Here is a 55,315-nt window from a genome sequence, read left to right as displayed (position 1 = left end):
GAAGGCGGAAACCTCGATGGCGGCGCGTGTCACCGAGGCATGCAATGATCTGAAGTCCGCGGGAAGGTCGATCAGCGCCTGACCCATCAACCCACCGGGGGCTCGACAGCTCATGTGTCTGGATGTGCGCGTGCTCGGGCCCGTCCGGTTGCTAGTCGGCGGTGAGCCGGTGGCGGTCGGCGGGCCCAAGCCGCGGGCTTTGCTGGCCGCACTCACCGTGAATCGGCGCCGCGCTGTGTCGTCGGCCGCGCTGGCCGACATGGTGTGGAACGAGGATCCGCCCGACTCCTACGCCGCCAGTTTGCAGGTGTTCGTCTCGAATATCCGCAAAGCGCTGCGTAATTCGGGTGTGGATCCGGCGCTGGTGTTGCGCACCGAATCCTCCGGCTACCGCCTCGAAGTGGCCGAGACCGCCTGCGATCTCGGACGTTTCGAGGCGAGCCGGGAGGCCGGTAGCCGCGCAGTCGCGCTCGGCGATCACGCGGGCGCCGCCCAGCTCTACGGTGCCGCACTGCGCGAATGGAGCGGCCGGGCGCTGGCCGACCTGTCCGGCCTGCAGTTCGCCGACGGGTTCGCCACCGCGATGGACGAGGAGCGGCTCGCCGTCGCCTCCGCCCGGATCGACGCCGAAATCGCCTGCGGGCGTGCCTCCTCGGTGATCGGCGAGCTGGTCGCGATGACCGGCGAGCATCCGCTGCGCGAGCCGCTGTGGGGCCAGTTGATCACCGCGCTCTATCTGTCCGGGCGGCAGGCCGACGCGCTCGACGCGTGTCGCCGGGTGCGGACCGTGCTCGCCGACGAACTCGGCATCGATCCCGGCCCGGCCCTGATCGAGCTGGAGCAGCGAGTGCTGCGCCAGGAGCCGCTCGGCACCGTGGAGCTCCGGCAGGTCGAGCGGATGGCCGCGGCGATGACCGAGACCGTCACCGAGGCGCCGAGCACGGTGCGCAGCGGGCAGCTGCGGCTACCCGACGGCCGGGTGGTCTCGATCGCCCAGGGCGGCCTGCGGATCGGCCGGATGACGGACAACGACCTGGTCCTCGACGACCCGAAGGCCAGCAGGTATCACGCGCACATCATGCCGAGCCGGGCCGGACTGCTGATCAAGGACTTGCACTCGGCCAATGGCGTTTTCGTCAACGACGACCCGATCGAGAACGGCGCCCTGCTCGCCGACGGCGACCAGATCCGCATCGGCGCAACGATGTTGACGTTTCAGGCCGTGCAGTAGTCACTCGTTGCAGGCGAAGCCGTCGCCGTCCCGATCGAGCATGGGGTTGTACTGCGGCAGCCCGCGGTAGATCGGTCCCGCGTAGTCGGCGCGCGCCTGTTCGCAGGTGGTGTACACCCGTCGCTTCTTCTCGGATTCGCCGTCGCGCTGCGGGATCTCGTGCGAATCGGGGCGGGCGACAAAGGCGGCGGTAGGGGTCTCGGCGATGGCGGTCGGTGGCGCCAGGGTGAGGGCGCCGACCACGAGACACGCGGCACCGATCGCAGGGGTCACGCGGCGTAGTGCTGTAGTTCTCACGACATCCATCCTGCGCCGAAAACACCCAGCCGTGGGGTGTGGATTTCGGGCGTCGGAAAATGTCCGGACCGACCAGTCCGACCTGTGGCTGAGCCGCCGCCCAAACCGCGCTAGGTCAGCCGGACCTCAGCGATGGCCCGCCCGAACAGCTTTCGACCCGCCGAGGTGCCGCCGAGCACGATGGTCGCGGTGCGGGTGTGCGGATCGAGCGACTTGATCCGGCCGACGAAGTCCACCGTGCTCGCCGAGTCCGGCGCCACCGGAACGAAACCGGAGAACCGCACGCTGAACTTCGCGATGGCGGTCGGGTCGCCGAGCCAGGAGGTCAGGTAGCCACCGGCCAGGCCCATGGTCAACATGCCGTGCGCGACGACCGTGGGCAGGCCGACCAGCTTGGCGGCGTGATCGCTGAAATGGATCGGGTTGGCGTCGCCGGAGACACCGGCGTAATTGGCCAGGTCGCCGCGGGCCAGCCGGAACGAACCGGCGGGCAGCTGAGCCCCGACGGACAGCTGGTCGAACTCGGGCAGCGTGTGCACCGGCGCGAGCTCGCGGTCGGCGGGCGGCGCGGGTAGCTCGCCGAGGCCCAGCGGGATCAGCGCCGAACTGTCGTCCGAACCGCTGCCCGCCGTGGGGAATTCGACCACCTGGCCGTGCATCATGATGTTGTCGACCACGTCGGTGAGGCCAGGATCCACCTCGGCGCCGCGGCGCGCCACGATCGTGGTCGAGCCGATGAGGGCGAGCTCGCCGTGCTGATTGACCAGCGCGGAGCGGACGACGACGAAATCGTTGTCGCCGAACTGCCGGATCGACTCGATCAGGATCTCGCTGGTCAGTCGGTCGCCGGCCAGGATGGGCCGATACGCCTGGAAGACCTGATCGGTCTGCAGGATCTGCGAGAGGTCGTACTCGGTGAGCACCGATTCGAGCAGCGAGCGGGTGCCGGACGACCCGATGACCGAGGCGAAGGTCGGCGGTGCGATCACACCGTCGTGGCCGAGTTTGCGCGCGTCGGCCTCCTGCTGATGCGCGCCGTGGTGATTCTGCACCGCTCGCGCGAATTCGCGGATCTTTTCCCGGCCGACCTCATAGTGGTCCCGCACGCGGAACCGCTGGCCGGCCAGCGTCGCCGTCTGCTGTACGTCATCGGTTTCGAGCGCCGTCGTCTGTTCCCTGCCCATGATGCGGCCACGCTACTAATGAACAGGACCGTTGACCAGCTGAGTGTGAGCAGCGCTACCGTCGATCGATACGGAATTGCTATCGAATTTGCTTGTTCTTCATCTACCGGCTCGCGACGGGCTTTCGGAGCTGATCGAGATTGATGCTTATCGGCTATTAAATGTGTTCGGCTGCCCGTCGAGAGGGCAGCCACAACAGGTAGATCAATTCCGTCGCGAGTTATTGCGGAGCGCTGGAGGGTGGATCGCAGACTTTCCAGCCGGCGTCGGTGCGCTGCAGGTCGAACGTGCGCGCCGAGCGCTTGGCCGGATCGGCCTCGGTATAAACGGTTGCCTGCGCGATCGCCGTGTCGTCGGTGATCCGGATGGCATCCACGCTGTCCACCACCGGAATAGTGCGGCGTTCCATCGAGAGCTGATGCACGCCGGCGAATTGATCCGCCGGAATGCCCTGATAGAAATCGTGCAGCGGACCACAGGTGGTCTCCCGCAACGTGGTCAGGTCGCCGGTCTTCAGCGCATCGGTGTAATCGGAGATCGCGGCGCGCACCTGGGTATCCGGCGAATTGTCCGTCGAGTTCACGACCACCGCCACGATCACCCCGACCAACACGACCACCACTGCGGCGGCGCCCGCCACCGCGAGCAGCCACCGCTTGGGACGACCCGAAGTGGTCTGATCGGCTGGTGCCGGAGCCTGTGCCGGGGGTGCGATCCGCTGCGGCTGGGCGATCTGCCGGGGCTGCGGTGGCCGCAGCGAGCCGATCTGCTGCGCGGGCAGCGTCGGCTGGACATCCGCGGGCGAGGGGGCCGTCGCGTGCTGGCGCGGCAGGTTGGGGTGGGCGGGCGCGGGCCGCGTCTGCTCGACTGGACCGGGCCCGCTCGGCGGCGGGGCCGAAGGTGCTTGCGGGACAGGTTGTTTCGGTCCGGGAGCGGCGCGCGGCGTGGTCGGCGGCTTGGTGATCGGCACTCGCCCCGCACCCGGCGTCACGCGGTCGGTTCCGGCCGGCTTCGGCGCGTCGGTGGGCCGCTGGATCGGCAGCGCGACGGTCTGCGCGTCGTCCGGCTTGATCACCGGCATCGCCATCGTCACGTCTTCGGATCCCGGCGGCGGCTGTTGCCCGGCGTCCGGTGCCGCCGTATTCATCTTGACGGTGTCCGCTTCGGGAGCGGCGTCCTCGACCGGAGGTGCCGGCCGCTGCACCCGCATCACCGTGGTCGGCGCATCCCCGTCCGGGATGTCGGCCTCCGGTGCTTGCGCGGACTCGGCAGGCTGCGCGGTCGCGGCGGACATGTCGGGTGCGTTGTCTCGGTCCGCACCAGCCTTCTCCCCGCCGAACCAGGGGCGGGACTTCGACGGAGCAGAGCTCTCCGGCGTGACCGACGCTGCGTCCTCGGGAGTGGTTGTACCCCTGGCAGTCTCGTTTTGCGCCGCATCAGTTGCCGCAGCGGCGCCAGATGATGCCGCGGCCGCGCCGGATTTTGCCGCTGTCGCGCCGGGTGGTGCGACGGGCGCACCGGACTGTGCGGCGGAGGTGCCGGACTGAGTGGTGGAGGCACCGGGTTGCGTAGCGGGCGCGCCGGACTGAGTGGCGGAGGCACCGGACTGAGTGGCGGAGGCACCAGACTGTGCGGCGGGCGCGCCGGACTGTGCGGCGGAGGCACCAGACTGTGCGGCGGGCGCGCCGGACTGTGCGGCGGAGGCGCCGGACTGTGTGGCGGGCGCACCAGACTGTGCGGCGGATGCGCCGGGTTGTGCGGCTGGCGCACCGGACTGAGCGGCGGAAGCGCCGGACTGAGCGGCGGGCGCGTCCGGTCGTGCCGCCGTCGCGCTGGGTGGCGTCGCGGGGCCGCCGGGTTGTGCAGCGGGGTGTGTGGCGGTGGGACCGGGTTGTGTACCGGATGCGCTGGGTTGCGTACCGGGCACGCCGGCTGTTGCTGCGGGCGCGCCGGATTGGGCTGCTGCGCCGGATTGCGTTGCGGTGGTGCGGGATTGAGCTGCGGGCGCACTGGATCGTTCAGCGTCTGAGGTGGTCGGTGCGGCACCGCCCGCAGGGGAGTTGGCCTGTTGCGTGGCTGCAGGTTTCGCGCTCGATGTCGCGGTCGACGTGGATTGCGCGGGTGTGCCCGGAGCGGGCGGTTGGTTCGTGCCCGCTGCGGAGTCGGCTTGGGTCCGGCCGTCCCGTTTGATTACTTCGGTTTCGGCCGCGGGCGCTGCCTTCGGAGCGGCACCGCTCTGGGCGATATCGGCGACCACGTCGCCGGAAGTGGGCTTATCTTGTTCCGCCGTGGGGGTTTTCGAGCCCTGCTCGGCAGGTGCTTCGGCCGGAGGTGTCGCGGAGGAGGGCTTGTCGCCGCGCGCGATCGCCTCGGTCTTCGCCTCGGGGTTGGCGGTGCTACCCGCAGCGGATGCTGCTTTACCTGGAGCGGGGCTGTCCGACGGGGCCGCGCCAGCCGACTTCGCGGGCTGAGCCGGGGTGTTGACCTTCGGGATGGCCTCGGGCGCGGTCTTGTCGACGGTCGAGTCGGAAGAGACGGGCTTCGCGCCGTTCCCCGGCTCGGAACCGGTTGCCGCTGCGGCATTGCCGGGTTTTGCGCCAGAGTTCGAGCCGTCTGACGTGCCGGAACCCGTATTCCGCGCGGCAGCCGCGGGCGTCGACGTGCCGCGGGGGTTCACGGCGGGCTTACCGGAGTTCTCGGCGTCGGGCGAGCCCGGCGCGGCCGAAACCGCGGCAGGGGAGTCGGTCGGAGCTGAAGTATCCGCGGTGTCCTTACTCTCCGCACCCGCGGCGGGAATGGGACGCGTGGGCGTTGCGGGCGAGGGCTCCGGGCGGGCGGCGACCGGGTGGCGGACCGTGGTGTCTGCCGGGCGTGCGTCGGCTGCGGCCGGGGTTGCCGGGTCGGCGCTCGCCGGGTTCTTGTCGTCGTTCGGGTCGGACACGCACTACCCCTCGGTCAGGCGGAACAGTTGAACTCGACGGCCAGCTTAACGGGCAGGGCCCGAGGTAGTCCGTCTTAAGACCGCGCATGGCCGCGGTGAATGCCGAGGTACGCCGAAGGGGTGCGGTTCGACCGAGTTCGGGTTGCCGACGGAGCGCATGCGCAGGGAATCGGCGCATCGGTGCACAATGAAGCCCATGACCTCGTTCGGTGATCTCCTCGGCCCCCAGCCGGTACTCCTGCCTGAAATCTCCGACGCGGAAGAAGCGTTGCTCGACAAGGCCGACCCGTTCCGCGTCGCCGCCGATCATCCTGCGGCCTCGATCGCCTGGGCCTACCTGGCCGAGGCCGCGCTGACCAGCGGGGAAGCCCAGGATGAGCCGATCAACCACGACATCCTCGCGGCGTACGCGTTCGCCCGCACCGGCTACCACCGCGGCCTCGATCTGCTGCGCCGCAACGGCTGGAAGGGCTTCGGCCCGGTGCCGTGGAGCCATGAGCCGAACCGCGGTTTCCTGCGCAGTGTCGGCGCGCTGGCTCGCGCGGCGAAGGTGATCGGGGAGACGGAGGAGTACGCGCGCTGCTTGGATCTGTTGGAAGACTGCGATCCGCGGGCCGCGGCTGAGCTCGGCCTCGACTGAGTCGAATGATTGCAGGATCGCGAAGCGATTCGATGAGGGGTGGCGGTCGGGTGGCGGGTGGGCTCGACCTCAATATCAATCCCAGCTCTCGCGTCGGCGTCGCCAAGGCGAGCAGCATGGATCGGCTGCGCGCGTCGTGGGCGCGGCTGCGACTGTCCGCGTTGCCGATTCTCCAGTGCGCTCTCGGCGCGGCACTGGCCTGGTTCATCGCGCGGGACCTCGTCGGGCACGCGCAGCCGTTCTTCGCGCCCACCGCGGCCGTGGTGTCGATCGGCATCTCCTTCGGCGCCCGGCTGCGGCGTTCGGTGGAACTGGTGGTCGGCGTCGCGGTCGGCATCGGCATCGGTGACCTGTTCATCACCAACGCGGGTACCGGCGTGTGGCAGATCGCCCTGGTGGTCGCGGTCGCCATGGCCGCGGCGGTGTTCCTCGACGGCGGGTCCATCATCACCATGCAGGCGGCCGGTTCGGCCGTGCTGGTCGCGACGCTGCTGCCGCCCTCGGCGGGTGGTGGCTTCTCCCGGATGATCGACGCGCTGGTCGGCGGTCTGGTGGGAGTCGTTGTGGTGGCGTCGATTCCGCTGCACCCGGTGCGGCGGGCCCGCGAGCAGGCGGCGGAAATCCTTGCGGTGATGAGCAAGTCGCTCACCGAGGGCGCCGACGGTCTGCTCGAACAGAATCCGGACAAGGTGCGTTCCGCGCTCGCTGCGGTCCGTGCGACGCAGCCGCAGCTCGACACCTTGCGGTCCACGCTCGAGGGTGGCAAGGAGATCAGCCGAATCTCCCCGCTGTACTGGAACTCTCGGGCCCGTCTCGAACGTATCAAGGCCACCGCCGACCCGCTCGACAACGCGGTGCGCAACACCAGGGTGCTGCTGCGCCGTTCGCTCACGCTGGTCCAGGATGACGAGATACTCGACCCACGCCTGATCGACGAGGTCGAACGGCTCGGCCAGGCCATCGATGTGGTGCGCAGGATGATGCTCGCCGACCCCGGCGAGCAGCCCGACCAGGCCGAGGCGGCCAGGGTGCTGCGCACCGTCGCCAAGGAGGCGCGGCCGGAACTCGTTGAGGGTGCAGGGCTCTCGGCCCATGTGGTGTTCGCCCAGGTGCGCTCGATCGTGGTGGACCTGATGCAGGTGTGCGGGATGAAGCGCATCTCCGCGATCGCGCTGCTCCCGCCGACGGTGCCCAAACCGTTCGTGACCCCCGAGGAATGATCCGACTACTCAGTGGATTCGCCGACTCTCGTGCCGGATACGGGTGCTCGCCGCCGCTGTGCGTGGCGTCCTTGCTGATCTTTGGGTAGTCCGCTACTCGTGTTCCGGCGGCCCCGGCCCCATAACTTGAACAGGTGACCGCGATCGAACGAGGGGTGTCGCGGTCGACCACTTCGCACACGAGCGAACTGCCCCACCGGCCATATGGTGTGGTGGCCGTGCGGGTTGGGGCAGCACGCCCGTTGCGAGGAGCAGAGTCGCCTGGTCCGACGTCCGGCCGGGCGGCTCTGTGTTCGTCAGTTGCCGCCTTCTTCCTTGCTGAGCGGGAACATCCGGGCCTGTCCCGGCCGCAGCGAGAACCGCCGCCGGTCGAAATCCCAGAGCCGATAGATCGGCCACTGCACGGTGTGCGCCAGCCAGGCGCCGACGATGACGGCGCGATGGAACGGCAGCACCTGGTAGCCCTGGTTGGTGATGGTGCGCAGGCCGCTCAGCTGGAACTGCCACCAGCGGCGCGGGCTGGTGCGCCTGCGCCGGGCCGACGTCTCGACCCGCATGTGCTTCAGTTGATCGATCGGCAAGCCGCGCTTGCTCAGGCACAGCGCCAGGTCGAGGTCGTCGATCACGTCCGGCCGCACGACGGTGTCCGCGCGCACATCCAGCCAGGCGGTGCGGCGGATGGCCATGTTCGGGCCGTGCATGTTGCCGACCCGGCCGCCCAGCTTGCCGCGCCGATCCTGCAGGTAATAGCCGAATTTCAGCAAGAAGCCGACCGGCGAGTCGTAGTAGGTGGTGATGCCGGTGAGCGCGGCGACGTCGGGGTGGTCGGTGAGGTGCTGCCGGATGACCGCGCCCCAATCGGGCGCGACCAGGCAGTCGGCGTCGGTCCGGCCGATGAAATCCCCACGGGCCTTGTCGAATCCGGTGTTGCGGGCCCGCGCCACCCCGCGCTGAGGTTCCTCGACGAGTTCGACTTTGGGGTGTTCGAGCGCGTAGGCGCTGACGAGTTCACGGGTGCCGTCGTCGCTGCCGTTGTCGACCACGACGACCTCGTCGATCGCGTCCTGCGTGACGAGGCGGTCGAGGGTCTGCGTGATGCACGCCGCCTCGTTGAGGACCGGGATGACGATCGATAAGGTCGTCGCCGAATCGGGGCTGCTCATTGGTGGTACTGCTCCAGTTCTGGGTCGGGTGAACTTTTCTACAGAACGGTCTGTTATCTGCCCGGAACAGCCGTTCTCGTCAGCGTGGCGCGTGCTGAGAACACAGAGAACTCGGTCGGCGACGGTGCCGCGAGGTCGATCGGGGTCGGTGTGCGACCAGGGCCGGGAAGCCTGCTGATTACCGGCTGGGCCGACCGGCGATGATCACGGGTTCACCCTAGTTGCGTTGATGCACAGACAGAATCCCCAAGCCTTGGGGGCACCAAATCCTCAGGTGGCGCTTGCGGTTTCGCCGATCGCGCAGACCCTGGGCCGCCCAGGACGCAGCGTGAAGCGGCGCCGCTCGAAGTCCCAGAATCGGTAGATCGGCCACTGCACGGTGTGTGCCAGCCAGGCGCCGACGATGACCGCCCGATGAAACGGCCGCACCTGGTAGCCCTGCTCGGTGATGGTGCGCAACCCCGTCAATTGGAAGCGCCACCAATCGCGCGGTCCGGTCCTGCGGCGGCGGGCCGAGGTTTCGGCGCGCATGTCCGTCAGCTGGTCGATGCGCAGGCCGCGTTTGGTCAGGCACAACGCCAGATCCAGATCCTCGGCGACGTCCGGCCGCGTCGTGGTCTCCGCTCGCACCGTGCGCCACGCGGACCGGCGGATGGCCATGTTCGGGCCGTGCATGTTGCCCACCGGCCCGCCCAGCTTGCCGCGCCGATCCTGCAGGTACAGGCCGAATTTCAAGAAAAAGCCGATGGGTGAGTCGTGATAGGTGGTGATGCCGGTGACCGCGGCGGTGTCCGGGTGCTCGGTGAGGTTGTGCCGGATGACCTCGCCCCAGTCCGGCGCGACCAGGGTGTCCGCGTCGGTGCGGGCGAGGAAATTGCCTCTGGCCCGGTCGAATCCGGCGTTGCGGGCGGCGGGGATGCCGCGGGTCGGCTCCTCGATGAGGGCGACCTCCGGGTGGTCGACCGCGTAGTCACGCACGATCTGGCGGGTGTCGTCCTGGCTGCCGTTGTCGACGACGATGATTTCGTCGATCGCGTCCTGGGCGACCAGTCGGTCCAGCGTGCGCTCGATGCACTTCGCTTCGTTCAGTGCGGGTATCACGACGGACAAAACCGTCGTTGTCGATGTGTTCGTCATAGTGGTCCTGCTCCCACTTTTCGCTGATGGGCAGCCGAAAACCCCGACGCTGTCGGCCGGTTTCTCTGCTGCGGGCGCGCGTCAGCGCGCGGTGGCGGCTCGGCCGGACCCGGTCATCGACGGTGACGCCGGTCCGAAGACGGCAGTCCGGCCACTATCGCGTGGTGTGCCAAGTGATCGCACGACGATCGTGGTTACTACCGATCTCGTACGTGTGAATACCCCATTCCCCCCATAGTGATCATCGAGTTCGGACCCTACTCGCTCGAATCGATCCCCGCAGCCCATTCCGCCCCCGGCGGCTAGGTCCAGAAGCGCGTCAGATAACTGCCGTAGCGCGACCAATTCGACGGCACCCCAGACACTTCGAACAACGCGTACACCGCGTCGAAGAAGACCTGATTGATGGCTGGCGTGAACAGCAGCGCGAACAAGATCAGCATGCCGAATGGTTTGAATTGGTCGAGCGCGCGCCGGGTCTGGTAGCTGAGCGAGGGCTCGAGTATCCCGTAGCCGTCCAGCCCCGGCAGCGGGATCAGGTTCAGCAGGGCCGCGGTGATCTGCAAGAACGCCAAAAAGCTCAGGCCGAACCAGAACGCGGGATGTGCAGTGGCACTGCCGAACAGCTGCACGATCACCAACAGCAGCACCGCGCAGAGCGCGTTCACCGCCGGGCCCGCGCCGCTGATGATCCGCTGCGTGCGTGGCGAGAAATTGTGCGTATGTACGTACACCGCGCCGCCGGGTAATCCGATGCCGCCCAACGCGATGAAGACGATCGGCAGCACGATCGACAACAGCGGATGGCTGTACTTCAACGGATTCAGCGTGAGATACCCACGCAATTCGACCTCGTGGTCACCGGCCCGCCAGGCCATGAACGCGTGCGCGAATTCGTGCAGGCACAGCGTGATGATCCAGCCGAACACCACGAGCACGAACACGCCGACCTTGGCGCGGGTGGAGTCCACCTCGGCGTCCCAGGCCAGCGCGCCGCCGACGAGGGTGATGACGACGACGAGCAGAAAGATCGGGCTCGGCCGCACCGCGCGCGAACGCCGGTCGGCGGCGAAGGGTGAACTCATCGGACCAGCAACCAGGGCTCGTGATGCCGATAGAAACTCGACCGGGGCACCGTGCGGTCGCTGCGGACGCCGTCGCGGGTCACCACCGCGCCCGGCGTGCCCAGCTGGGCGGCGCGCCCCTCGATCCAGCGGCGCTTGCGCATGCCCCGCTGCGTCGTGGCCCGCACGCCGGGCTGGTGCAGCATCGGCGACACCAGCATCGCGGTGACCTTGCCGGAGAACAGTTGCACATCGTCCACGTAGGCCTCGCCCTCGAGTTTCGCCGCGTCGACACCGGTGAGCTTGGCCCGGCCGACCAGTACCTGCCCGGTGTCGTCCCGGATCAGCGGCACCTCGGTGGCCCGGCCGTCGATGGCCCGCTTGGCGGCGGCATTACCGGTCCCGGTCTGATAGGCGCGGGAGCCGTAGGTCTTCTCGACCGGCACATAGCCGATCTCCACGTGCAGCCGTTCGGTGCGCATCAGGTGCGTGAGCACCGTGGCGAGCGCGGCGTCGTCACCGAGCACGATGAGGCGCGGCAGACTGTCGGCCGCCAGCACGGGCAGCAGCTCGTCGATCTCGGTGGTATCGGGGATGGCGGCCGTCGAACTGCTCGGCAGCGCCGCGAGGGCGATAGGTACCGGTGCGCCGTCGCAACGGAGAACGTGGGTACTCAAACTGCCGTACACCCTCCTCGGTTCGAGCCGACACGCCGTCGGACCCTTCGCCACTTCCGCCGACCCCAGCCCGGTTCCGACGGCTGCAACCATAGCCCTGCCCGGCTCCGGCCACATGGTTGTCGCGCCCGCGGCGTGAGCTTCACGCCGCCAATCACACTACGACGAGATCCGGTCCGACGCCGCCGCCGACGCGTCTACTAGACTGTGCTCCCGGCCACCGCCTCGATACGGCAGGTAGCTGCAACACTGGTGTTTACCCGCCCCGCCGGCTCGACCGGCTGCCAGCTCCCGGGTGTTGCACGTCGAACCGTAGGAGACAAGACAATGCCGGCAATCGTCCTGATCGGCGCCCAGTGGGGCGACGAGGGTAAGGGCAAAGCGACCGATCTACTCGGTGGCCGGGTGCAGTGGGTGGTCCGATACCAGGGCGGCAACAACGCGGGCCACACCGTGGTGCTGCCCAGCGGTGACAATTTCGCGCTGCACCTCATCCCGTCCGGCATCCTCACCCCCGGCGTGACGAACGTCATCGGCAACGGCGTCGTGGTCGATCCCGGCGTGCTGCTCGACGAGCTGGCTGGACTGGAAGAGCGCGGCGTCGACACCTCGGGCCTGCTGCTCTCCGCGGACGCGCACCTGATCATGCCGTACCACGTGGCCATCGATAAGGTCACCGAACGCTTCCTCGGCAACAACAAGATCGGCACCACCGGTCGCGGCATCGGCCCCTGCTACCAGGACAAGGTCGCCAGGGTCGGCGTGCGGGTGGCCGACGTGCTCGACGAGAAGATCCTCACCCAGAAGGTCGAGGCCGCGCTGGAGTTCAAGAACCAGGTGCTGGTCAAGATCTACAACCGCCGCGCGCTCGACCCGCAGCAGGTGGTGGACGAGGTGCTGGCGCAGGCCGAGGGCTTCAAGCACCGCATCGCCGACACCAGGCTGAAGCTGAACGTGGCCTTGGAGAACGGCGAGACCGTGCTGCTGGAGGGTTCGCAGGGCACCCTGCTCGACGTGGACCACGGCACCTACCCGTACGTGACGTCGTCCAACCCGACCTCCGGCGGCGCGGCGGTCGGCGCGGGCGTCGGGCCCAACAAGATCACCGCGGTGCTCGGCATCCTCAAGTGCTACACCACCCGCGTCGGCTCCGGCCCCTTCCCGACCGAACTGTTCGACGAGTTCGGCGCGTACCTGGCCAAGACCGGCGGCGAGGTCGGCGTCACCACCGGCCGGGCGCGGCGTTGCGGCTGGTTCGACGCGGTGATCGCCCGCTACGCGACCAGGGTCAACGGCATCACCGACTACTTCCTCACCAAGCTGGACGTGTTGTCCAGCCTGGAGACCGTGCCGATCTGCGTTGCCTACGACGTAGACGGCGAGCGGGTCGAGCAGATGCCGACCACGCAGACCGGGTTCCATCACGCGAAGCCGATCTACGAGGAGATGCCCGGCTGGTGGGAGGACATCTCGCAGGCCCGCACCTTCGAGGAGCTGCCGGCCAACGCCCAGGCGTACGTGCTGCGGCTGGAGGAACTGTCCGGCGCCCGCATCTCCTGCATCGGCGTCGGACCGGGCCGCGATCAGACCATCGTCCGCCACGATGTGCTCGGCTGAGACCGGAAAGTTATAGTCCGGCTGAATGATTGCCGCTGTTCATCGTTGATCTCTACGATCATGGTCGGTCGCGAACTACAGTAAGAGTCATGGCTCGGAACTGGCCGATGATCGAGCGTGTGACCGAGTTCGAGGCGATCCGCGCGGCCCTCACCGGCACGGAACATGTCGGCGCGGTCCTCACCGGCGATGCCGGTGTCGGCAAGACAACACTGGCCAGACAGGCAACGGCCGCCGTCGGCGGCAATATTCGGTGGGTCGCGGGCACCGAATCGGCGCGCAGCATCCCGCTCGGGGTGTTCGCGCATATGGTCGGCGTCTATACGGCGCACGACCCGGTGACGTTCATGTCCGCGGCCCGTGAGGCGCTGCTCGCGGACGGTCACACCATCATCGGGGTGGACGACGCGCATCTGCTCGATCAGTTGTCGGCGACGCTGCTGTTGCAGCTGGCCATCGACAAGGCGGCGCACATCGTGGCCACCGTGCGCAGCGGGGTGCAGGTACCGGACGCGGTGACCTCGCTGTGGAAAGACGGTCACCTGCTGCGCATCGACCTGAATCCGTTCACTCAGCGGCAGAGCGTCGACCTGGTCGAGTCGATGCTCGGCGGGCAACTCGAGGGCTTCACCGCCAATCTGATGTGGGAGTCCTCCGGCGGAAACGCGCTGTTCCTAAGACATTTGGTCGAGGGCGCGCTGGAGGCGGGCTCGCTGCGCCAGGTGAACGGCGTGTGGCAGCTGCGCGGGCGCGCCGCGGTCACCTCGGAACTGGCCGCGCTGCTGGAGGATCGGGTCGAGCAGCTGCCCGAGGACGTGCTGCACGTGCTGGAACTGCTCACCTTCTGCGAACCGATCGACCTGGACGTGCTGTCCGAACTGGCCGGCGAGGAGGCGGTGGAGTCCGCCGAAACCCGCGGCGTGATCCGGGTTGTCGAGAATTCGCACCAGTTGACCGTGCGCTACAACCATCCGCTGTTCGGCGAGGTGATCCGGCGCAGGCTCGGCATCGCCTCGGCCCGCAGGCTGCGCGGCAGGCTGTACTCCTCGCTCAAGGAACGGCCGATCAATTCCGCCGCCGACCGCATCCGGCTCGCCGAATTGGCTTTGGACAGTGACAAATCCGCCGATCTGGAGCTGTTCGAGGCGGCCGCCGCCGACGCCATCGGGCTGGCGAATCTGCCGCTGGGCGAGCGCTTCGCCAGGGCGGCGGTGGAGCGTCGCGGTGGGGTCGAGGCCGCCGATCTGCTCGCGCGCGCCCTGCTGTGGCAGGGCCATCGCATCGAGGCCGAGCGCACGCTGGCCACCTTCGACCCCGACCAGCTCACCGAGGTGCAGGTGGCGCGCTGGGGTAGCACGCGGGTGGCGAATCTGTTGTGGGCCATGGGCGACGCCGATCGCGCCGACGAGGTGCTGACGCTGGTCCGCGGCAAGGTCAGCCATCCGAAGATCGCGGCCATCATCGACGGGCTGGCGTCCGCGTGCGCGGTGAACGAGAACCGGATCGACGCCTCGATCACCGAGGCGGAGAAGGTGATGTCGGTGAAAGGCGCACCGCCGTGGGCGATCTGGTGGGCGTCCTTCGGCGGCGGGCTGGCGCTGACCCTGATGGGCCGCGGCGAGGCCGCCCTGCAATACGCGGCCCGTGGCCACGAGGTGGAGAGCGACATCGACGGGCTGAACCGTTTCATGTCGACGCACGCCGAGGTGCTCGCGCTGATCCTGACCGGTGATCTCGAAGCCGCCAGGCTTTGCGCCGCAGCGTATTTCGGCTACTCCGCGCCCGGGCAGTATCTGGCCTGGGGCATGTCGAAGATTTTGCAGGGCACCGTCGATGTGGCGCAGGGGCACTTCCCGGACGGCATCGAGAATCTGGAGCAGGCGCTGGCCGCGCTCGCCGCGGAGGGCGCGGCGGCGTGGATGTTCCCCGCGAGAATCCGGCTCGCCGAGGCATATTCGGCGCTTGGTCGGTCGGCCGAGGCGGCCGAGGCGATCGGTGAGGCGACCGCGCGCGGCGGTAGGCACAGCGCCGTCTACGAACCGCAGCTCGAGATCGCCCGTGCCTGGCACGCCGCCGCGGAAGGCACCGTCACCCCGGCCATCCGCCTCGCGATGAGCGCGGCCGACGCGGCCGCTCGCTCGAACCAGCACGCGATCGAGGCCATGGCGCTGCACGCCGCGGCCCGCTTCGGCGACCACTCCGCGGCCGGGCGGCTCGCCGACCTCGCGGCGAAGGTGGACGGCAGGCTGGTGCAGGTACAGGCCAAGCACGCCGTTGCCCTCGCCGCCCACGACGGACCCGGATTGGACGCCGCCGCAGCCGAATTCGAGCGGATCGGCGTGCTGCTCTCCGCCGCCGACGCGGCCGCCCAGGCGGCTTCGGCGCACGAGCGCGCGGGCGACCGCCGCCGCCTGCTGGAATCGGCCGCCGCCGCCAACCGGCTGGCCGCGGCCTGCGGCGGCGCAAGCACGCCCGCGCTGCGGCAGGCCGCGCAGCCGCTGCCGCTCACCGCCCGCGAACGCGAGATCGCCAATCTTGTTGCGGCAGGGCTGTCCAACCGGCAGATCGCCGATCGCCTCACCGTGTCGGTCCGCACCGTGGAGGGCCATCTCTACCGCGCCTGCATCAAGATGGACGTAACCGACCGCGAGTCGCTCGGCGCGCTGATGCGGGGCGAATCCTCCGCGGGCTGAGCGGGCACGCGCTGCAAACCAGACATTCGTGGCGTGTTGCCTGTTCACCTGCGGTAACGCGCGCCATCCCGACTTGACAGCATCCGATCAGCTACGGATAGGGTGCGAGCGCGCAGTACGCGGGGACGTGCTGGCTGACCCAACCTGATGGTGGTGCTTCGACGTGGCTCGTCGCTATCGAGAACTGAACACTCCGGCGACCCGGCGTAGCTTGCGTCCGATCGTCGGTGCCCTGCCGCTGGCGGTCGCGGTCGCCTGCGCGGGTGCGGCGGTCGCCGACCCCGGCCCGTCCACGCAGCCGGGCGTGACCACCCCGAGCACACCGAGCACGCCGGCCAAACCCGAGCGTTCGCCCAGCCAGCCCGGCGTCACCACCCCGAATCAACAGGGTGCCGTCGGCCCGAAGCCCGCCCCGGCCGACCCCGCCGAGGGCCAGAGCCTCAACTACGCGCGTCCGGTCCCCACGCCGGCCCCGGCACCGCCGATCCAGCCGCAGCAGTTGCACGCCCCGGAGCCGGTCGAGCCCGTCGCACCCATCGCGCCGCCGCCGCGCACGCTGCGCATCGGTGATCTCACCAGCCCGGTCCCGGACGAGGTCCCCGACGATTTGCTCGACGGCGTCAACGGCACCGCCGCAGGTGTCGAGGCCGCGATCGCCACCGGCGGCCGCTCCATCGGCATCAACCCGTCCCGCTCCGACAAGATCGCCGCCGCCACCGCGGCCGGTGCGGTCGGCGGCGCACTCGGCGGTGCCGCGCTCGCAGGCATCCCGGCCGCGGTGGTCGGCGGTGTCGGTGGCGCGGCCATCGGCGCGGGGGTCGGTGCGGGCATCGGCTTCGCGGTCGGCGTCGCGGGCACGGCCGCCGGTGGTGCGATCGCGGCCGCCGCCGCTGGCATCCCGACCGGCGGTGCCGGGGCACTGCCCGCCATCGGCGCGGCGTTCGTGGCGGCCTGGCCGATCGCCGCGGCGAGCACCGGGGCGGGTGCCGCGATCGGCGCGGGTGTCGGCGCGGCGGCCGGTGCCGCGGTCTTGGGTATCCCGGCTGCGGTGGCCGGTGGGGTGGCAGGCGGGATCTTGGGCGGCAGCACGGGCGCTGGTTTCGGCGCTACCGCCTGACGACCGCGCCGCACCCCGTCAGTTGGCGTTCTCCGCTGCGCCGGTGAGGAACTCGCCTGCCGGTGGGGCGAGCAGGCTGATCTTCGGGAGGTGCCTGAGCTTCGCTACTTCCTGGAACTCGGCGTCGGGGAGGACGGCGGCGATCGCCCTGGCGGCCTTGCGGAGCAGCAGGTCGCTCTTGCCGCCCGCGATCACCAGGGTTTGCGCCTTGACGGCGGCCCAGTCCGCGGCGCGTAGTGGTTCGCCGCGCATGAACTCACCCATCACGGCCCAGTCGTGCGGGGTCGAGTTCGCGGTGGCGAGCAGGTGCTTCCAGAACGGCGCGAAACGCAGGACGGTGACGAAGGTGCGCGAGACGCCCATTGCCTTGGTCAGGTAGAAGCGGACGGTGTCGGCGCGTCGGCCTGCGGCAACCAGCTGGTGCAGCGTCGTCTCCAGGTCGGCGGCGGGCACGAAGCCCGTGGTGTCCACGATGAACGGCGGCTCGAAGGCAACCACCTTGGTGATCCCCAGGATGCGTCCGGAACCGGCCGCCCGCAGCGCGAGCCCGGCGCCGGAGGACCAGCCGAACAGCATGGCGGACCCGCCCGCCACCTCGACCAGGGCCGCGAGATCGTCGATCTCGCGCTCGACGGCGTAGCCGCCGGACGCGGCGGTGCTGTCGCCGCGGCCGCGCCGGTCGTAATTGAGGACGGTGAGACCGTATTGCTCGTTGAGTGCCGCGGCCAGCTCAACCATGGTGGGCAGCTTCCGGTAGCCGAAGGCCCCGCCGATGAGGATCACCGTTCCGGCGTGACCGTCGTGGCGGTCGTACGCGATCACGGTCCCGTCGGCGGAGGTCACGGTCTCCACAACAGTCTCACTTTCCAGAGGAGGTCGGCCAACGGTGCGTTGGGGGCGTACCTGTTCAGACGGTGCCGAGGGTGTGGATTCATCGACGGCAGCGGCGACCGACCCAACCCGCGAAGTCTGTGATGCTGCTCACTATGCCGTCAAGGCGTCTGGCAGGCCCGTGAACGTTATTTACGGAAAGTGCCGGGGATTAGCTGCTGCCCGGCCTGATCCCGCGGGTGGTGGCCAACGCGCGGGCAATGATGCGCCCGAGAACTATCCGCTCAGAACAGGGTTGGTTCCCCGAAGCCCGGCGTGCGTTCGATCTCCAGCAGGTGCTGCTTGGTGCTGACGCCACCGGGTGCGGAGAAACCGGTGAGCGCGTTGTCCGCGGCGAGCACCCGGTGGCACGGGATGATCAGGGGAATCGGGTTGCGGCCCAAGGCTTGTCCGACGGCTTGCGCGGCTCCGGGCGCGCCGATACGGTCGGCCACTTGGCCATAGGTCAGGGTGTGCCCGGGATCGATGGCGCGGGTCACCTCGTACACCGCGCGATGGAACTCCGGAATCCCGCTGGTATCCAAGGGAATCCAGCGCAGGTCGTCGAGTTCACCGGCCAGGTGGGCGCGGATGCCCGCGATGGCCTCGGCGATCGGGCCGGTGGGGGTCTCTTCGCGGACCTCGTTGTCCGGCAGGCCGGCGCGGCGGCGCGTGATGCGCGCACGGGTGGCGGCCGGGCTTGCCTCGGGGAGCTGGAACCGGATCACGGTCGCGGCGCTCCACGCGATCGCACAGATGCCGATCGCGGTGTCGAAGAGCGTTGCCTCGGCGGACAGGCAACTGGGGTCGGTCATGCAGTCAGTGTGCACGGTAGGGCTGACACAGTTCGAGATATCAGTCCAGTTTTGCTCAACTGGCCTTGCTGTCGAGCGTGTCCTGCTCCGACACGAGTCGGCGCACGCCGCGCTCGGGTCTCCGCGTCCCGCCGGTGCTGTGCGCGACGGTCCGCCGAGACCGCCAGGCGTACTGGTCGACAGTGGTCTGCTTCGACGGCGTGGCCACCGGTTCACCGACCGCCCGCGTCGACGACCCCGAGCGTTGCGCCGGAACGGCTTTCGCCGTGGTGCCAGCGGTTTCCCGGACGGCCGACGGCACCTCGTCAGGCATGTCGCTGCGCCCATAGATGGCGGCGAGATCCGCATAGCGCCGATGGGCGTCGTAATACGAAGGGGTCCAGTCGGACATCGGGGTGCCCGGGTGGAAGCGTTCCAGCCGGAACGCCCGCTCGGCACCCTTCGGTAGATAGCGGTAGACCGCGTAGCCGAAGGCGGCGACAACGAGGAGAGCGGCGAAGGTGGTCATGATGCCAGCCTGCGCCCGACTGGCCTTGCTTTAAATATCCACTCCCTCGATACTGGACCTTATGGCGACGAGAGTGATCGGAGCGGGCACCCTGGCTCGCGACCTTGGCCGGTGGCGGAACGTGGACGTGGACGGCGAGACCGAGTCGTCCCGCAGGTCCGCGCGTCCGGCGTATCTCGCACTCGCCGAGGGCATTCGGCTGCTGATCCACGATGGGCGGGCCCCGCTCGGCGTCGCGTTGCCGAGCGAACGCGATCTCGCGGCCACCCTCGGCGTCAGCCGGACGACGATCACCTCCACCTACTCGCTGCTGCGCGAGAACGGCTACCTGATCAGCCGCCAGGGTTCGCGCAGCACCGTCGCCCTGCCCAGGGACGTGCAGCACGACGGCAGCAAGCCCGCGCGCAGCATCCTGGCGATGATGGCGGCCTCCGAGCTGCCGACCATCGACATGACCTACGCCGCCATGGCCGCGCCGCTGGAGATGCAGGAGGCGTATTCGGTTGCGTTGGAAGGGATTCCGGCCTATCTCGGTACGCACGGCATGGATCCGGTCGGTGTGCTCGCGCTGCGCGAGGCGATCGCCCGCCGCTTCACCCAGCGAGGCCTGCCCACCGAGCCGGACCAGATCCTGGTCACCCTCGGCGCCCAGCACGGTTTGCGGTTGCTGCTGAATGTGCTCACCGCGCCCGCGGCGCGGGTGCTCATCGACCACCCCACCTACCCGAACGCGATCGAGGCGATCCGCGACGTCGGCGCGCGGCCGGTGCCGGTGCCGCTGCGCCCCGAGCATCCGGACCAGGGCTGGGACCTCGACGGAATCCGCAGTGCCGCAAGACAAACCGCCGCCACACTGGCCTACCTGGTACCCGACTTCAACAACCCGACCGGCCTGCTGCTCGACGCGGAGGGCCGCGCGGAGCTGGCCGCCATCGCCAGGGAGACCAGGATGACCGTGGTGATCGACGAGTCGATGGGCGACCTGCACCTCGCCGAGGGGGTCCAGCAGCCGCCGGTCGCCGCCTTCGCCAAGGGCAACGAGATCGTCACCATCGGCTCGGCGTCCAAGTCGTTCTGGGGCGGCCTGCGGGTCGGCTGGATCCGTACGAATCAACCGTTGATCACCAAGCTGCTCGGCATCCGCTCCACCGTCGACCTCGGCACCCCGGTGATGGACCAGTTGGCCACCGTCCATCTGCTGGCCAACGCGGACACCATCCTGGATCGGCGTCGCGATCAGCTGCGTGCGCAACGCGCGGCGCTGCTGGACGCGGTGGCCGAGGAGCTGCCGGATTGGCGGCTGCTGCACGGCGCGGGCGGCATGTCGGTGTGGGCGCAGCTACCGGCGCCGGTGTCCACCGCACTGGCCGCCACCGCGCCCAATCATGGTGTATTGCTCGCCGCCGGACCGAGATTCGGCGTGCAGGGCGCGTTCGAGCGCTTCATCCGCCTGCCCTTCACCCATCAGGAGCCCGAACTTCGCCTGGGGGTCAAGGCGATTGCCGCCGCCTACGACGCGCTGACGCCGCGTGCCGCCGACCCGCTCCAGCCGTTGACCTGCTACTGAGCCGATGCGCCGCAATGTTGTTGTGGCGCAACGTTGATGTGGCGCGGCGTTTGATGTGGCGCAGCGTTGATGTGGCGCAATGTTGTGGCGCCGCGATGTTGTTGTGGCGCGGCGTTATTGTGGCGCAGCGTTGGTCGGCGGCGCACGCCCGGTCGAATGCGCTTGTCGCCGCGGCCTACTGGCGTCGACCGGTACCAACGCCGCTGAGCAGCGTGTCGATGACCCGACCCGCGAGGGCATCCGGGTCGGCGCTGCCGTCCAGTTCGGCGTTGCCGTGCACGGTCTCGTTGATCAGCGCGAGGTAGACCCGCCGCACCCAGGTCGGGTCGGCGTCGGCCGTGATGAAGCCGTCGGCGCGGGCTCTGGCCAGCACCGCATCGCAGTTGGCGAAGACAGCCGCTTGGAGTTCGGCGACCTCGGGATCGGTGCTGTCCACCCGATCGAGGGCGTAGGACGCCCCGTATTTGATCTCGATGACATTGGCGGTCGCCTGATGCAGCGCGACCAGAGGCGGCGCGGTCAACGGCCGTGCGGCATCGACCGCGGCCGCGATGCGCCGCCACGCGGCCACCGCCATGCTGCGCACCAGGTCCTCGCGGTTGGCGAAGCGCCGGTGCACGGTGGTGCGGGCGACGCCGGCGGCCTCCGCGATCTGCTCGAGCGTCGCGTGGGGGTGCTCGCTCAGCACGCGCTCCGCGGCGTCCAGGATGGCGCGGACGGTGCGCTCGGCATCGGCGCGCAGTGGGCGCGCGGAAGTGGGCGGCATGGGTGCTCCGTTCGCTGGGATCTCCCGAGATACTACACGTGAGCTGCGTCTTGAACGTTAGTTGCAACATTGGTGTTGCATTTCTTGGAGATAAGGCTACTCTGATGTTGCATAACATCGAAGGAGCTCGAAATGACCCGCACTGGAAAAACCGCCCTCATCACCGGCGCCTCGTCCGGCATCGGCGCCGAGTTCGCCGCCGCCTTGGCGGCCCGCGGCGACGACCTCGTTCTCGTCGCCCGCACACTGCCGCGACTGGAAGCCCTTGCCGCGCAGCTACATCAGCGCCACGGCGGCCGAGTCGAGGTCATCGCGCAGGACCTCACCGCACCGGACGCCGCCGCATCAGTGGCGGACGAGCTTGCCGCACGGGGACTCTCGGTCGACCTCTTGATCAACAACGCGGGCTTCGGCAGCGCGGGCCGCTTCGAGGATCTCGACGTCGAAAGCGAGCACGATCAGCTCATGGTCAATGTCGTTGCGCTGGCAGGGCTTACCCGCCGTCTCGTCCCCGGCATGCTCGAACGCGGCAGCGGTGAAGTCGTCAATGTGGCTTCGACCGCGGCCTTTCAGCCGTCGCCCTACTTCGCGACCTACTCCTCCGGCAAGGCCTTCGTGCTGAACTTCAGCTTGTCGCTGTGGAGCGAATACCGTGGCCGCGGCATCAAGGTCCTCGCGGTCTGCCCCGGCCCGACCGAGACGCCGTTCTTCGAGACTGTCGGCACCCGTGACGCGGCGCTCGGCCGAATGGGCAGCGCCGCAGCGGTTGTCGAGTCCACGCTGCGCGCGCTCGAACGCAACAAGGGGTATGTCGTACCCGGCGCGTCGAACTTCGCCGCCGCACACCTGATGCCCCGCCGCCCGCGCACCCTGGTGGCGCGCATCGCCAAGCTCGTCACCCGTGGACTGGCTGACGGCGGCCGCCCGATCGCTCCCGCGGTTTCTTCGGCCATCGCCTGAGCGCGCGAAAAAGGCCCCGGGTCGAGTCCCCGGGGCCTTGATCGAAGCGAAAAGTTAGTTCGTCCAGATAGATTCGATCGGCGTCGCCTCGCTGGGCGGCGGGGTGGGGATGCCGTTGGGCGTGCGGGAGAACCGCGGCGCCGGGGCGTGCTGGGTGATGTTGTCTACCTCGATCAGCGAACCCCTGGCCGTGATGTGCTCGTTGCGGGTGGCTTCCTCGAAGGTGAGGACGGGGGACACGCAGGCGTCGGTGCCGACGAAGATCTCCGTCCACTCATCGCGGGTCTTGGTCAGGAAGCGTTCCGTGAAGAGCTTTTTCAGCGTTTCCTGCCCGGCCGGATCGAGCTGGAACGGCAGTCCCTCGGGGTTGATGTCGAGTCCGGCCAGCAGCTGGGCGTAGAACTGTGGCTCGATCGAGCCGACCGCCATGTACTTGCCGTCCGCGGTTTCGTAGGTGTCGTAGAACGACATTCCGGTATCGAGCAGGTTCACCCCGCGCTCGTCGGACCACGCGCCGGACCCGCGCATTCCCCAGATCATGTGCGAAAGAGCAAGCGCGCCATCGACCATCGCGGCGTCGACGACCTGCCCCTTGCCGGAGCTCTGCCGCTCGACGAGCGCGGCAAGCAGGCCGAATACCAGGAACATCGAGCCGCCGCCGAAGTCGCCGACCATGTTCAGCGGCGGCACCGGGCGCTCACCCTTGCGGCCGATGGCATGCAGCACACCGGTGATGGAGATGTAGTTGATGTCGTGGCCGGCACGATCGGCCAGCGGGCCTTCTTGGCCCCAGCCCGTCATCCGCCCGTAGACCAGCCGCGGATTGCGCGCGAGCGCCTCGTCCGGGCCGAGTCCCATCCGCTCGGTCACTCCGGGTCGGAAGCCCTCGATGAGCACGTCGGCCTTCTCGATCAGCCCGAGCACCTTCTCGATGTCGGCCGGGTCCTTGAGGTTGGCCTCGACGATGGTGCGCCCGCGCTGCTGCGGCCGGTCGAATCCGCCGGGTATCTGGCCGGCCCGTTGGATCCGCACCACATCGGCGCCCAGATCGGCCAGCAGCAACGCGGCGTGCGGCCCCGGCCCGATCCCGGCCAGCTCGATGACCCTGATGCCCGCGAGCGGGCCCTTGACGGCGGTGGATGGAGTGCTCACGCCCTACCTCGGTTCGTCGTTGATCCAGCGCACGGCGTCCCGGCGCTCCTCCGGAAGGGACCCGGAGGGTGTATTGACAGTATGACAATAACGCCGCATCGTCCGCCGGACGCCCTCCCCTCCGGTCGGCACGGTCGAGGAGCGGTCCGCGAATGCCGGTCCACTGACGATGTCCACGCGGCGTCCGCCGTGCACCGGCTCATCCGGTACGACAGAATCCCAGCAGCGCACTATTCGCGGGAGCGTCCGGCGAACCTGCGCGGTGAGGTGGAGTCATGCGGGAGCCCAGCGAGGCACGATCATGAGTGCTGCGGGTGAGGTCATTGTCGGCCTGGTCATTCTCGTCGGCCTATTGGGCATCATCATCCCGATCCTGCCCGGCGTCATCCTGATCTTCGGCGCGATCACGGTGTGGGCCTTCCTGACCGGCGGCGCGACGGCCTGGACTGTCTTCGCCGTCAGCACGGTCCTGCTGGTGCTGTCCGGCGTCATCAAATACACCTGGCCCGGCCGGAAGATGAAGGACGCGGGGGTAGCCAACCGCTCCCTTGTGCTCGGCGCGGTCCTCGGCATCATCGGCTTCTTCGTGATCCCGGTGGTCGGCCTGTTCGTCGGCTTCGTGCTCGGCGTCTACCTCTCCGAACTGCACCGCCTGCGCGTCGGCCAGCAGGCCTGGCAGGCAACGGTGCACGCGCTCAAGGGCGTCGGCCTGTCCATGCTCATCGAGCTCCTTGGTGCGCTACTCGCCACCGGCGTCTGGGTGGTCGGCGCGATCGCCGCCTAGCCTGCTCCGAGCGCGTTTGCCCTATCGAATCGTGTTGTCTACCGGCGCTACTCGACGATGGGCAGCGGAATCGTGTCCACCTCTCCGGGTTTGGGGAGACTGTCGCGGCGGATGGGCAATGTGGGTTGTTCGGCGGTGTACAGCGGCAGCGTCGGCGCCGGGTCGGCGGGGAGGGCGCGGACCCGGGCGGGCAGCCGGTAGAAGGCGCGGGCGTTGTCCTCCAAGACGGCGAACATGTCGGTACCGACCACGTCGCAGATAAGGTCGACGTCGGAGTCGCGGAAGGGGCGGCCCGCGCGAGTACCGGGCAGGTCGGTGCCGAACATCAGCGCCTCGGGGTTGACCGCGTGGATGCGGCGCAGGGTGTCGGCGACGTTCATCGAGACGCGGCCGAAACCGGTCGCCTTGACCTTGGCGCCGCGATCGACCAGATCGAGCAGGAACGGCAGGCCCTCCTCGGACATGCCGAGATGATCGATGGCGAAGACCGGCAGCTTGGAGATCACCGGCTGCAGCGAAGCGAGCATCGTCCCGTCGATATAGACCTCGACGTGCCAGCCGACCAGCTCGTGCGCGCGCAGCGCCTGCAAGGTCATGCCGGTGATGTCGGCGGCGGCGCGCTTGAGGTTGAACCGCAGCCCGCGCACGCCGATGCGGTCCAGCTCGAGGATCTCGTCGTCGGTGGCGTCCAGATCCAGGCGGGTGACGCCGACCCAGCCCTCGCCCAGCTCGGTGAGGGCCGCCTTCAGATACGTCTGATCGGTGCCCTGGAAAGACCCGCTGACCACGGCACCGCCGCCGACATCGAAGCGCGACATGCGCTTTCGATAGTCGGCGATGGTGAAGTGGCCGGGCAGGTAGCCCTCGTTCTCGAACCGCGGGAACCGCGGATCGAAGATGTGGAAATGGGCATCGAACACCTGTACAGAATGCCTCAGTACGCGTCGTTCCGCTGTCGCGGACCCACCAGGCGAGTCGTCAGACCTTGTGCGGCTCGCTGGCGCGCAGCATGTCTTCCCGCTCGACCACCTTGACGCGCTCGCGGCCCTCTGGCTCGCCGAGCGAACGCTCGTGCGCGTCCAGCCGGTACCAGCCCTGCCAGGTGGTGAACGGAATGCCCTTGCCCTCCAGGAACTCGGTGACCGCGTCCAGCTCCGGCCGCTCGGCCGGGGTGAAGTTCGCGCTGTCGTCGAGCAGGCAGGCCACGGTCTCGTTGGCGTCGCCCTTGGTGTGGCCGATGAGGCCGACCGGGCCGCGCTTGATCCAGCCGGTGACGTAGGTGGCCGGGACGTAACGATCGGCGCCGTCGGCGTTCTCGTCGGCGATGACCCGGCCCGCTTCGTTGGGCACGGTGCCTGCCTGGTCGTCGAACGGCAGGTTGGTCAGGTTCTGCGACAGGTAGCCGACGGCCCGGTAGACCGCCTGCACATCCCATTCCTTGAACACGCCGGTGCCCTTGACGTTGCCGGTGCCGTCGAGCTGGGTGCGCTCGGTGCGCAGGCCGACGACCTTGCCCTGCTCGTCGCCGAGGATCTCGGCGGGCGACTCGAAGAAGTGCAGGAACAGCTTGTGCGGCCGGTTGCCGACGTCGCGAATGGCCCACTGCTCCAGCGTGTTCGCGATCATGTCGACCTGCTTGGAGTGCCTGCGCGCGGCCTCGGAGCCCTCGTCGTACTCGATGTCCTCGGGGTCGACGATGACCTCGATGGTCGGCGAGTGATCGAGTTCGCGCAGTTCCAGCGGGGTGAACTTGGCCTGGGCCGGGCCGCGGCGGCCGAACACGTGCACCTCGAGCGCCTTGTTGGCCTTGAGGCCCGCGTAGACGTTCGGCGGGATCTCGGTCGGCAGCAGTTCGTCGCCGGTCTTGGCCAGCACGCGGGCCACGTCGAGCGCGACATTGCCGACGCCGAGCACGGCGACCTTCTCCGCGTCCAGCGGCCAGGTGCGCGGCACGTCCGGGTGGCCGTCGTACCAGGACACGAAGTCGGCGGCGCCGTAGGAGCCGTCCAGGCCGATGCCGGGGATGCCGAGCGCGCGGTCGGCGTTGGCGCCGGTGGAGAAGATCACCGCGTCGTAGAACGTGCGCAGGTCGTCGAGGGTGATGTCGGTGCCGTAGTCGATGTTGCCGAGCAGGCGCACCTGCGGCTTGTCGAGGACCTTGTGCAGGGCGGTGATGATGCCCTTGATGCGCGGGTGGTCCGGCGCGACGCCGTAGCGGATGAGCCCGAACGGCGCGGGCATGCGCTCGAACAGGTCGATGCTGACCTCGGCATCGGACTTCATCAGGGCGTCGGCGGCGTAGATCCCCGCGGGTCCGGCGCCAACGATGGCGATGCGGAGCGGGCGATTCGCTGCACTCTGTTCGGTCATCTTTTACGCGCACCCTTTTGGTTGAGAAACAAATACGGCGTCTTCCTTAGCCTAGGCTAAGTTACGCGCTGGCTGGTTGCACCTGACGATGCGGACACCGGAGTTGTCGGCTCGTGGCCATTCCGGTCGCGGCTATGACAGCAGGCCGCAGTCTCGCGATTCTATCGGTGGCGGCCGAGGCGGCCCGCGCCGGTGCGTGAACTGAACGGATGCCGCGCCACCGGTGTTGTCCGGCTTGCCCGGTCTCGCGGCGGTGATTCCGCTGCGGTGCGGCGGAGTTCGCAACGCCTGGCTGCGTGTGGCAGGGGTGAGCGTCGGATAAGCCCGCCGACCAGGGATCATGCTCGTATGAGCAAAGAGCAGCAGCCTGCGGAAGACGAGATCATCCCGGTCGATCAGACCGACAAGCGTTCCGTCGTACCGTTCGTCGCGGCCGCCGTCGTCGCGGTGCTCGTGCTCGCCGGGATCGTCATCGGCGGGGTGCTGTCGCCCGCTGAGAAAAATGTCACAGAATCCGACCGGATCGCCGCCGCGGTGCGCGGCTTCGTCGAGGGCTCCAACAGCACCGATCTGGTGCCCCCACCAGGCACGGGCTGCCCGGACTTCGACCCGAAGCGCTCACCGCTGGTCGGGCGCTCCGGCGGCGGAAAGACCGTGGAGATCACGAAACTCGTCGATCCGAAGGTCGACGGCGATCGCGCGATGGCGACGGTTACCACGAAGGTCGACGGCGAAGAGGCCACCTCGACCTGGAATCTGACCCGCTCCGGCGACAAATGGCTGGTCTGTAATTGAGCATTCTCATACCGTGAGCAGCCGTTTGACAGGGTGACCCCTGTCGAGGCAATCTCAGCAGAAGGTCATGAGAACCAGTGTCAAGCCCCGGCAATACTGGTCGGCAACCCTCCTCCGCGGTGGGGTGCTCCGGGTGACGACCTGGCCGCGCGTCAAACCCGAGCGCGGCAAGTGCGGATTCTAGGAGGGTCCAGATGAGTTATGCCGGTGACATCACTCCCCAGCAGGCCTGGGAACTGTTGCGAGACAACCCCGAAGCCGTCTTGGTCGATGTGCGCACCGAGGCCGAGTGGAAGTTCGTCGGCGTGCCCGACACCAGCTCGATCGAGCGCCCGACGGTACTGATCGAGTGGGTCGATGCTACGGGGACGCGCAACGGTGAGTTCACCGAGCAGCTGGTCAAGGCCCTGGACGGGCACGATCCGGCGGCTCCGGTGATCTTCCTCTGTCGCTCAGGTCAGCGCTCCATCGGCGCGGCCATCGCCGCGACGCAGGCCGGTTTCGGCACCTCCTACAACGTGCTCGACGGCTTCGAAGGCCCGGTCGACGCGCACGGACATCGGGGCGGCAGCGGCTGGCGCGCCCTCGGCTTGCCGTGGCGGCAGTCATGAGTAGCTGCTGTTCGGCGGCCGCGTTGTCGCGCAGCCGCGTCGCCGGGGGGCAGTGGGTCCTCGGGAGGCAGTCATGATCACCGGTGGTGCGTTCGACAAGCCGCTGCCCGAAGGGGTCGGCCCCGCGACGCTCGGTGTGCGAGGGGGCTTGCGGCGCTCCGGTTTCGAGGAGACCTCCGAGGCGCTGTACCTGACCTCCGGTTTCGTCTACGAGAGCGCGGAGGCCGCCGAGGCCGCGTTCACCGGCGACGTCGAGCATTTCGTCTACTCCCGTTACGGCAATCCGACGGTCGCCATGTTCGAGGAGCGGATGCGGCTGCTCGACGGTGCCGAGGCGTGTTTCGCGACGGCGAGCGGAATGTCGGCGGTATTCACCGCGCTCGGCGCGCTGCTCGGCGCCGGTGATCGACTGGTGGCCGCGCGCAGCCTGTTCGGGTCCTGCTTCGTGGTGTGCAACGAGATCCTGCCGCGCTGGGGCGTCGAAACCGTCTTCGTCGACGGCGAGGATCTGGACCAGTGGGAGCAGGCGCTGTCGGTGCCCACCCAGGCGGTGTTCTTCGAGACACCGGCCAACCCGATGCAGACCCTGGTCGACGTGCGCCGGGTCACCGAGCTCGCGCACGCCGCCGGCGCGAAGGTGGTGCTGGACAACGTCTTCGCCACCCCGCTGCTGCAGCGCGGTTTCGAACTGGGTGCCGACGTGGTCGTCTACTCGGGCACCAAGCACATCGACGGCCAGGGCCGGGTGCTCGGCGGCGCCATCCTCGGCGCGAAGGACTACATCGAGGGTCCGGTGAAAACCCTGATGCGCCATACCGGTCCGGCGCTGAGCCCGTTCAACGCGTGGACACTGCTCAAGGGTTTGGAGACGATGCCGCTGCGCGTGCGCCACTCCACGGAGTCGGCCCTGCGCATCGCCCGCTTCCTGGAGACCAACAAGGCCGTCAGCTGGGTGAAATACCCCTTCCTGGAGTCACATCCGCAGCACGAGCTGGCCACCGGCCAGATGAGCGCGGGCGGCACGGTGGTCACCTTCGAACTGAACGCCCCCGCCCACGAGGCCAAGAAGCGCGCCTTCGAGGTGCTCAACCGCCTGCGCATCATCGACATCTCCAACAACCTCGGCGATGCCAAATCCCTGATCACCCACCCCGCCACCACAACTCACCGCGCCATGGGCCCCGAAGGCCGGGCCACCATCGGCCTTTCCGACGGCGTAGTCCGCATCTCGGTCGGCCTCGAGGACGTCGAAGACCTGCTCGCCGACCTGGACCACGCCCTCAGCTAGCAACGACAAAGGCTCCACCCGTCGCGGCGGGTGGAGCCTTTGTCATTGCTCAGGCCAGGGCGCGCAGGCGCGGGGCGAGGTCGCGCTGGAAGAGGTCGAGGAAGCGGCGCTGGTCGTGGCCGGGGGCGTGGAAGACCAGGTGGTTGAGGCCGGCGTCGAGGTAGGGCTTGATGAGGTCGACGGCCTGGTCGGGGTCGCTGGCGACGATCCAGCGCTTGGCGATCTGCTCGATCGGGAGGGCGTCGGCGGCGGCCTCCATCTCGATCGGGTCGGTGATGCTGTGCTTCTGTTCCGGCGTCAGGCTCAGCGGGGCCCAGAAGCGGGTGTTCTCCAGGGCCAGTTCGGGATCGGTGTCGTAGGAGATCTTGATCTCGATCATCCGGTCGATGTCCGCGACGGTGCGGCCCGCCTTGGCGGCGCCCTCGGCGACCGCCGGCATCAGCTTCTCGGTGTAGAGCTCCATGCCCTTGCCTGAGGTGCAGATGAAACCGTCACCCGCGCGGCCCGCGTAGCGCGCGACCAGCGGTCCGCCCGCGGCCACATAGACCGGGATGCCGCCCTTGGGCACGTCGTAGATCGACGCGCCGACGGTGTTGTAGTACTCGCCCGCGAAGTCCACGCGGTCGCCGGTCCACAGCGCGCGCATGAGCTCGACCGCCTCCCGCAGCCGGGCGAAGCGCTCCTTGAACTCCGGCCATTCCCCCTTGTACCCGGTGGCGATCTCGTTGAGCGCCTCGCCGGTGCCGACGCCGAGCATGATCCGGTCCGGGTACAGACAACCCATGGTGGCGAAGGCCTGCGCGATCACGGCCGGGTTGTACCGGAAGGTGGGGGTGAGCACCGAGGTGCCGAGCTGGATCCGCTCGGTGCGCTCGCCGACCGCGGCCATCCAGGCCAGCGAGAACGGCGCGTGCCCGCCCTTGTGCCGCCACGGCTGGAAATGGTCGCTCACCGTGGCACTGTCGAGGCCGTGTTCCTCGGCCAGTACCGCGATCTCCACCAATTCCCGCGGCCCGAACTGTTCCGCCGACGCCTTGTATCCGAGCTTGAGCTCACCCATGTGCGCCACTCCTGTCGCTTCGCTGCACACCTGCGGTGCGGGCATTCCCGCACCCCGTTTGTCGACCGCGGACACGCTGCGGTCATGTCTCGCTGCAACCGCGCCGAGCTCGCGGACCTTCCCGCGCCGGGCGATCGCATGCGCACTGTCCGACGCGCGTCATATGGCCGTCTTCGACCATAGTCAGCGGCACCCACCAGTGTGCGAAGGGTCGCATCGACAGTCGCTCCGGCCATGCGCGGCGAAGACGGACTCCGTCCGCCTGTGTCCTTGGTGGGACAATTGTCTGGTGACTGACGAACCGATCCTGTCCTACCTGACCGACATGGACGGTGTGCTGGTGCACGAGGACCAACTGGTGCCCGGCGCCGACGAGTTCCTCGCCGAGCTGCGCGCCAACGAGACCCCGTTCCTGGTGCTGACCAACAACTCGATCCGCACCCCGCGCGACCTGCAGGCCAGGCTGCGCCACACCGGCCTCGACATCCCCGAGGCGGCGATCTGGACCTCCGCGCTGGCCACCGCCACCTTCCTGGACGAGCAGCGACCCAACGGCACCGCCTACGTGGTCGGCGAATCCGGTCTCACCACCGCGCTGCACGAAATCGGTTACGTGCTCACCGACAGCAACCCCGACTACGTGGTGCTCGGCGAGACCCGCAACTACTCGTTCGAGGCGATCACCACCGCGATCCGGCTGATCGAGCGCGGCGCGAGTTTCATCGCCACCAACCCGGACCCGACCGGCCCGTCGCGCGACGGCTCGCTGCCCGCGACCGGTTCGGTCGCCGCGCTGATCACCCGCGCCACCGGCCGCGACCCGTACTACGTCGGCAAGCCCAACCCGCTGATGATGCGCTCGGCGCTGCGCCGGATCGGCGCGCACTCGCAGTCCACGGTGATGATCGGCGACCGGATGGACACCGATGTCATCTCCGGGCTGGAAGCGGGTATGCGCACCATCCTGGTCACCACCGGTATCTCCACCCGTGCCTCGGTCGAGGCGTATCCGTATCGGCCGACCATGGTGCTCGACTCCGTGGCCGATCTGGTCGGGCGTACGAAGGAGCCGTTCGCGGACTGATCGCGGGCGCCGACGGCAGCGGGCTGTGCTCTGTCCTGCGGCAGGGCAGGTCAACCCTGCTCTTCGACGATCGCGTCCAACGCGGTGGACAGCATGGTGAGCATCTCCACGGTCGCCGCGAGCTGTTCGAGGCCGAGCTCGTCCACCAGCCGCTTGGCCACCGCCGCGTGCTGCGGATTGATCCGGCGCACCGCCGCGAGGCCCGCGTCGGTGACCGCGACCAGCTTCGCGCGGCGGTGCGCCGGGTTCGGCCGGTACTCGGCAAGTCCCTTGTCCACCAACAGGTCCGCGATGCGCTGCACGCTCTGCCGGGTGATGCCCATCTCCCGGGCGATGCCCGCCACCGGCAGCGGTTCGGCCAGCACCGCACCGAGCACCTGCCACCAGGCCGCGGTGAGCCCCGCCGGGCGCGCCAGTTCCTCGGCGATCGCGAGGAACTGACCGTTCAGTCGAAATGACGTGATGGCGGCCGTGGCGAACAGTTCCTGTTCATTTCTGGTCACTTCCACCTCCTGGCGATCCGGCCGTCCGGCCGGATCGCCGCGTGATTGTTCCGCATCAGACGTGCGCGCCCGACCGTTGCTCCTCGTACTCGGCGAGCACCGCCCAGCCCGCCGGATCGGAGTGCCCGTACAAGCGGTACCAGCCGTCGAGCACGTGCGGCTCGTACACGCCGAGCCTGCCGAGTGCCGCCTGCGCGAACTCGAACGGTGCGGTACCGCTCGCGGTGATCAGATCGCCGTCGGTCACCGCGGCCTCGTCCAGGTAATTGTCGGCCCCCGCGTATCCGCTGTAGAGCAGGAATTCCCGAACATTGCTGGTGTGCTTGCGGTTATCGAGCAGACCTTCCCGCGCCAGCCCGAGTGTCGCACCGCAGATCGCCGCGACCGGAACTCCTGCGTCGAGGAACTCGCGGGCCTTGCGAGCGAACGGCATGAGTTCCTCACTGTCCCAGGTATCGGCGCCGGCCAGGATCAGCATCGAGCTCTCGGCGGGCGTGAGATCGGCCAGCGCCATGTCCGGCACTATGCGCATCCCGCCGAGGGTGGTGATCGGATCGGTGGTCAGCCCAACCGTTTTGGTCTGCCAGGTGCCCGGCTCCCGCTGCCAGGTGGTGCGGTTGATGTGCGCTGTGGTCGCGCCGATCTCCCAGTCGGAGAAGGTGTCGTAAACGGCTACGTGGACTGTCTTCGTGGTCATGACAGTATTCTGTCATATTTGACAGCATGCTGTCAATAGGTTGGATGGGTCGACATTAAGCTGGGAGCATGCGGATCTCGGTTGCTGCGGACGAACGCGTCGGAGTGGCGCGGGAATTGGTCGAAGAGCTCATCCGGCGCGGACACGAAACGCTGCCGCACGGCGCACTCGCGCAGACCGAACGAGACGACTGGGCCTGGGCCAGCGCGGCCGCGGCCGACGATGTGGCCAAGGGCCGCGCCGACCAAGCGATCGTCTGCTGCTGGACCGGCACCGGCGCCTCGATCGCCGCCAATAAAATCCCCGGCATCCGCGCCGCCCTCTGCGCCGACGCCGAGACCGCCAAGGGCGCCCGCCAATGGAACGACGCGAACGTCCTTGCCCTGAGCCTGCGTTCGACCTCCAGCGCCGAACTCCGGGAAATCCTCGACGCCTGGTTCACCGGCACCCCCAGCACCGATCCCACCGACCAGGCGAACATCACCCACCTGTCCACGATCGAACGGGCCAACCAACACTGACCTGATTCGCGTCCCGGAACCAATCTGACCTGCGGTTGTTTGGTAATGGGTAGTAGCGCGCCTTCGATGAAGTGAGGTGAGTCATCCGGTAGGTGACTCGCTATCAATCAATCGGAGTATCAGTGCATTACCGCTTCAGCGGTCTCGGTTTCCTCGTCGGTGTGAGCGCGTTCGTCGTGCTCGTCGGTGGCTGCTCGGCTCAACCGGCCTCGCCATCCCGGACATCGGCAACCTTGCCTGCGACCACCACAATCAATTCGACGAGTCCGGCCCCGTCCAGCACGACCAGCGTGCCGACCACAACCAGTGCGACGACCTCGACCACGACCAGTCCACCGGCCACCACCGCCGCGCCTGTGCCACCGCCCGTTGCGGTGCCGCGCACGACGGTGGCTTTGCGCCCGCCGCCCGCCCCGGCGCCGCAGGTCGCGCCCGCGCCGCTGGTCGCACCGCCCCCGGTGAGTGATCCGGGTTCGGCCTGCGGCCCCGACTCGTACCGCAACTCCAGCGGCAACTGCGTACACAATCCGGTGCCGGCCCCCTCCGCACCGCCCGGTGCCACCGCGAAGTGCAAGGACGGCACCTATTCGTTCAGCCAGACTCGTCGCGGCACCTGCTCGAGCCACGGCGGCGTCGCAACGTGGCTGTGAGTGGGGGTTACGCGCGGCGGAGGGCGAAGATGCGGAGGTCGCGGGTGGTGCGGTTGCGGTAGGCGGCGTAGGCGCCGGTGATCTCGACGAAGCGGGCGAAGATCGCGTCCTTGGCTTCGGGTTCGACGAGGGTCGCTCGGACGGGGATGCGCTGGCCTGCGATGGCGACGGTGGCGGCAGGATCGGCAAGCAGGTTGGCGGTCCAGGCGGGGTGGCGTTGCTGGCCGAAGTTGCTGCCGATCACGTACAGCACGTCGCCGTCGTGCACGTAGAGCAGTGGCTGGGTGCGCGGCTGGCCGGACTTGCGGCCGATGGTGGTCAGCAGGATCACCGGGGCGCCGATCGGGCCGAGCACGGTGTACTTGGCGTCGGTGCGCTCGAGCAGGGCACGGTCCAGCGGGGTCAGCTTGCGGACGCACCAGGAACCGGGCTTGGTCGCGGCGAACTTGTTTGCTAGTCGGGACAGCGCGTTGGTGCGCGAGCCCCACTGCCGGTCCGGGAATTGTTCAGCCATGCGCGGACTATATCGGCCGGTCGGGGGTGCCCGAGACCCGAGCGAACGCCGTCAGCAGGCCGCGGGCCGTCCGCCGCCGGTCGAGCGCGCGCGATCGGCGTCCACGACGCGCCCAGCGGCGATCGATTCCGCACGGCTCGTGACGACTGTCTCGCAGGCGAGCCTGATTAGCGGTTGGTTCACTAAGCTTTCGGGCATGGCCGATCATGCTCCTTCTACCGTGTATATCGCCTCGCCCGAGGGAGACACCGGGAAGTCGACGGTGGCGCTCGGCGTGCTGCAGATGCTGTGCGCGACCACCGCGCGGGTCGGCGTCTTCCGGCCGATCACCAGGTCGACCACCGAACCCGACTACATCCTCGAGCTGCTGCTCGAGCACAGCACCGCCGATATCGACTACGCGCAGGCCACCGGCGTCACCTACGAGCAGGTGCACGCCGACCCCGACGCCGCGATCAGTGAGATCGTCATGCGGTTCCACGAGGTCGCGAAGGTGTGCGACGCGGTGGTGGTGGTCGGCAGCGATTACACCGATGTCGCCAGCCCCAGCGAGCTGCGGTTCAACGCCAGGATCGCGGTGAATCTCGGTGCCGCAGTGCTGCTGGTGGTGCGCGGCGCGGATCGCACCCCGGTCGAGGTGAAGCAGCTGGCCGAGTTGTGCCAGAGCGAGCTGGCCCTGGAGCACGCGCAGCTGGTCGCGATCATCGCCAACCGCTGCGACCCGGCCCGGATCGATGACGTCGCCGCCGCGTTGCGCTCCTCGGCCGTGCCGACCTGGACGCTGCCCGAGGTGCCGCTGCTCATCTCGCCGACCATGGCCGAACTGTGTAGCGCCATCGACGGCGAGATGTACAGCGGCGACCAGGAATTGCTGCAACGCGAGGCGCTGAAGATCATGGTCGGCGGCATGACCGCCGAACACATTCTGGAGCGACTGGTGGACGGCGTCGTGGTGATCGCGCCGGGTGACCGCTCCGACGTGCTACTCAGCGTGGTGAACGCGCATGAGGCAGAAGGCTTTCCGTCGCTGTCGGGCATCATCATGAACGGCGGCATGCTGCCCCATCCCGCGGTGGCGCGGCTGATGACCGGCCTGAAACCCAAGCTGCCGATCCTCACCACCGAGCTCGGCACCTACGACACCGCCAGCGCCGCGTACCGCACCCGCGGCCGCATGTCGGCGGGCAGCCCGCGCAAGGTCGACACCGCCCTTGCGTTGATGGAGGAGCACGTCGACGCCGTGGAGTTGTTGCGGCGCATCGAAGTTCCGCGCACCAGCGTGGTGACGCCGCAGATGTTCGAGTACCAGCTCATCGAACGCGCCAGGGCCGACCGGAAACGCATCGTGCTGCCGGAGGGCGACGACGACCGCATCCTGCGCGCGGCCGGGCGGGTGCTGCAGCGCAAGATCGCCGACCTGGTGATCCTCGGCGACGAGCAGCTCGTCCGCGCGCGGGCCGCCGAGCTCGGCGTCGACATCTCCGCCGCGGAGGTGCTCGATCCCCGAACCTCCGGGTACCTCGACGATTTCGCCAAGGAGTACGCCGAGCTGCGCAAGCACAAGGGCATGACGGTCGAGCGCGCTCGCGAAACCATGGCCGACATCTCGTATTTCGGCACCATGATGGTCTACAAGGGAATCGCCGACGGGATGGTCTCCGGTGCCGCGCACACCACGGCGCACACCATCCGGCCATCGTTCGAGATCATCAAGACGGTGCCCGGGGTGTCCACGGTGTCCAGCGTGTTCCTCATGTGCCTGGCCGACCGGGTGCTCGCCTACGGTGACTGCGCGGTGGTGCCCGACCCGACCTCGGAGCAGCTGGCCGATATCGCGATCTCCTCGGCGGGCACGGCGGCCCGATTCGGTATCGAGCCGCGCATCGCGATGCTGTCGTACTCGACCGGCGAATCCGGCAGCGGCGCGGACGTGGACAAGGTGCGGGTGGCCACCAAACTGGTCCGCGACCGCACGCCGGAGCTGCCGGTGGAAGGCCCGATCCAGTACGACGCGGCGATCGAGCCGACGGTAGCCACCACGAAGCTGCCCGACTCCGAGGTGGCGGGCCGGGCGACGGTGTTCGTTTTTCCCGATCTGAATACCGGCAACAACACCTACAAGGCGGTGCAGCGCAGCGCGGGAGCGATCGCCATCGGGCCGGTGCTGCAGGGCTTGCGCAAGCCGGTCAACGACCTGTCCCGTGGTGCGCTGGTCGCCGACATCGTCAATACGGTGGCGATCACCGCGATCCAGGCCCAGGGGGACTGAGTGTCTCTCGGGACACAGGTGGTTCGCGATACGGAACAGCCGACCCGAGCGGATGGTTGCTGGGAATGTGGGACCACGAACTCGGGCGGCGTGATGAGTAGCACGCTGAACCGGGGGTCCCGCCGAACACAGGAGGCGTGATGAGCGAAGGTACCGACGACCAGGTGCTGGTGATCAATTCCGGCTCGTCGTCCATCAAATACCAACTCCTGGACCCGGAATCGGGCGCGGTGACGGCCGCCGGCATGGTCGACCGGATCGGCGAGGACAACGCCGGGATCGAGCATCACGCCGACGGCGAAACCACCGAGCGGCGCGGCGCCGTCGCCGATCACACGGCCGGGCTGCGGTTGATCTTCGACACCTTCGCCGCGACCGGCCACGATCTGACCGGCTCCGGGATCCGCGCGGTGGGGCACCGGGTGGTGCACGGCGGCGAGGTGTTCTACCGGCCGACGCTGATCGATGACGACGTGGTCGCGGCCATCGCCGAGCTGTCTTCGCTTGCCCCGCTGCACAATCCGGCGAATGTCGCGGGCATCGAGAGCGCGAGGGAACTGCTGCCCGGCGTGCCGCAGGTGGCCGTGTTCGACACGGCGTTCTTCCACGGCCTGCCCGACGCCGCCAAGACCTACGCCATCGACGCCGAAGTCGCTGCCGCGCACGGCATCCGGAAGTACGGCTTCCACGGTACCTCGCACGAGTACGTGTCCGAGCAGGTCGCCGAGCTGCTCGGCCGTGACCCGGCGCGGTTGAACCAGATCGTCTTCCACCTGGGCAACGGTGCCTCCGCCTCGGCGATCCGCGGCGGCCGCCCGACCGACACCACCATGGGGCTGACCCCGCTGGAGGGTTTGGTGATGGGCACCAGGTCCGGCGACCTCGACCCGGGCATCATCGCGCACCTGGTCCGCTCGGCCCACTTCGACATCGACCAGGTCGACAAGCTGCTGAACCGGGACTCCGGCATCAAGGGCCTGTCCGGCGTCAACGACTTCCGCGAACTGCAGCGCCTCATCGACGCCGGTGACACCGCGGCGAAACTGGCCTACGACGTCTACATCCACCGCCTGCGCCGTTACCTCGGCGCCTACCTGATCGACCTGGGCGGGGTCGACGCGATCACCTTCACCGCGGGCGTCGGCGAGAACAGCCCACAGGTCCGCGCGGACGCCTTGGCCGGTCTGTCCGGCTTCGGTATAGAGGTGGACCCGACGGCTAACACCGCGAAAGACCGCACCGCCCGGCGCATTTCACCGCCGGACGCGAAAGTCGCCGTGCTGGTCGTACCCACGAACGAGGAACTGGCCATCGCCCGCGCCGCCCACCGGGTCGCCGAAAACACCTGACACCGCCCCCGGAGAGGCGGGTGGGCGCCCGGTCGGGAGGGAAGGCCGACCGGGCCGGATCTCCCGCCCATGTCGTCGCCGATGCGGAGGGCAGTCCGCAGCGGCGTGGCCCGGGACCGGCGAGGGCATCGCTGCCCCGGTGACATGCGGTGGTGTGGCGCGGCCTCGATGTGCTGCGCGAACCTGATCCGAGACAGATCCTGCCGAACCGATCGTGAGGATTTCGTGAACTTCTCAGACCCAGGTCTTGGCGCGGATCGAGTTGGCGAGATCGACCAGCGCGTAGCGGTGGTTACGCCCGGGGGCGCTGCGCGCCAATGCGCGCAGTCCTGCCTCGGTGCCCTCCCGCAGGCACCGTTCGTTGAACGACGCGCCGAACAGCGTGGCGTCGGGCCGTTTCGGGGTGTTGCCCGCCTGCAACCAGGCCAGGGCGGCACCGAGAACGAGCACCCGCATCTGGACCGCGCGCCCCTCACCGGCGGGCAGGCTCTGCACCCGGGAGGCGGAGATGTGCAAGGTCGATTCGTCGAGTTCGGCCACCGGGGCGGCGGTGAGCAACAGCAACACCGCGGTCATCCTGGCGGTGGTGAAATGCCGTGACGCGGCCGGTACTTCGTCGAGCGCGTGCACCGCGTCCACCACGCGATCGACCGCCGCGAGCTGTCTGGCCAGTCCGAAGGCGGCGCTCACCACCGCGCGATCGGTGCGCCAGACGGTGTCGTAGAACTTCTCCGCGTACGCCCGCCACTGATCCGGATCCGGCGAATCCCAGTGCTGCAGAATCAGTTCCGCGGTCGCGGCCAACGCCAATTTGGGCCCGATCTCGCCGGGCAGCACGCACAGCACCCGGTCGAAGCTGGCGAAGGCCTGCTCGTACTCCACGTCGAGCAGCTGGGCCAGCCCGCGATACCAGCTGACGCGCCAATCGTTCTCGGGTAGCCGGGACAGCAGGTGCAGCACCGAGGCCGACTCGCCGAGATCCAGCCGCACCCGCGCCTCGGCCAGCCGGAGCTCCAGATCCAAAGTCTCCGGGGCATTGTCGGGGTCGGTCTCGGCCCGTTCCTGGGCGGCCCGGATGGCCTCCAGCGACTGCGCGGGCTCGGCATGCACGGTGGAGGCCAGCAGCGGCGCAGACGGGTCGCCCGAGTCGAGCAGCGGAACCGGCAGTGCCGCAACCACATCGCGGGCTTCCAGTAGCTTGCTGCGCGCCCGGCCGTCGGCGTAGGCATCGGTCTGCCTGATCAGTTCCTCGGTGCCGAAGCTGGTCCGCGGCGGGCTGAACACCGTCGACAACTGCGGGTGCTCGGTGCCGGTCTCCATCGCGAGGATCTCCCGCAGCACGCCCGACATCTGCGCGGACATGGCTCGGGCGGACGGGAAGCGTCGCTCGGGGTCCGGATCGGTCGCGCACAGCAACAGGCGGTGGAAGAACTCGTAGCGGGCCAGCACGGGATGGTCCGCGGGATCGGGAATGCCGTCGAGATAGCGGCCCTGCTCCATCGGCATCTCGAGGGTGAGCACGGCCAGGGTGCGCCCGACGGTGTAGATGTCGGACGCGACCGTCGGGCCGGTCTTCGCGATCTCCGGCGCCTGAAAACCCCGAGTGCCGTAGAGGTTTCCGTACGACTCGATGGTGGCGACGGCGCCGAGGTCGATCAGTTTCACCTGATCCTCGGTGACCATGATGTTGTCGGGCTTGAGATCGTTGTAGGTCAGCCCGATCGAATGCAGGTACTCCAGCGCGGGCAGGATTTCCAGCAGGTAGGCGATGGCCTCGGCGACCGGCATCCGGTGCGGGCGGTCGTAGGAGTTGAGGATCTCGCGCAGTGACCGGCCGCCGACATACTCCATGACGATGTAGCCGATCGGCGCGCCGTCCTGGTCGGTGTGCTCGACGAAGTTGTGGATCTTGACGATGCTGGCGTGGGCCACCTCGGCCAGGAATTGGCGCTCGGCCACGGCCACGGCCTGGGCTTCGGCGTCGCCGGTGTGCAGCAGGCCCTTGAGCACCACCCAGCGATCGCTGACGTTGCGGTCGATCGCCAGATAGATCCAGCCGAGCCCGCCGTGCGCGATGCAGCCCTGCACCTCGTATTGCCCGGACACGATGTCGCCCTCGTGCAGCGACGGGCGGAAATCGTAAGGGGCGCCGCAGGTATCGCAGGTGCCGGTGGTCAGCGCGGGCCGGATCGCGGTGGCCCGCCCGACCGGGTTGCCGCATCGCCAGCAGAACCGTTTGCCTTCCGACACAACGGGATCGGTCAGGACGGCGGCGCGCGGGTCGGCGGGCTCGACCGTCGGGATCGGCACCAGACCACCGCCGAGCTTGCGGACCGTCGGCCGGGACCGCGCGGTACGCACGCTGCGGCCCGAGGTCCGCATCGTCGCGGCCGAATCCGGCTCGGAGTCGGTACGCCATGCGCCGATGACGGTTTCGGCGGACGCCGCCGCACTGGGTGTCGGGCGGGAACCACGGGCGAGTTCGGAGTGCACCGGCTCGTCCACGTCCCGCGCGCCTCGTGCCATCTCGGTGTGGGCGGGCTCTTCCGCGTCCGGCGAACCCGTTGTCAGTTCGGTGTGTGCGGGTTCGTCCGCCTCCGGCGATCTTCGCGATAGTTCGGTGTGCGCAGGCTCTTCCGTATCCGGCGAACCTGTTGTCAGTTCGGTGTGCGCGGACTCGTCCGCTTCCCGCGATGGTCGCGATAGTTCGGTGTGTGCGGGTTCGTCCGCCTCCGGCGATCTTCGCGACAGCTCGGTGTGTGCGGGCTCTTCCACGCTCTCACTGGAAAGCGTTGGGGCGGGGACGGATTCGTCCGAATCGGCGGTGGCGTCGTCAGCTGTGTTCATCGGCCGTCAGTCCACATAATTCGGTGCGGGCGGACCCGGCGACGGGCCGAGCACGGTCAACCATTGGGCGTAGCTGCGGTCCCAGGTGCCGTCGTTGCGGATGCGCTCCAGCGTGCCGTTGACGAAGCGCACCAGATCGTCGTCGCCCTTGGGGATTCCGATGCCGTAGGGCTCGACACTGATGGTGTCGCCGACCACGGCCGTGTACGGGTCCTGCGCGGCCAGGCCGGCCAGGATGGAGTCGTCGGTACTCACCGCGTCGACCTGCCGCTGCTGGAGCACGACGAGACAGTCGGCCCAGGTCGGCACCGAGAGCACGGTCGCGGCGGGCTGGTAGTGGCGGATGCGGTCCAGCGAGGTGGTGCCGCGCACGATGCACACCCGTTTTCCCGCGAGGTCGGCGATGCCGTTGATGCCGGAGCTCTTCATCGCCAGCACCCGCTGTTTGGACCGCAGGTACACGGTGGAGAAGGTGACCTTCTGCCGCCGTTCACAGGTGATCGTCATGGTCTTCGCGACGATGTCCACGTCGTGTTTCTGCAGCGCCTGTTCCCGGTCGGCCGAGCCGAGGGTGCGGTATTCGATCAAGTCCGGGCTGCCGAGCAGGTCGCGCGCGATCTCCCTGGCGATGTCGGCGTCGAAGCCGACGATGGCGCCGGAGGTCGGATCGCGGAAGCTGAACAGGTTGCTGCCCGCGTCCAGCCCGACTATCAGCCTGCCGCGGGCCCGGATCGCATCGATCGTCGGCCCCCGCGCCGCGGTGCCCTCGCCGGTCGGGCGCAGGCTGGCCGTCGGGTCGCCGCACTGCTGGTCCTTCGGCGTCGCGATCGGCGAATCGGTCAGCACCGGAACGGCTTTGGCGGGCAACGGCGGTTCGGTGTACTTGGCGGTGCTGGTCGGCAGCGGCGGCGGCGCGTCGCTGGTACAGCCGCCGACCAGCGCGACGGCGGTGAGTGCGACGGCGAGGATGCCGTGCCCGCGCCTCATCGGTACTCCCGCAATCGGGGCCACAGCCCGAGGCCGACGCAGCCCGCCGCGATGATGCCGAGCACCAGCGCGCCGGGGCCGAGGAAGTCGAGTACCCGAGCCGCCTGGGAGATGTTGTCGCGCAATGTATCCCGTGTCTCGTCGATGCCCTGTTCCAGTGCCTTGTCCAGCGCGTCCACCTGGGCCGCGACATCGGCGGCGCCCGGCCCGGTCGCCACCGTGGCCGCGCCGTTGTAGTCACCGCGGGCCAGCGTGTCGTTCATGCGTTGATGCGCCACCCGCCAACGACCCAGTGCCGGAATGGCATTGCGCACCTCGTCGGCGGCGGGCGCGGAGCTCGGGTAGCCGCCGAGTAGATCGGCGAGGCGGGCGATGTTGGCGTCGTAGGTCCGGTCGTAGTCCCCGGTCGCGTCCCGGTTCACCAGTTTCAGCGTCTCCGCCGAACGGGCCTGCTGCGCGAGGATGCGGCTCTCGGTGAGCCGCGAGGCGGGCACCGCGCCGTCGTCGCGCCCGTTGATCATCGAGGTGGCCGACACCGCGCCCGCGACCACGGTCCACGCCAGCAACACCAGCACCGCCGCCGAGGCGAGCAGCAGACCGGGATTGAGCACCCGGCGCCAGCGCTTCGCCAGGTCGAACTGTGCCCACACCAGCGCGGCCAGCGCGAGCAGCACCAGCACGATGGCGGTCCACGGCGGCCTGACGTGGTTGCGCTGCGCCTCGGTCACCGCCGCCGAGCGACGGTTGTGCAGCTCCTCGGCCATCGGCAGCACGGCCGTCTGCATCTGGTTGGAGGCCTCGCTCAGATACGCGGCGCCCACGGGGTAGCCACTGCGGTTGTTCGCGCGCGCGGTCTCCACGATGCCGGTGTACACCGGCAGGCTGGTGGCGATGCCGGTGCGCAGTTGGGCATCGGTGTCGTCGGGCACGCCGGGCGCGATGCCCGAGGCGCGGCCCGCCTCGGCCACCAATTCCGCGGCGGACTCGCCGACCGCCTGGCTGTAGCGGTCCCGCACCGCCTGCGGCTCCAGCCCACCGGCGATGAACGCGGTGCTGGCCGCGGCGTCCGCGATGGACAGCGAGGTGTAGAGCCGATGCGCGGAGTACGCGTCCGGCTCGGTGTCGTCGAGCAGCACGTCCAGGCTCTGCTGCCGGTCGCTCACCGTCGCTCCGGTCACCCAGCCCGCGGCCAGGCACACGCCGATGAGCACCAGTCCGATCGCGATCAGCCGTCCCGGCGAGGAACTGGCGAACAGGCGCATCCGGGCCGGGTCGAACTGCTCGCGCATGAACGCGGCGCGCAGTGCCCCCGGACTATCCCGCGCGGCGAGCTCGGCGGTGGACGACGGCCGGAGTACCGCCGTCGCCTGCTCGATCCGAGCCATGTCCACCTCCCCAGTCTGGGCCGCATTCGCGGATTTCTCGACGGACCGATCGGATATCCGGTCGCCCCGTGTCTGTCGTTGCGGAGTTTATTGTGGTCGTAGCGGTGCCGTGGCGTGTGAAATACCCCTGCTTGGCTGCGGGACGCCGGTGCCGCGACGGCGGAACGAGGATGGTGCCAGATGCGTGGTGATGGTGACGGGTGGTCGCGCGACCCCATTGGCATGCGGCGTTGGGGCCGATTCGGGGCCGCCGGACTGCTGCTGCGCGCCCCGCTCGCCGGCGGCGGATCGGCGGTGCTGATGCAGCACCGCGCGCCGTGGAGTCATCAGGGCGGCACCTGGGCGTTGCCCGGCGGTGCCAGGGACAGCCACGAGACCCCGGTGCACGCGGCGGTGCGCGAGGCGTGGGAGGAGGCGGGCATCGACCCGGCGGAGGTCCGGGTGCGCGGCGAGCGGGTGACCGCGTCCGCGCCGAGCGGCTGGACCTACACCACGGTGATCGCCGACGCCGCCTCGACGCTGCCCACCAGCCGGAACAAGGAGAGCTCCGAGCTGGCCTGGATTCCGGAGGCCGAGGTCGACGCCCGGCTGTTGCATCCCGGCTTCGCCGTTTCCTGGCCGGTGTTGCGCGCCGCGCCCGCCCGGGTCTGCCTCGACGAACTCACGCAAGACGACCAGGCCGTCGCCGCCGCGCTGCCGCGCACGGTCGATCTGGCCGATCGAGGTTTCTTCTGGCTGCACTCCGACCCCCACGGTCCCGGCGGTTACGCGAGGATCGTCGATCCGGTGGCCACCGCGGCGCCACCCGCCGACCCGGTACCGAACGGCACCCCCGTTGCCGAGGCCGTGCTCTCGCTCACCCTCGGTCAAGTCCTCTCCTGAGACCAGTACCCGCGCGGCCCGTTGCCGAATCAGGAGGCGTTGGCCAGCAGCGCCGTCTTGAGTTGCCTGGCAGCGGCTTCCGGGTCGCGCGCCTCGGTGATCGCGCGCACCACCACGATGCGATCCGCGCCCGCCGCGAGCACGTCGGGCAGGTTGTCCGCGTCGATCCCGCCGATCGCGAACCACGGCCGGGTCGGGTGCGCGTCAGCGGTGGAGCGCACCAACTCGATGCCGGCGGCCTGCCGCCCCGGCTTGGTCGGGGTCGCGTAGACCGGCCCGGTGCAGAAGTAGTCGATGTGTTCGTCGATCGCGGCGAGCCCGGCCTGCGCGCGGTTGTGCGTCGAGCGCCCGATCACCACGTCCTGGCCGAGGATGCGGCGCGCGTACCAGGGCGGCAGGTCGCCCTGGCCGAGGTGCAGCACGTCGGCGCCCGCGGCCAGCGCGATATCGGCGCGGTCGTTCACCGCGACCAGCGCGCCGTGCCTGCGCGCGGCGGCCTTCAACTCGGCGAGGGCGCCGAGCTCGGCGCGCGCCTCCAGCGGGCCGAACTTCGCCTCGCCGGGCGAGCCCTTGTCCCTGAGCTGGATGATGTCGACCCCGCCCGCGAAGGCCGCTTCGGCGAACTTGGCCAGATCGCCCTTGTCCCGTCTGGCGTCGGTACAGAGATAGAGGCGAGCGGTTGCCAAGCGCTCCCGGGGCGATGCGGGTCGAGCAGGGTGGGAGGGTTGCACGCCCTCGACCGTAGCCGCGCTACCGTGGGGATGCGAACGGCGGCACGAGCGCCGGGCCGACGAGGCGGTCGCGGAGGTCCCTGCGCAGGGACCCGCGTCCGCCACACATCGACCACAGCGGCAGGCCCGTAGCCGGGTCGACCAGGACGGGACCCGAGCACGCCGCCCCTCGGAGACCAAAGGCAGGTGGAAACGGATGCGGACGCTGGCCGTCGTAGGTGGCGGCGTCATCGGGCTCGGGGTGGCCTGGCGGGCCGCCGAGGCGGGCTGGTCGGTCACCCTGTTCGACCCCGCCGTCGGATCCGGCGCGTCGTGGGTGGCGGGCGGCATGCTCGCCCCGCTGTCCGAGGGCTGGCCGGGGGAGGACCGGGTGCTCGCGTTCGGCGCCGCCTCGCTGGCCCGCTGGCCGGAGTTCGCGGCCCGCGTCGAAGCCGCCACCGGCGTCTCGGTGCTCGTGGCCGACGCGACACTGACCGTTGCGCTGGACGCGGCCGACGCGGCGGACCTGCGCACGGTCGCCGAGTGGGTCGGTGGCCGCGGGCACGAACTGCAGGTGCTGGACCGAGCGGGTGTGCGCGCGCTGGAACCGAACCTCGCCCGCACGGTGCGGGCCGGGCTGCACGCGCCGGCCGAACCCGCGATCGATAACCGGCGTCTGCTCGCCGCCCTCCGCGAGGCCGCGGCGGCCGCGGGCGTGCAGGTCCGCGCCGAATCCGTCACGGCGCTCGACGAACTCAGCCACGATCAAATCGTGCTCGCCGCGGGCGCCACCTCCGCGCGGCTGTGGCCCGAGCTGCCGGTCCGCCCGATCAAGGGCGAGATCCTGCGGCTGCGGCACCGCCCCGGCGTCGCCCCCGCGCCGCGTCGCGTCGTGCGCGCCAGGGTGCACGGTCGGTCGGTGTACCTGGTGCCCCGTGCCGACGGAATCGTGGTCGGCGCAACACAGTACGAGGCAGGTTTCGACACCGCGGTGACCGTCGCCGGTGTGCGTGACCTGATCGCCGACGCCGAGGCCGTATTCCCTGGCATCGGCGAATACGAGCTGGCCGAGGCGAGCGCGGGCTCGCGCCCTGGCACGCCGGACAACCTGCCCTTGCTCGGTAGACTGAGCGACCGGGTGATCGCGGCGACCGGCCACGGCCGCAACGGCATGCTGACCATGCCGCTCACCGTGGACGCGGTCCTCGCCCAGCTCACCGATACCCCGTTGCCCGAGGCGGAACCCGCCGACCCGCAACGTTTCTCGACGGCTCACCAGCCGTCTCCTTTGTCATCCGCAGGAGGAGTTCGATGACTTCGACATCCGTACCCATCGGCGTCACCGTGAACGGCACAGATCACGAGTTCGCCGAAACCCTCACCGTCCGTGAGCTGCTCACCCGCCTGGAGCTGCCGTCGCAGGGCATCGCGCTCGCTGTGGATGGCGCGGTGTTCCCCAAATCCCGCTGGGACGAGCCGGTCGGTCGCGGTTGGCAGATCGAGGTACTGACGGCGGTCCAGGGTGGCTGACGTCGAGAGCGCGGACGCCCCACTGCGTATCGCGGACCGTGAGTTCGGTTCTCGCCTCATCATGGGCACCGGCGGCGCGGACAACCTCGCCGTGCTCGAGGAGGCGCTCGTCGCCTCCGGCACCGAACTGACCACCGTCGCCATGCGCCGGGTGGACGCCGCGGGCGGCACCGGCGTGCTGGATCTGTTGAAGCGCTTGAACATCGCGCCGCTGCCCAATACCGCGGGCTGTCGCACGGCGGCCGAGGCGGTGCTCACCGCGCAACTGGCCCGCGAGGCGCTCGACACCAACTGGGTCAAGCTGGAGGTGGTCGCCGACGAACGCACCCTGCTGCCCGACCCGATCGAACTGGTCACCGCCGCGGAGCAACTCGTCGACGACGGTTTCGTGGTGCTGCCCTACACCACCGACGACCCGATCCTCGCGCGCAGGCTGGAGGACGCGGGCTGCGTCGCGGTGATGCCGCTCGGCTCCCCGATCGGCACCGGTCTGGGCATCGGCAACCCGCACAACATCGAGATGATCGTCGCGGAGGCGAAGGTCCCGGTCATCTTGGACGCGGGCATCGGCACCGCAAGCGACGCCGCCCTGGCCATGGAGCTCGGCTGCTCGGCCGTGCTGCTGGCCACCGCGGTCACCAGGGCCCGTCAACCGGAGTTGATGGCCGAGGCGATGGCGGCCGCGGTGCGCGCGGGTTATCTGGCGCGCCGGGCCGGGCGCATTCCGAAGCGGTTCTGGGCGCAGGCTTCCTCGCCCGCGCTCTGACCAGGTCGTCTTCCGGATCGTGCCTGCTCAGGCGGCGGGTCAGGGTGCCGTTACCGGGGTGGTCAGGGTGCCGTCATCCTCGAGGATGATCGAACTCGACACTTTGTAGTGACGCGCGTCGCGGCATTTTCCGGAATGCTGGTAGTCATGATCGAGCTGAGAGGGCTGACCAAGCACTACGGGCAGACCGTCGCGGTTCAGGATCTTTCCTTCACCGTTCGACCCGGACAGGTGACGGGGTTCCTGGGCCCGAACGGAGCCGGTAAGTCGACGACGATGCGGATGATCCTGGGGCTGGACAAGCCGACCGCGGGTACCGCACACATCTTGGGCAAGCCATACCGCGAACTGGACCATCCGCTACGCACCGTCGGCGCGCTGCTCGACGCCAAGTGGGTGCATCCGAATCGCTCGGCGCGCGCACACCTGGAGTGGATGGCCGCGTCCAACGACATCGCCAAGTCCAGGGTGGAGGAGGTGCTGCGGCTGGTCGGCCTGTCCGAGGTGGCGGGCAAGACCGCGGGCGGCTTCTCCCTCGGCATGTCCCAGCGGCTCGGCCTGGCCGGTGCGCTGCTCGGCGACCCGCAGGTGCTGCTGTTCGACGAGCCGGTCAACGGCCTCGACCCCGAAGGCATCCTCTGGATCCGCCGATTCATGCAGCGACTTGCCGCCGAGGGACGCACCGTCCTGGTCTCCAGCCACCTGCTCTCGGAGATGGCGCAGACCGCCGAACACCTCGTGGTGATCGGCCGTGGCCAGCTCATCTCCGACACCACCACGCAGGAGTTCATCGAGCGCGCCTCCGAGCAGTCGGTGCGGGTGCGCAGCCCGCAGCTCGACCAGTTGCGCAGCGTGCTCACCTCCAACGGCATGACGGTCCGCGAAGACGGCACCGGCCAGGACGGGCCCGCGCTCGTCGTGGCGGGCGTGCCCAGTGACGCGGTCGGCAAGCTGGCCGGCGCGAACGACATCACGCTGTTCGAGCTCGCGCCGCAACGCGCTTCGCTGGAAGAGGCGTTCATGCGGATGACCGGCGGCGCCGTGCAGTACCACGGCGAAGGCTTCGATCAGGTGATGGGAGGTGCGCTCTGATGGGCGTGCTGGCAGCAGAACGAATCAAGCTCACCTCGACCAGGTCGCCGTGGTGGTGCTCCGCCATCGTCGTGGTGCTCGCCATCGGGCTCGCCGCGCTGTTCGCGCTGGTCACCAAGTCCGCGGGTGACAACCCCGCGGAGGGAACCCCGGTGCTCGACGTGAGCACCGCGACGGCGGGTGTCGTCGGCTTCGGCGTGATGGTGCTGATGATCATGGCGGCGTTGACCGTGACCAGCGAATACCGGTTCGGCGTCATCCGCACGACCTTCCAGGCGGTGCCCAATCGGATCAAGGTGCTGCTGACCAAGACGGCCCTCGTGGGTGTCTTCAGCGCCGTGCTCACCACCATCCTCGCCTTCGTCGCCATCGGCGTGGCCAAGGCCATCGGCGGGTCCGCGCCCGCTGCGAACCTGACCTTGGACGGGCAGTGGCGGGCCGTGTACGGCATCCCGATCTACGCCTTCCTGATGATCGCGGTCGCGATCGGGGTCGGCGTGCTGGTCCGGCAGTCCGCGGCAGCGATCTCGCTGATCGTGCTGTGGTCGTTGCTGATCGAGCCGCTGCTGGGCGCCTTCGGCAGCTTCGGCCGCAATGTCACGCCGTTCCTGCCCTTCCAGAACGCGAGCCACTTCCTCAGCGTCTCCGAGTCCGGCGCCAACTGGCACTGGGGCCCGTGGGGCAGCCTGCTCTACTTCATCGGCTTCACCGCGATCGTCTACGGCGCGGCGCTGGTCATGATCAACCAGCGCGACGCCTGACGGCACAAGCCACCCGAGTCGCTTTCCCTCGCCGCTCGGGTCTGGGGCGCCGACCTTGTCGGGAGGTCCGCGCGCCCCGTCACCGCCCCGCCACTGCCCGGCGGACGGTGTGACATCGGCCCGGTGCGATTCCTTCGCACCGGGCCGATGGCGTTGTGCGGTAAGTGCCGGATTATCGCCGGTCAAGGACCTATGTGAACATCGCAAAAACTGTGAAACACGTCGCTTCAACCATGCCGAAACCGCGGGTAGAGTTCGAACCAGCAACCAGCTCGTTATCCATCGGCGGCCCCAATGTCGTGCCCGCTCAGTCCGTCGGGAGGTAGCAGGTGGCCATGATCAGCGATCCGCCGACGACAGGTCGGCTGAGATACCCTCTGGGCGTGAGCGAAACACCTTCCGGCGGTGCTGCGCCCGGGTCGGAGCCGGAGGACGAGAACGACCGTCCGCCCGAGGTCGTCATCCCGCTGGTGCCCGCCGATGGGGACGGTCCTCTCCGTCGCCCAGGGGCTGGGCTGCGTAAAGGTCAGCTTTCGGCGCTGATGAACGTGGCGAACAATCGGTCGGACTTCATCGGTGTGCTCCGCAAGGCGCGTGAGCAGCTGCCAGGTGACCCCTCGTTCGGCGATCCGCTGTCGGTGACCGGCCCCGGTGGTGCCCGCGCCGTCGCGCGCGCCGCGGACAAACTGGTCGGTGACACTCCCAGTGCCGCTCGGGAAATCGGTTTCGGCGCCTTGCAGGTCTGGCAGGCGATGCTGGAACGCGTCGGCCGCGGCAAAGGTAACGCAGAAGTAACTGTCATGTTCACCGATCTGGTGGCCTTCTCCAGCTGGTCGCTCTCCGCGGGCGACGAGGCGACCCTGGAGCTGCTGCGCCGGGTCGCCAAGGCCATCGAGCCGCCGATCGCCGAGCGCGGCGGTCAGGTGGTCAAGCGGATGGGCGACGGCGTGATGGCGGTGTTCCCCTCGGCCGAGCGGGCGGTGCGCGCCGCGATCAATGCCAAGCGCAACCTGACCGAGGTGAAAGTGCGCGACTACCGCCCCCAGATGCGGATCGGACTGCACACCGGCTCACCACGGGAGATCGGCGGCGACTGGCTCGGCGTGGACGTCACCATCGCCGCCAGGGTGATGGAGGCGGGCGGCAACGGCAACACCATGCTGTCCGAGGCGACGCTGCAGGCGCTGCAGCCGGAGACCCTGGCCGAACTCGGTCACACGGTGAAGCCGTACCGGCGCAGCTTCTTTGCCGCGCCGCTGAGCGGGGTCCCCGAGGACCTGCGCATCTTCAAGCTGTCCGAGAACTGAGTCAGCCGCCGACCCACCAGGCGATGCCGCCCGCGATCGCCAGCACGGCGAGCACCGCCAGCGCGATCGCCAGCTTGCGCGCGGTTTTCCAGGTGGAGTAGACGCCGCCGAGCAGAAATCCGGCGAGCGCGAACAGGATCAACACAGTGACGTCGGAGGACACTGTGTCGATTGTGCAGCACCTACGGCTCGCGCAAAACTCGCCCGCGGTGGTCCGGTCGAGCCTTGTTCGATCGGCAGCAGGCTGCTGTGATCTGAACCACTGATCATTAACAAGCACGCGCGCTTGCTTTTTTCTGGCGCGGGTGTGATGCTGGTCTCCGGAACGCGGACTTCATGGGCGCGGCACGCGGTTGTGCCCTTTCCGCCGTTACAGGAGGCATTCCCGCTGATGAGTGTGCTGGCCGCCGACCCGGACGTGCTCCGGATCGGCAACTGTTCCGGTTTCTACGGTGACCGCCTGAGCGCCATGCGCGAGATGCTCGAAGGCGGGCAGCTCGACGTGCTCACCGGCGACTACCTCGCCGAGCTCACCATGCTGATCCTCGGTCGCGACCGGATGAAGGATCCGAGCCTCGGCTACGCCAAGACCTTCGTGAAGCAGATCGAGGACTGCCTCGGCCTCGCGCTGGAACGCAACGTGCAGATCGTCGCGAACGCGGGCGGTCTCAACCCGGCGGGCCTGGCGCAGCGCCTCCGCAAGGTGGCCGCCGACCTCGGGCTGGACGCGAAGATCGCGCACGTCGAAGGCGACGACCTGCTCGCGCGCGCAAGCGAACTCGGCCTCGGCGCACCGCTCACCGCCAACGCCTACCTCGGCGCCTGGGGCATCGTCGAGTGCCTGAACGCGGGCGCCGACATCGTGGTCACCGGCCGGGTCACCGACGCCTCGGTGATCGTCGGCCCGGCGGCGGCCCACTTCGGTTGGGGCCGCACCGATTACGACGCGCTCGCGGGCGCGGTGGTGGCCGGGCACGTCATCGAATGCAGCACCCAGGCCACCGGCGGCAACTACGCGTTCTTCACCGAGCTCGAAGATCTGGGCAGGCCGGGCTTTCCGATCGCCGAAATCCGCAGGGACGGTAGCAGCGTCATCACCAAGCACGACGGCACCGGCGGCGCGGTCACCGTCGACACCGTCGAGGCGCAGCTCATGTACGAGATCCAGGGACCGAGGTACGCCGGGCCCGACGTGACCGCGCGACTGGACTCCCTCCGCCTCGACGACGACGGCCGCGATCGGGTATTGATCAGTGGTGTCGTCGGCGAAGCGCCGCCGGAGCAGCTGAAGGTATCGCTGAATACCCTCGGCGGATTCCGCAACGAGATGGAGTTCATCCTCACCGGGCTCGACATCGAGGCGAAAGCCGCACTGGCGCAACGACAACTGGAGTCCTGGCTGGCTACCCGGCCCGCTGAACTCGAGTGGACGCTGGCGCGGCTGGATCGGCCGGACGCCGAGACCGAGGAGCAGGCCAGCGCGCTGCTGCGCTGCGTGGTGCGCGATCCGGACCCGAACAAGGTCGGGCGCGCGTTCTCCAGCGTGGCCGTCGAACTGGCGCTGGCCAGCTACCCGGGTTGCAGCTTTACCACGTTGCCCGGCAACGGTTCTCCGTACGGCGTGTACACGCCGGGGTTCGTCGCCGCCACCGAGGTGCCGCACGTCGCGGTGCTGCCGGACGGCTCGCGCGTCGACATCGCGCCCGCCTCCGACACGCTGACGTTGGCCGATGTCGCCGAGCCAGGTCTGCCGGAACCGTTGCCCGCCGGCGAGACCCGCCGCGCCCCGCTGGGCACCATCGCCCTGGCCCGCAGCGGCGACAAGGGCGGCAACGCCAATATCGGTGTCTGGGTGCGCACCGACGAGCAGTGGCGCTGGCTGGCGCACACCCTCACCGTCGACCGGGTCAAAGAGCTGCTGCCCGAAACGGCCCCGCTGACGGTCACCAGGCATATGCTGCCCAACCTGCGGGCGGTGAACTTCATCATCGAAGGCCTACTCGGTCAGGGCGTCGCCTATCAGGCTCGATTCGACCCCCAGGCCAAGGGACTCGGCGAATGGTTGCGGTCCCGTCATCTCGACATCCCAGTGGAGCTGCTGTCATGAATTTCAGTCCGTGGAATACCCCCGAGCGGCGCGAATTGCGCGCCACCGTCCGGGGTTTCGCCGAGCGGGAAGTCCTGCCGTACCTGGACCAGTGGGAGCGCGACGGGGAGATCCCGCGCGAACTACACAAGAAGGCCGGTGCGCTCGGCCTGCTCGGTATCCAATTCCCCGAGTCCGTGGGCGGTTCCGGCGGCGACGGCATCGACGCGATGATCGTCTGCGAGGAGATGCACCAGGCCGGCGCCTCCGGTGGCTTGTTCGCCTCGCTGTTCACCTGTGGCATCGCGGTGCCGCACATGATCGCCTCGGGCAATGCCGAGCAGATCGAGCGCTGGGTGCGCCCGACGCTGGCCGGGGAGAAGATCGGCTCGCTGGCCATCACCGAGCCAGGCGGCGGCTCCGACGTCGGGCATCTCACCACCACCGCCCGCCGCGACGGCGACCACTACATCGTCAACGGCGCCAAGACCTTCATCACCTCCGCCTGCCGCGCCGACTACGTGGTCACCGCGGTGCGCACGGGCGGCCCTGGCTCCGGTGGGATCTCGCTGCTGGTGGTGGAGAAGGGGACGCCGGGCTTCACGGTCAGCCGCAAGCTGGACAAGATGGGCTGGCGCGCCTCCGACACCGCCGAACTGTCCTACGTGGACGTGCGGGTGCCCGCGGCGAATCTGGTCGGCCAGGAGAACTCCGGCTTCTTCCAGATCGCGGGCGCGTTCGTCAGCGAGCGGGTCGGCCTTGCGGTGCAGGCGTACTCGAGTGCTCAGCGCTGCCTCGACCTGACCCTGGAGTGGGTGCGCAGCCGCGAGACCTTCGGCCGCCCGCTGATCAGCAGGCAGGCCGTGCAGAACACGGTCACCGAGATGGCCCGCCGCATCGACGTGGCCCGCGTGTACACCCGAGATGTGGCGCAGCGCAGCGCGAACGGCGAGACCGACCTGATCGCCGAGGTGTGCTTCGCCAAGAACACCGCCGTCGAAGCGGGCGAGTGGGTGGCCAACCAGGCCGTGCAGCTGTTCGGCGGCCTGGGCTACATGCGCGAATCCGAGGTGGAACGTCAATACCGGGACATGCGCATCCTCGGCATCGGCGGTGGCACCACCGAGATCCTCACCGGCCTCGCCGCCAAACGATTGGGGTACCAGGCATGACGACACTGCGCAGCACGCTGGACACCGCGTCGCCGGAGTATGCCGCGGCGGCGGAGGCCATGGCGGCCAAGCTGACTGAGGTCGAGGGCGAGTTCGCCAAGGCGATCGCCGGCGGCGGCCCGGACAAGCTGGCCAGGCACCGCAAGCGCGGCAAGCTGACCGCGCGCGAACGCGTCGAACTGCTCATCGACGAGGACTCGCCGTTTCTGGAGCTGTGCCCGCTGGCGGGCTGGGGCAGCGAATTCCACGTCGGCGCGAGCACTATCGCGGGGATCGGCATCGTCGAGGGCGTCGAGTGCATGATCGTCGCGCCCGATCCGACCGTGCGCGGCGGCACCTCGAACCCGTGGACGCTGCGAAAGACGCTGCGCATCAACGACATCGTGCGGGAGAACCGGCTGCCGGTGATCTCCCTGGTCGAGTCGGGCGGCGCGGATCTGCCGACGCAGAAGGAAGTCTTCGTCCCCGGCGGCCGGATGTTCCGCGACCTCACCCAGGCTTCGGCCGCGGGTATCCCGACCATCGCTCTGGTCTTCGGCAACTCGACCGCGGGCGGCGCCTACATCCCGGGCATGTCCGATCACGTGGTGATGATCAAGGAGCGCTCCAAGGTGTTCCTCGGCGGCCCGCCGCTGGTCAAGATGGCCACCGGCGAGGAGTCCGACGACGAATCGCTCGGCGGCGCCGACATGCACGCCCGAGTTTCGGGCCTGGCCGACTACTACGCGGTCGACGAGCAGGACGCGATCCGCATCGGCCGCTCCATCGTCCGGCGGCTCAACTGGCGCAAGCAGGGCCCCGCGCCGCGGGCCGAGGTGATCGAGCCGCGCTACGACCCCGAGGACCTGCTCGGCATCGTCCCCACCGACCTGAAGATCCCGTTCGACCCGCGCGAGGTGATCGCGCGCATCGTCGACGGCTCCGACTTCGACGAGTTCAAGCCGCTCTACGGCGGCAGCCTGGTCACCGGTTGGGCTGAGCTGCACGGGTATCCGATCGGCATCCTGGCCAACGCGCGCGGCGTGCTCTTCTCCGAGGAGTCGCAGAAGGCGACCCAGTTCATCCAGCTGGCCAACAAGACCGATACCCCCTTGCTGTTCCTGCACAACACCACCGGCTACATGGTCGGTAAGGAGTACGAGCAGCGCGGCATCATCAAGCACGGCGCGATGATGATCAACGCGGTCTCCAACTCCAAGGTGCCGCATATCTCGGTGCTGATGGGCGCCTCCTACGGTGCCGGGCACTACGGCATGTGTGGGCGCGCCTTCGACCCGCGCTTCGTCTACGCCTGGCCGAGTGCGAAATCCGCCGTCATGGGCGGTGCGCAGCTCGCGGGTGTCATCTCGATCGTCGGCCGGGCGGCCGCCGAGGCCAAGGGCATGCCGTTCAACGAGGAGGCCGACGCCGGAATGCGCGCCATGATCGAGGCGCAGATCGAGGCCGAGTCGCTGGCGATGTTCATGTCCGGACGCCTGTTCGACGACGGCGTCATCGATCCGCGTGATACCCGAACGGTGTTGGGAATGTCCTTGTCGGCCATTCACAATGCCCCGATCAAGGGCGCCGATGGCTTCGGCGTCTTCCGAATGTGAGGGGGACCATGACAACATCGCGCAGCGATTCCCTGCCGGTCGGGCCGATCAACACCGTCTTGGTCGCCAATCGTGGCGAGA

Annotated in this window: 53 protein-coding genes and 1 riboswitch (2 of these 54 only partly in view); of the genes, 29 read left to right on the top strand and 24 right to left on the bottom strand. The window is 69.0% G+C overall.

The genetic code is table 11. The annotated features are described in order from the left end of the window. Together fbaA and ACIHA7_RS07105 are read left to right on the top strand one after the other, a co-directional pair. Positions 1 to 82, top strand: the 3' portion of a protein-coding gene (gene fbaA / locus ACIHA7_RS07110; protein WP_194832188.1) for a class II fructose-bisphosphate aldolase. The gene continues 953 nt to the left of window position 1, outside the view; 82 of the gene's 1,035 nt are visible here — the last part of the coding sequence; its start codon lies off the left edge, out of view; the stop codon is at positions 80 to 82. Positions 83 to 112: 30 nt separating this feature from the next. Next, complete coding sequence (locus ACIHA7_RS07105; RefSeq protein ID WP_397286381.1) at positions 113 to 1,231, top strand: BTAD domain-containing putative transcriptional regulator; 1,119 nt, start codon at positions 113 to 115, stop codon at positions 1,229 to 1,231. Here the strand turns inward: ACIHA7_RS07105 and ACIHA7_RS07100 are convergent, their stop codons facing one another. From ACIHA7_RS07100 to ACIHA7_RS07090, 3 genes are all read right to left on the bottom strand, one after another. Beyond that, the gene (locus ACIHA7_RS07100) at positions 1,232 to 1,528 is read right to left on the bottom strand and encodes an excalibur calcium-binding domain-containing protein (protein ID WP_397286378.1); all 297 of its coding nucleotides are present in this window, start codon (positions 1,526 to 1,528) and stop codon (positions 1,232 to 1,234) included. 110 nt (positions 1,529 to 1,638) lie between these two features. Next, positions 1,639 to 2,712 carry a fused (3R)-hydroxyacyl-ACP dehydratase subunits HadA/HadB gene (locus ACIHA7_RS07095; protein ID WP_397286376.1) on the bottom strand — a complete coding sequence of 358 codons (1,074 nt, stop codon included), beginning with the start codon at positions 2,710 to 2,712 and terminating at the stop codon, positions 1,639 to 1,641. 220 nt (positions 2,713 to 2,932) lie between these two features. Then, the gene (locus tag ACIHA7_RS07090) at positions 2,933 to 4,006 is read right to left on the bottom strand and encodes a hypothetical protein (protein ID WP_397286374.1); all 1,074 of its coding nucleotides are present in this window, start codon (positions 4,004 to 4,006) and stop codon (positions 2,933 to 2,935) included. Positions 4,007 to 5,840: 1,834 nt separating this feature from the next. On the opposite strand from ACIHA7_RS07090, the gene ACIHA7_RS07085 reads away from it, so the two are divergent. Beyond that, positions 5,841 to 6,293, top strand: a complete 453-nt coding sequence (locus ACIHA7_RS07085; protein WP_107659783.1) for a DUF3151 domain-containing protein — start codon at positions 5,841 to 5,843, stop codon at positions 6,291 to 6,293. Between the two features lie 116 nt (positions 6,294 to 6,409). Continuing rightward, positions 6,410 to 7,513: an aromatic acid exporter family protein gene (locus tag ACIHA7_RS07080; protein ID WP_397286569.1), complete on the top strand. Its 1,104-nt coding sequence runs from the start codon at positions 6,410 to 6,412 to the stop codon at positions 7,511 to 7,513. Positions 7,514 to 7,809: 296 nt separating this feature from the next. On the opposite strand, the gene ACIHA7_RS07075 is transcribed toward ACIHA7_RS07080, so the two are convergent. From ACIHA7_RS07075 to ACIHA7_RS07060, 4 genes are all read right to left on the bottom strand, one after another. Continuing rightward, on the bottom strand, positions 7,810 to 8,676 hold the full coding sequence (locus ACIHA7_RS07075; RefSeq protein ID WP_397286372.1) for a glycosyltransferase: 867 nt from the start codon (positions 8,674 to 8,676) through the stop codon (positions 7,810 to 7,812). Between the two features lie 270 nt (positions 8,677 to 8,946). Further along, entirely contained in the window at positions 8,947 to 9,813 is an 867-nt protein-coding gene (locus ACIHA7_RS07070) for a glycosyltransferase (RefSeq protein ID WP_397286370.1), read from the bottom strand. Positions 9,814 to 10,115: 302 nt separating this feature from the next. Then, entirely contained in the window at positions 10,116 to 10,898 is a 783-nt protein-coding gene (locus tag ACIHA7_RS07065; protein ID WP_397286368.1) for a site-2 protease family protein, read from the bottom strand. Then, the gene (locus ACIHA7_RS07060; protein ID WP_397286366.1) at positions 10,895 to 11,554 is read right to left on the bottom strand and encodes a hypothetical protein; all 660 of its coding nucleotides are present in this window, start codon (positions 11,552 to 11,554) and stop codon (positions 10,895 to 10,897) included. Before ACIHA7_RS07060 ends, ACIHA7_RS07065 begins: the two co-directional genes overlap by 4 nt. 327 nt (positions 11,555 to 11,881) lie before the next feature. Between ACIHA7_RS07060 and ACIHA7_RS07055 the strand changes: the two genes are divergently transcribed. The 3 genes from ACIHA7_RS07055 (at position 11,882) to ACIHA7_RS07045 (ending at position 16,981) form a co-directional block, all read left to right on the top strand. Then, positions 11,882 to 13,171, top strand: coding sequence for an adenylosuccinate synthase (locus tag ACIHA7_RS07055; RefSeq protein WP_135233838.1), 1,290 nt, complete (start codon positions 11,882 to 11,884; stop codon positions 13,169 to 13,171). An 89-nt stretch (positions 13,172 to 13,260) separates the two neighbouring features. After that, positions 13,261 to 15,864 (top strand): LuxR C-terminal-related transcriptional regulator, encoded by a 2,604-nt coding sequence (locus ACIHA7_RS07050; RefSeq protein WP_397286363.1) that lies wholly within the window; start codon positions 13,261 to 13,263, stop codon positions 15,862 to 15,864. Positions 15,865 to 16,027: 163 nt separating this feature from the next. After that, entirely contained in the window at positions 16,028 to 16,981 is a 954-nt protein-coding gene (locus tag ACIHA7_RS07045) for a hypothetical protein (RefSeq protein WP_397286361.1), read from the top strand. Positions 16,982 to 16,999: 18 nt separating this feature from the next. Here ACIHA7_RS07045 and ACIHA7_RS07040 read toward each other — a convergent pair whose 3' ends face one another. The 3 genes from ACIHA7_RS07040 to ACIHA7_RS07030 form a co-directional block, all read right to left on the bottom strand. Then, positions 17,000 to 17,833 carry an alpha/beta fold hydrolase gene (locus ACIHA7_RS07040; protein WP_397286359.1) on the bottom strand — a complete coding sequence of 278 codons (834 nt, stop codon included), beginning with the start codon at positions 17,831 to 17,833 and terminating at the stop codon, positions 17,000 to 17,002. A 263-nt stretch (positions 17,834 to 18,096) separates the two neighbouring features. Further along, positions 18,097 to 18,666, bottom strand: coding sequence for a methylated-DNA--[protein]-cysteine S-methyltransferase (locus ACIHA7_RS07035; RefSeq protein WP_397286357.1), 570 nt, complete (start codon positions 18,664 to 18,666; stop codon positions 18,097 to 18,099). A gap of 55 nt (positions 18,667 to 18,721) precedes the next feature. Next, positions 18,722 to 19,174, bottom strand: coding sequence for a hypothetical protein (locus ACIHA7_RS07030; protein WP_397286355.1), 453 nt, complete (start codon positions 19,172 to 19,174; stop codon positions 18,722 to 18,724). Positions 19,175 to 19,235: 61 nt separating this feature from the next. Between ACIHA7_RS07030 and ACIHA7_RS07025 the strand changes: the two genes are divergently transcribed. Next, a complete protein-coding gene (locus ACIHA7_RS07025; RefSeq protein ID WP_397286353.1) occupies positions 19,236 to 20,741 on the top strand; it encodes a PLP-dependent aminotransferase family protein in 1,506 nt (501 codons plus the stop codon). A gap of 175 nt (positions 20,742 to 20,916) precedes the next feature. Here ACIHA7_RS07025 and ACIHA7_RS07020 read toward each other — a convergent pair whose 3' ends face one another. Continuing rightward, positions 20,917 to 21,507, bottom strand: coding sequence for a TetR/AcrR family transcriptional regulator (locus tag ACIHA7_RS07020; protein WP_397286351.1), 591 nt, complete (start codon positions 21,505 to 21,507; stop codon positions 20,917 to 20,919). Positions 21,508 to 21,639: 132 nt separating this feature from the next. Here ACIHA7_RS07020 and ACIHA7_RS07015 point away from each other — a divergent pair, with 132 nt between their 5' ends. Then, entirely contained in the window at positions 21,640 to 22,467 is an 828-nt protein-coding gene (locus ACIHA7_RS07015) for an SDR family NAD(P)-dependent oxidoreductase (RefSeq protein ID WP_397286349.1), read from the top strand. Between the two features lie 54 nt (positions 22,468 to 22,521). Here ACIHA7_RS07015 and ACIHA7_RS07010 read toward each other — a convergent pair whose 3' ends face one another. Next, positions 22,522 to 23,619, bottom strand: coding sequence for a CaiB/BaiF CoA transferase family protein (locus tag ACIHA7_RS07010; protein ID WP_397286347.1), 1,098 nt, complete (start codon positions 23,617 to 23,619; stop codon positions 22,522 to 22,524). A 301-nt stretch (positions 23,620 to 23,920) separates the two neighbouring features. Here ACIHA7_RS07010 and ACIHA7_RS07005 point away from each other — a divergent pair, with 301 nt between their 5' ends. Continuing rightward, on the top strand, positions 23,921 to 24,403 hold the full coding sequence (locus ACIHA7_RS07005; RefSeq protein ID WP_397286345.1) for a DUF456 domain-containing protein: 483 nt from the start codon (positions 23,921 to 23,923) through the stop codon (positions 24,401 to 24,403). Positions 24,404 to 24,450: 47 nt separating this feature from the next. On the opposite strand, the gene ACIHA7_RS07000 is transcribed toward ACIHA7_RS07005, so the two are convergent. Together ACIHA7_RS07000 and ACIHA7_RS06995 are read right to left on the bottom strand one after the other, a co-directional pair. Continuing rightward, complete coding sequence (locus tag ACIHA7_RS07000; protein WP_397286343.1) at positions 24,451 to 25,323, bottom strand: amidohydrolase family protein; 873 nt, start codon at positions 25,321 to 25,323, stop codon at positions 24,451 to 24,453. Positions 25,324 to 25,381: 58 nt separating this feature from the next. Beyond that, positions 25,382 to 26,773 carry an FAD-dependent oxidoreductase gene (locus ACIHA7_RS06995; protein ID WP_397286341.1) on the bottom strand — a complete coding sequence of 464 codons (1,392 nt, stop codon included), beginning with the start codon at positions 26,771 to 26,773 and terminating at the stop codon, positions 25,382 to 25,384. Positions 26,774 to 27,121: 348 nt separating this feature from the next. Here ACIHA7_RS06995 and ACIHA7_RS06990 point away from each other — a divergent pair, with 348 nt between their 5' ends. The 3 genes from ACIHA7_RS06990 (at position 27,122) to ACIHA7_RS06980 (ending at position 29,467) form a co-directional block, all read left to right on the top strand. Further along, positions 27,122 to 27,568: a hypothetical protein gene (locus tag ACIHA7_RS06990; protein WP_397286339.1), complete on the top strand. Its 447-nt coding sequence runs from the start codon at positions 27,122 to 27,124 to the stop codon at positions 27,566 to 27,568. A gap of 63 nt (positions 27,569 to 27,631) precedes the next feature. Then, a riboswitch (SAM riboswitch) is annotated at positions 27,632 to 27,748 on the top strand. Between the two features lie 14 nt (positions 27,749 to 27,762). Continuing rightward, positions 27,763 to 28,179, top strand: a complete 417-nt coding sequence (locus ACIHA7_RS06985; RefSeq protein ID WP_397286337.1) for a rhodanese-like domain-containing protein — start codon at positions 27,763 to 27,765, stop codon at positions 28,177 to 28,179. Positions 28,180 to 28,252: 73 nt separating this feature from the next. Then, on the top strand, positions 28,253 to 29,467 hold the full coding sequence (locus tag ACIHA7_RS06980) for an O-succinylhomoserine sulfhydrylase (RefSeq protein WP_397286335.1): 1,215 nt from the start codon (positions 28,253 to 28,255) through the stop codon (positions 29,465 to 29,467). A gap of 49 nt (positions 29,468 to 29,516) precedes the next feature. On the opposite strand, the gene fgd is transcribed toward ACIHA7_RS06980, so the two are convergent. Then, complete coding sequence (fgd, locus tag ACIHA7_RS06975) at positions 29,517 to 30,527, bottom strand: glucose-6-phosphate dehydrogenase (coenzyme-F420) (protein ID WP_397286333.1); 1,011 nt, start codon at positions 30,525 to 30,527, stop codon at positions 29,517 to 29,519. 325 nt (positions 30,528 to 30,852) lie between these two features. Between fgd and ACIHA7_RS06970 the strand changes: the two genes are divergently transcribed. Then, positions 30,853 to 31,611: an HAD-IIA family hydrolase gene (locus ACIHA7_RS06970; RefSeq protein WP_397286567.1), complete on the top strand. Its 759-nt coding sequence runs from the start codon at positions 30,853 to 30,855 to the stop codon at positions 31,609 to 31,611. Positions 31,612 to 31,661: 50 nt separating this feature from the next. On the opposite strand, the gene ACIHA7_RS06965 is transcribed toward ACIHA7_RS06970, so the two are convergent. Both ACIHA7_RS06965 and ACIHA7_RS06960 read right to left on the bottom strand, forming a co-directional pair. Further along, the gene (locus ACIHA7_RS06965) at positions 31,662 to 32,114 is read right to left on the bottom strand and encodes a MarR family winged helix-turn-helix transcriptional regulator (protein ID WP_397286331.1); all 453 of its coding nucleotides are present in this window, start codon (positions 32,112 to 32,114) and stop codon (positions 31,662 to 31,664) included. A gap of 55 nt (positions 32,115 to 32,169) precedes the next feature. Continuing rightward, a complete protein-coding gene (locus ACIHA7_RS06960) occupies positions 32,170 to 32,811 on the bottom strand; it encodes a type 1 glutamine amidotransferase family protein (protein ID WP_397286329.1) in 642 nt (213 codons plus the stop codon). 68 nt (positions 32,812 to 32,879) lie between these two features. Here ACIHA7_RS06960 and ACIHA7_RS06955 point away from each other — a divergent pair, with 68 nt between their 5' ends. After that, the gene (locus ACIHA7_RS06955) at positions 32,880 to 33,332 is read left to right on the top strand and encodes an RpiB/LacA/LacB family sugar-phosphate isomerase (protein WP_397286327.1); all 453 of its coding nucleotides are present in this window, start codon (positions 32,880 to 32,882) and stop codon (positions 33,330 to 33,332) included. Positions 33,333 to 33,531: 199 nt separating this feature from the next. On the opposite strand, the gene ACIHA7_RS06950 is transcribed toward ACIHA7_RS06955, so the two are convergent. Next, positions 33,532 to 33,906 (bottom strand): hypothetical protein, encoded by a 375-nt coding sequence (locus ACIHA7_RS06950; RefSeq protein ID WP_397286577.1) that lies wholly within the window; start codon positions 33,904 to 33,906, stop codon positions 33,532 to 33,534. On the opposite strand from ACIHA7_RS06950, the gene ACIHA7_RS06945 reads away from it, so the two are divergent. Further along, positions 33,863 to 33,982: a DUF3761 domain-containing protein gene (locus ACIHA7_RS06945; RefSeq protein ID WP_397286325.1), complete on the top strand. Its 120-nt coding sequence runs from the start codon at positions 33,863 to 33,865 to the stop codon at positions 33,980 to 33,982. The two genes, ACIHA7_RS06950 and ACIHA7_RS06945, sit on opposite strands and share 44 nt — an antisense overlap. Before the next feature lie 7 nt (positions 33,983 to 33,989). On the opposite strand, the gene ACIHA7_RS06940 is transcribed toward ACIHA7_RS06945, so the two are convergent. Beyond that, positions 33,990 to 34,496 carry a nitroreductase family deazaflavin-dependent oxidoreductase gene (locus tag ACIHA7_RS06940; RefSeq protein ID WP_397286323.1) on the bottom strand — a complete coding sequence of 169 codons (507 nt, stop codon included), beginning with the start codon at positions 34,494 to 34,496 and terminating at the stop codon, positions 33,990 to 33,992. 196 nt (positions 34,497 to 34,692) lie between these two features. Between ACIHA7_RS06940 and pta the strand changes: the two genes are divergently transcribed. After that, the gene (pta, locus tag ACIHA7_RS06935) at positions 34,693 to 36,765 is read left to right on the top strand and encodes a phosphate acetyltransferase (protein ID WP_397286321.1); all 2,073 of its coding nucleotides are present in this window, start codon (positions 34,693 to 34,695) and stop codon (positions 36,763 to 36,765) included. Positions 36,766 to 36,905: 140 nt separating this feature from the next. Then, the gene (locus tag ACIHA7_RS06930) at positions 36,906 to 38,114 is read left to right on the top strand and encodes an acetate kinase (protein WP_397286319.1); all 1,209 of its coding nucleotides are present in this window, start codon (positions 36,906 to 36,908) and stop codon (positions 38,112 to 38,114) included. A 234-nt stretch (positions 38,115 to 38,348) separates the two neighbouring features. Here the strand turns inward: ACIHA7_RS06930 and ACIHA7_RS06925 are convergent, their stop codons facing one another. The 3 genes from ACIHA7_RS06925 to ACIHA7_RS06915 all read right to left on the bottom strand — a co-directional run bounded on the left by ACIHA7_RS06925 (position 38,349) and on the right by ACIHA7_RS06915 (position 43,333). Further along, entirely contained in the window at positions 38,349 to 40,640 is a 2,292-nt protein-coding gene (locus ACIHA7_RS06925) for a serine/threonine-protein kinase PknG (RefSeq protein WP_397286565.1), read from the bottom strand. Between the two features lie 327 nt (positions 40,641 to 40,967). Next, positions 40,968 to 41,948, bottom strand: a complete 981-nt coding sequence (locus ACIHA7_RS06920; RefSeq protein WP_397286317.1) for a glutamate ABC transporter substrate-binding protein — start codon at positions 41,946 to 41,948, stop codon at positions 40,968 to 40,970. Next, the gene (locus ACIHA7_RS06915) at positions 41,945 to 43,333 is read right to left on the bottom strand and encodes a hypothetical protein (protein WP_397286315.1); all 1,389 of its coding nucleotides are present in this window, start codon (positions 43,331 to 43,333) and stop codon (positions 41,945 to 41,947) included. Before ACIHA7_RS06915 ends, ACIHA7_RS06920 begins: the two co-directional genes overlap by 4 nt. Positions 43,334 to 43,513: 180 nt before the next feature. Between ACIHA7_RS06915 and ACIHA7_RS06910 the strand changes: the two genes are divergently transcribed. Beyond that, positions 43,514 to 44,215, top strand: a complete 702-nt coding sequence (locus ACIHA7_RS06910; protein ID WP_397286313.1) for an NUDIX hydrolase — start codon at positions 43,514 to 43,516, stop codon at positions 44,213 to 44,215. Between the two features lie 29 nt (positions 44,216 to 44,244). On the opposite strand, the gene thiE is transcribed toward ACIHA7_RS06910, so the two are convergent. Then, the gene (thiE, locus tag ACIHA7_RS06905) at positions 44,245 to 44,946 is read right to left on the bottom strand and encodes a thiamine phosphate synthase (RefSeq protein ID WP_397286311.1); all 702 of its coding nucleotides are present in this window, start codon (positions 44,944 to 44,946) and stop codon (positions 44,245 to 44,247) included. A 196-nt stretch (positions 44,947 to 45,142) separates the two neighbouring features. Between thiE and thiO the strand changes: the two genes are divergently transcribed. The 6 genes from thiO (at position 45,143) to ACIHA7_RS06875 (ending at position 50,381) form a co-directional block, all read left to right on the top strand. Continuing rightward, entirely contained in the window at positions 45,143 to 46,240 is a 1,098-nt protein-coding gene (gene thiO / locus ACIHA7_RS06900; RefSeq protein ID WP_397286309.1) for a glycine oxidase ThiO, read from the top strand. Beyond that, the gene (thiS, locus tag ACIHA7_RS06895; protein ID WP_107659753.1) at positions 46,237 to 46,455 is read left to right on the top strand and encodes a sulfur carrier protein ThiS; all 219 of its coding nucleotides are present in this window, start codon (positions 46,237 to 46,239) and stop codon (positions 46,453 to 46,455) included. The genes thiO and thiS overlap by 4 nt, the downstream gene beginning before the upstream one ends. Then, positions 46,448 to 47,221 carry a thiazole synthase gene (locus ACIHA7_RS06890; protein ID WP_397286306.1) on the top strand — a complete coding sequence of 258 codons (774 nt, stop codon included), beginning with the start codon at positions 46,448 to 46,450 and terminating at the stop codon, positions 47,219 to 47,221. Before thiS ends, ACIHA7_RS06890 begins: the two co-directional genes overlap by 8 nt. Positions 47,222 to 47,368: 147 nt before the next feature. Next, positions 47,369 to 48,313 carry an ABC transporter ATP-binding protein gene (locus ACIHA7_RS06885; protein WP_397286303.1) on the top strand — a complete coding sequence of 315 codons (945 nt, stop codon included), beginning with the start codon at positions 47,369 to 47,371 and terminating at the stop codon, positions 48,311 to 48,313. Next, positions 48,313 to 49,074, top strand: coding sequence for an ABC transporter permease (locus tag ACIHA7_RS06880; protein WP_397286301.1), 762 nt, complete (start codon positions 48,313 to 48,315; stop codon positions 49,072 to 49,074). Before ACIHA7_RS06885 ends, ACIHA7_RS06880 begins: the two co-directional genes overlap by 1 nt. A gap of 383 nt (positions 49,075 to 49,457) precedes the next feature. After that, positions 49,458 to 50,381: an adenylate/guanylate cyclase domain-containing protein gene (locus tag ACIHA7_RS06875; protein WP_397286299.1), complete on the top strand. Its 924-nt coding sequence runs from the start codon at positions 49,458 to 49,460 to the stop codon at positions 50,379 to 50,381. Between the two features lies 1 nt (position 50,382). On the opposite strand, the gene ACIHA7_RS06870 is transcribed toward ACIHA7_RS06875, so the two are convergent. Further along, positions 50,383 to 50,544, bottom strand: coding sequence for a hypothetical protein (locus ACIHA7_RS06870; protein ID WP_397286297.1), 162 nt, complete (start codon positions 50,542 to 50,544; stop codon positions 50,383 to 50,385). A gap of 228 nt (positions 50,545 to 50,772) precedes the next feature. On the opposite strand from ACIHA7_RS06870, the gene ACIHA7_RS06865 reads away from it, so the two are divergent. The 4 genes in view from ACIHA7_RS06865 to ACIHA7_RS06850 are tightly spaced (at most 8 nt apart) and all read left to right on the top strand, a layout consistent with a single transcriptional unit that may run on beyond the window. Further along, positions 50,773 to 52,488, top strand: a complete 1,716-nt coding sequence (locus ACIHA7_RS06865; protein WP_397286296.1) for an acyclic terpene utilization AtuA family protein — start codon at positions 50,773 to 50,775, stop codon at positions 52,486 to 52,488. Next, positions 52,485 to 53,639: an acyl-CoA dehydrogenase family protein gene (locus ACIHA7_RS06860; RefSeq protein ID WP_397286294.1), complete on the top strand. Its 1,155-nt coding sequence runs from the start codon at positions 52,485 to 52,487 to the stop codon at positions 53,637 to 53,639. Before ACIHA7_RS06865 ends, ACIHA7_RS06860 begins: the two co-directional genes overlap by 4 nt. Then, positions 53,636 to 55,234, top strand: a complete 1,599-nt coding sequence (locus tag ACIHA7_RS06855; protein WP_397286292.1) for an acyl-CoA carboxylase subunit beta — start codon at positions 53,636 to 53,638, stop codon at positions 55,232 to 55,234. The genes ACIHA7_RS06860 and ACIHA7_RS06855 overlap by 4 nt, the downstream gene beginning before the upstream one ends. An 8-nt stretch (positions 55,235 to 55,242) precedes the next feature. Next, positions 55,243 to 55,315, top strand: the 5' portion of a protein-coding gene (locus ACIHA7_RS06850; protein ID WP_397286290.1) for an acetyl/propionyl/methylcrotonyl-CoA carboxylase subunit alpha. The gene runs 1,967 nt beyond the window's last position; the window shows 73 of its 2,040 coding nt (coding positions 1-73); it begins with the start codon at positions 55,243 to 55,245; the stop codon falls past the right edge of the window.

Origin of the sequence: Nocardia sp. NPDC052316 (assembly GCF_044547795.1) — a bacterium.
GTDB lineage: Bacteria > Actinomycetota > Actinomycetes > Mycobacteriales > Mycobacteriaceae > Nocardia.
This window is presented reverse-complemented; position numbering and strand designations above follow the sequence as displayed.

Bases quoted from the DNA above. Each gene is read 5' to 3' on its own strand.
- ACIHA7_RS07105 (WP_397286381.1), top strand. From the start codon at position 113: ATGTGTCTGGATGTGCGCGTGCTCGGGCCCGTCCGGTTGCTAGTCGGC.
- ACIHA7_RS06855 (WP_397286292.1), top strand. From the start codon at position 53,636: ATGACGACACTGCGCAGCACGCTGGACACCGCGTCGCCGGAGTATGCC.
- ACIHA7_RS07025 (WP_397286353.1), top strand. From the start codon at position 19,236: ATGGCGACGAGAGTGATCGGAGCGGGCACCCTGGCTCGCGACCTTGGC.
- ACIHA7_RS07090 (WP_397286374.1), bottom strand. From the start codon at position 4,006: ATGTCCGCCGCGACCGCGCAGCCTGCCGAGTCCGCGCAAGCACCGGAG.
- fgd (WP_397286333.1), bottom strand. From the start codon at position 30,527: ATGGGTGAGCTCAAGCTCGGATACAAGGCGTCGGCGGAACAGTTCGGG.
- ACIHA7_RS06915 (WP_397286315.1), bottom strand. From the start codon at position 43,333: ATGGCTCGGATCGAGCAGGCGACGGCGGTACTCCGGCCGTCGTCCACC.
- ACIHA7_RS06930 (WP_397286319.1), top strand. From the start codon at position 36,906: ATGAGCGAAGGTACCGACGACCAGGTGCTGGTGATCAATTCCGGCTCG.
- pta (WP_397286321.1), top strand. From the start codon at position 34,693: ATGGCCGATCATGCTCCTTCTACCGTGTATATCGCCTCGCCCGAGGGA.
- thiO (WP_397286309.1), top strand. From the start codon at position 45,143: ATGCGGACGCTGGCCGTCGTAGGTGGCGGCGTCATCGGGCTCGGGGTG.
- ACIHA7_RS07075 (WP_397286372.1), bottom strand. From the start codon at position 8,676: ATGAGCAGCCCCGATTCGGCGACGACCTTATCGATCGTCATCCCGGTC.
- ACIHA7_RS06995 (WP_397286341.1), bottom strand. From the start codon at position 26,773: ATGACCGAACAGAGTGCAGCGAATCGCCCGCTCCGCATCGCCATCGTT.
- ACIHA7_RS06990 (WP_397286339.1), top strand. From the start codon at position 27,122: ATGAGCAAAGAGCAGCAGCCTGCGGAAGACGAGATCATCCCGGTCGAT.
- ACIHA7_RS06910 (WP_397286313.1), top strand. From the start codon at position 43,514: ATGCGTGGTGATGGTGACGGGTGGTCGCGCGACCCCATTGGCATGCGG.
- ACIHA7_RS07020 (WP_397286351.1), bottom strand. From the start codon at position 21,507: ATGCCGCCCACTTCCGCGCGCCCACTGCGCGCCGATGCCGAGCGCACC.
- ACIHA7_RS06980 (WP_397286335.1), top strand. From the start codon at position 28,253: ATGATCACCGGTGGTGCGTTCGACAAGCCGCTGCCCGAAGGGGTCGGC.
- ACIHA7_RS06885 (WP_397286303.1), top strand. From the start codon at position 47,369: ATGATCGAGCTGAGAGGGCTGACCAAGCACTACGGGCAGACCGTCGCG.
- ACIHA7_RS06955 (WP_397286327.1), top strand. From the start codon at position 32,880: ATGCGGATCTCGGTTGCTGCGGACGAACGCGTCGGAGTGGCGCGGGAA.
- ACIHA7_RS07095 (WP_397286376.1), bottom strand. From the start codon at position 2,712: ATGGGCAGGGAACAGACGACGGCGCTCGAAACCGATGACGTACAGCAG.
- ACIHA7_RS07015 (WP_397286349.1), top strand. From the start codon at position 21,640: ATGACCCGCACTGGAAAAACCGCCCTCATCACCGGCGCCTCGTCCGGC.
- ACIHA7_RS07070 (WP_397286370.1), bottom strand. From the start codon at position 9,813: ATGACGAACACATCGACAACGACGGTTTTGTCCGTCGTGATACCCGCA.
- ACIHA7_RS07065 (WP_397286368.1), bottom strand. From the start codon at position 10,898: ATGAGTTCACCCTTCGCCGCCGACCGGCGTTCGCGCGCGGTGCGGCCG.
- ACIHA7_RS07055 (WP_135233838.1), top strand. From the start codon at position 11,882: ATGCCGGCAATCGTCCTGATCGGCGCCCAGTGGGGCGACGAGGGTAAG.
- ACIHA7_RS06940 (WP_397286323.1), bottom strand. From the start codon at position 34,496: ATGGCTGAACAATTCCCGGACCGGCAGTGGGGCTCGCGCACCAACGCG.
- ACIHA7_RS06970 (WP_397286567.1), top strand. From the start codon at position 30,853: ATGGACGGTGTGCTGGTGCACGAGGACCAACTGGTGCCCGGCGCCGAC.
- ACIHA7_RS06960 (WP_397286329.1), bottom strand. From the start codon at position 32,811: ATGACCACGAAGACAGTCCACGTAGCCGTTTACGACACCTTCTCCGAC.
- ACIHA7_RS07005 (WP_397286345.1), top strand. From the start codon at position 23,921: ATGAGTGCTGCGGGTGAGGTCATTGTCGGCCTGGTCATTCTCGTCGGC.
- ACIHA7_RS07030 (WP_397286355.1), bottom strand. From the start codon at position 19,174: ATGACCACCTTCGCCGCTCTCCTCGTTGTCGCCGCCTTCGGCTACGCG.
- ACIHA7_RS06880 (WP_397286301.1), top strand. From the start codon at position 48,313: ATGGGCGTGCTGGCAGCAGAACGAATCAAGCTCACCTCGACCAGGTCG.
- ACIHA7_RS06925 (WP_397286565.1), bottom strand. From the start codon at position 40,640: ATGGCACGAGGCGCGCGGGACGTGGACGAGCCGGTGCACTCCGAACTC.
- ACIHA7_RS07080 (WP_397286569.1), top strand. From the start codon at position 6,410: ATGGATCGGCTGCGCGCGTCGTGGGCGCGGCTGCGACTGTCCGCGTTG.
- ACIHA7_RS06920 (WP_397286317.1), bottom strand. From the start codon at position 41,948: ATGAGGCGCGGGCACGGCATCCTCGCCGTCGCACTCACCGCCGTCGCG.
- ACIHA7_RS06860 (WP_397286294.1), top strand. From the start codon at position 52,485: ATGAATTTCAGTCCGTGGAATACCCCCGAGCGGCGCGAATTGCGCGCC.
- ACIHA7_RS06865 (WP_397286296.1), top strand. From the start codon at position 50,773: ATGAGTGTGCTGGCCGCCGACCCGGACGTGCTCCGGATCGGCAACTGT.
- ACIHA7_RS07050 (WP_397286363.1), top strand. From the start codon at position 13,261: ATGGCTCGGAACTGGCCGATGATCGAGCGTGTGACCGAGTTCGAGGCG.
- ACIHA7_RS07035 (WP_397286357.1), bottom strand. From the start codon at position 18,666: ATGACCGACCCCAGTTGCCTGTCCGCCGAGGCAACGCTCTTCGACACC.
- ACIHA7_RS07085 (WP_107659783.1), top strand. From the start codon at position 5,841: ATGAAGCCCATGACCTCGTTCGGTGATCTCCTCGGCCCCCAGCCGGTA.
- thiS (WP_107659753.1), top strand. From the start codon at position 46,237: ATGACTTCGACATCCGTACCCATCGGCGTCACCGTGAACGGCACAGAT.
- ACIHA7_RS06985 (WP_397286337.1), top strand. From the start codon at position 27,763: ATGAGTTATGCCGGTGACATCACTCCCCAGCAGGCCTGGGAACTGTTG.